This is a genomic window from Ensifer sp. VA4 (assembly GCF_055710065.1).
The window spans coordinates 1-42,130 of the sequence record NZ_JBVQPO010000028.1 but is presented as its reverse complement, the minus strand read 5'-3'; the positions used below and the strand labels follow the sequence as shown (position 1 = coordinate 42,130).

The following is a 42,130-nucleotide window of genomic DNA, read 5'->3' as shown; positions in this document are numbered from 1 at the left end:
CGGCTTCCTTCAGCCTGAGCGCCTCTTCGACCGAGATTTCGTCGAAGGGGTTCATCGACATCTTCACGTTCGCAAGCTCGACGCCCGAACCGTCTGCCTTCACGCGGATCTTGACGTTGTAGTCAACGACACGTTTGACGGTGACCAGGATCTTCATGACTCAATCTCCTCAGGCGAGCGTATAGGCCGTCTTAACGGTGGTGTAGAACTCCGCGGCGTAGCGACCTTGTTCACGCGGGCCATAGGACGAACCCTTGCGGCCACCGAAGGGTACATGGAAGTCGACGCCAGCTGTCGGCAGGTTCACCATGACCATCCCGGCCTCCGAATTCCGCTTGAAATGGGTGGCATGCTTGAGGCTCGTCGTCGCAATGCCTGAAGACAGACCGAAGTTGGTGTCATTGGCGACGGCCAGAGCCTCATCGTAGTCCTTCACGCGGATGACGGCCGCGACTGGTCCAAAGATCTCCTCGCGCGCAATCCGCATCTGGTTCGTCGCCTCGGTAAAAAGGGCGGGCTGCAAGTAGAACCCGGGCGTTTCCCGCTCCAGCCTTGTGCCGCCGAAAGCGAGCTTTGCCCCCTCGCCGCGACCGATGTCGATGTAGTCGGCGTCTTGCTTCAGTTGGCTTGCGTCGACGACCGGGCCGATATGCGTTCCTGCCTTAAGGGCGTCGTCAACGACGAGACCCTTTAGCCGCTCTGAAAGAGCACTGACGAAGCGGTCATGGATCCCTTCCGTAACGATCAGACGTGATGAGGCCGTGCAACGCTGCCCAGTGGAGAAGAAGGATGAATTCGCCGCAGCCTCGACTGCGACGGACAGATCCGCGTCGTCCAGCACGACGAAGGGGTTCTTCCCGCCCATCTCGAGCTGGAATTTGCGGTTATGCTCGACCGACGCGAGCGCGACGCGCTTGCCGGTCCCGACCGAGCCCGTGAACGTGATGGCATTGACATCCGGGCTGTCGAGCAGCGTTTGGCCGACGACGCTGCCACGCCCCATGACAAGGTTGACGACGCCGGCAGGCGCGCCAGCACGATGCAGGATGTCGACGAGCGCCCAGGCGGAACCAGGGACAAGATCGGCGGGCTTCAACACGATCGTGTTTCCATAGGCAAGCGCCGGGGCGATTTTCCACGCGGGAATGGCGATGGGAAAGTTCCAGGGCGTAATGATGCCGACGACGCCGACGGGCTCGCGGGTGATCTCGACACCAATGTTTGGCCGTACCGAAGGCAGGATCTCTCCGGAAAGACGCAAGACTTCACCGGCGAAGAAATCAAAGATTTGCCCGGCGCGCGTCACCTCTCCGATCGCCTCAGGCAAGGTTTTACCCTCTTCGCGGGCGAGCAGGCGACCCAATTCTTCCTTGCGAGCAATTATTTCGTCGCCCGCCTTCTTCAACAGCGCATGGCGATCGAGGATCGGAGAGAGCGACCAAGAGGGCAGCGCCGCCTTGGCGGCGACGATGGCCTGCTTGGTATCTTCGGCGCTCGCTTGAACATATTCGCCGATGACTTCATTGGTATTGGAGGGGTTGATGTTCGCCGAAGCGTTGCCGGACACCCATTCGCCGGCGATTAGGTTCTTATGCAGCATCGTCATTCCGTTCAGTGCAGGCCGAGATAGGCTTTGCGGACGTCTTCGTTATCTAGAAGGGCGGCGCTTTCGCCTGAGAGATGGATCCGTCCATTCACCATGACATAAGCGCGCTGTGAAAGTTTCAGCGCGTGATTGGCATTCTGCTCCACGAGGAAAATCGTCTTGCCCATAGCGGCAATCTCGCTCAAGACTTCGAACACACGCTTTACGACGAGCGGGGCAAGTCCGAGCGACGGCTCATCGAACAGGATCAGCTCGGGACGCGCCATCATGGCACGGGCGATGGCGAGCATCTGCTGCTCGCCCCCCGACATGGTGCCGGCCGTCTGGTTGCGGCGCTCCTTCAAGCGAGGGAAGAGCTCAAACATCGTCGCCCGGTCTTCGTCGAAACGATCCATGCCGATCGGCGTCGTGCCCATCATCATGTTCTCCTCGACACTCATGTCCTGGTAGATCTGACGCCCTTCCGGGACGAGCGCTATGCCGCGCCGCGAAATCCGATTTGTCGGAGTGCGGGAAATATCCTCGCCTTTATGCAAGATCCGTCCCGTCGAGGCCCGCGGCGCGCCGAAGATCGCGGAAAGAAGTGTCGTCTTTCCAGCGCCGTTTGCGCCGATAAGGCTTACGATCTCTCCTTTGAAAATGTGGACATTCACACTCTTCAGCGCCTCGACTGCACCGTAGTGGGCATGCACTCCAGCGAACTCCAGGAGAGGAACGTTGTTTTCGGACATCTGCTTCATGCGTGGACCTCCTCTTCGCTGACGCCGAGATAGGCCGCGACGACTGCCGGATCATTCGCCACTTCGTCGGGCGTTCCATCAGAAATGACTTCACCATGATCGAGCACGACAATGTGCTGCGAAATCCGCATGACCAGGCCCATATCGTGCTCGATGACGAGCACTGTCTGACCGTGTTCCCGGCAGAGCCGTTGAATCACCGCGGACAGCTCGCGCGTTTCCGAGGGATTGAGGCCGGCCGCCGGTTCATCGAGGCAGATCAGTTGCGGGTCTGTACACATGGCCCGCGCAATTTCGAGACGCCGCTGGCGACCATAGGGTAGCTCGCCAGCAAGTCGGTTGGCATCGTCTGCAAGGTTCATTTCGCCGAGCCAATAATAGGCACGGTCGACGGCCTCGCGTTCGGCCCGACGGAACGCCGGCGTGCGGAAGACGCCGCTCAGCAGATTGTTTGCCGTGACCAAATGCTGGGCCACGAGCAGGTTCTCGATCACAGACATTTCCTTGAACAGTCGAATGTTCTGAAACGTACGAGCAATGCCGGCCCGGGTGACGAGATGGGACCCACCGGTAATCGGTTTGGTCGTCAGTACACCGATATCCCGTGTGCCGTCGCGCCCGTTCAGGACAATCTCGCCTTCACTCGCGCGATAAAAGCCGGTGATGCAGTTGAACATCGTCGTCTTGCCGGCGCCGTTTGGGCCGATGAGTGCCGTCACCTTGCCGCGTTCCACCGAGAAGCTGACATTGCGGTTGGCGACAATACCGCCGAAGCGCATTGTCACGTTGCGCACGTCGAGAAGGGGTGCGTTCATCGGCCTGCCTCCGCGTTTGCTGCAAGTGAAAACCGGTGGCTGCTTTCCTCTGCTTTACTCGGGAAAAAGGCAGGGCGCTTGATGCGCACAAGTCCGCGTGGCTTCCAGATCATCATCACGACCATCAACACGCCGAAAACCAGCACGCGGTACTCGGCAAAGTCGCGCAGCAGCTCCGGCAGAATGGTCAGCACGAGTGCCGCGGCAATGACACCGACGGTCGAGCCAAGTCCACCGAGGACGACGATGGCCAGGATGAGGGCGGATTCAAAGAAAGTGAACGAGGTCGGGTTTACGAAACCCTGATGGACGGCAAAGAAGACCCCGGCCAATCCGCCAGTCGAAGCGCCAAGCATGAAAGCGGTAAGCTTGGTGAACACGTGATTCACGCCGAGCGAACGGCACGCGATTTCATCCTCGCGCAATGCCTCCCACATGCGACCAAGTGGCATGACGCGAAGGCGTTCGACCGCATAGATGACCAAGCACACCAGCAGGAAGAGCACGATGTATATGAACCAGAATTTATAGTCGGCACTGTAGGGAATGCCGAGATATTCGTGCAGCGGAACGCCGCCCTGCTTGGCCGTCCGGGTAAACTCGATGCCAAGGAAAGTAGGGGCGGGGGCCGGGGCACCGTTGGGTCCTCCGGTGAACTCCAACCAGTTGTTGAGCACCAGGCGTATGATTTCGCCGAAACCCAGTGTGACGATCGCAAGGTAATCACCATGCATTTTCAACACCGGGAAAGCGAGGACCATGCCGAAAAAGCCGGCGAGCAAAGGGGCAATGACCAGCGCGCTCCAGAAGCCGAGACCGAGGTATTGCGCACCCAGCGCAAGAAGGTAGGCGCCGACGGCATAAAAGGCGACAAAGCCGAGGTCGAGCAAGCCGGCGAGGCCAACAACAATGTTGAGGCCGAGGCCGAGCAGGCAGTAGATGAGCGCGAGGATCGCAATGCCGAGGAAATACTTGTCGGCGACAAGCGGCAACGCAAGTCCCGCGATGAACAGTAGCGCGAGTAGCAGAACCGGAGACTTCTCAGACCCTGTCATAACTGTCACGCCAGCCCCGCTACCGCCGACCCGGCCAATGATCCGCTGGCCAATGGCGGTCACTGCGATCAGTGACATCGCGACACGCCCGATGGTGACAATGGCAGCGAGCACGACGGCCCGCGTCATTTCATTGCGGAACGAAAAGCCCTCCAGGACGAGACCAGAGATCGGGCCGAACAGGATGAGCGACACGGTGAATGTGAGGAGCGCCTGCTTGAGGAGCTGTGGTAGGGGATTTTTTTCCATGTTGCTTCTCCTCATACTTTCTGGATTTCCGGGCGACCGAGCAGGCCGTACGGGCGGAAAAAAAGCAGGAGAATGAGCAGCGCAAAGGCGAACACGTCCTTGTAGTCCGTGCTGACATAGCCCGCGAACAGAGCTTCGGTGAGACCAAGCAATACCCCGCCAAGGACCGCGCCGGGCAGCGACCCAATGCCCCCCAATACGGCGGCAGTAAAGGCCTTGATGCCCATGACGAAGCCGATGAAAAAGTTGAACGAGCCGTAGTTGAACGTGACGAGCGTACCACCGACGGCGGCCGTCGCTGCGCCGATAACGAACACGGTTGAGATGATCCGATCGGTGTTAACGCCAAGGACCGCAGAGATCCGGATATTTTGCTGCGTCGCCCGGCATTCGCGGCCAATGCGCGTGTAGTTGATCACATAGGTGAGAATGCCCATGGCGATCAGCGAGGCGATAAGGATGACCGTCTGCATGTAGGTAATCTGCGCAAAATGAACGTCGTCACCGAAGCGGAACGCCCCGCTAACAAGTATTGGGACGCCCTGGTCACGAGCACCCTGAGAGATCTGGACATAGCTTTGCAGCATCAACGAAATGCCGATCGCAGAGATCAGAGGAGCGAGTTTGGTCGAGCCACGCAGCGGCCGGTAGGCTACCCTTTCGATAGCCCAACCATAGACGGCGGTGATGAGGCACGTGATCACGAGGATGGTAATCAATGCGAACGGAACGGACTGAACGCCGAAGAAGGCGAGAACAGCAAGTGTGATCGCGGCGATGTACGCGGAAACCATGTAAACGTCGCCATGGGCGAAATTGATCATACGGATCACACCGTAGACCATGGTGTATCCGACTGCGATCAAACCGTAGATCGTGCCGAGCGTGATCCCGTTTATCAATTGCTGCGCCAAGATAAAGATATCCATTGCAGACCCCTCTTTTCTTGATTGGTGGAGGGGACCGGAGGAGCGCACACCAACCGGTCCCCTGGCGGGGCGCGACTTGTTAGTTGCGAACCGGATTACCCTTGTCGTCGAACGAGTAGAAGACGAACTTGAAGTCCTTGACGTCGCCCTTTTCGTTCCAAGCGAGGTTGCCGACCGCCGACTTCACGCTGTTGGAGCGCAGCCACTTGACCTGATCTTCGATAGTCCCTTCCTGGGTGCCCTGCAGGGCAGCGACAATGGCCTGTGCGCTGGCATACCCAAAGAGCGTGTAGTTGTCGGGAGCGACGTTCTTGCTCTTGAGGTCGCTGAGGGCATCGGCCGCCGCAGGGTCTTCCTTCGGATCGGCTGCCGACGAATAATAGACACCCTTGAGGTTCTGCGGGCCGCCCGAGGCGGTAACGATTTCAGCCTGGGCCAAAGCGTCGCCGCTGACGAACACGACGTTCAGGCCCTGCTCGTGGATCTGGCGGATCAGGGGACCAGCTTCGGGAATGAGGCCACCGAAGTAGACTGCTTGAGCGCCTGTGCTCTTGATCTTCGTGACCAGTGCATTGAAGTCGCGTTCACCGCGTGTCAGGCCTTCATAAAGGACCGGCGTCACGCCACGCTCGGCGAGCGTATTCTTCAGCGCGTCCACCAGGCCCTGGCCGTACGTATCCTTGTCGTGGATCAGCGCGATCTTGTCGAACTTCAACGTGTCGAGGATGAACGATCCGGCCACGACCGCCTGCTGGTCATCGCGACCGCATGTGCGGAACATGGTGTCGAACCCGCGGTCCGTAACAATCGGATTGGTCGAGGACGGCGTCACCGTCAGGATGCCGGCATCGCTGTAGATCTCGGAAGCGGGAATCGTGCTGGACGAGCAGAAGTGCCCGACAACGGCCTGCACCTTGTCCTGGTCGACAAGACGGTTCGCAACGGCAACGGCCTGCTTTGGCTCGCAAGCATCATCGCCCTTTACCAGTTCGATCTGCTTGCCGTCGACGCCACCTGCATTGTTAACGTTCTCGACATAGGCCGAGACCCCTTTCCACACTTGCTCGCCGAAAGTGGCATTGGCACCTGTCATCGGTCCCGCCACGCCGATCTTGATCGTATCGGCAGCGGAAGCGTTGAAAGCGAGAACCGCGGAGACGAAAGCCGCGGAGGTGAGGAGCTTGGAAATAGATTTCATCGATATTCCCTCTGGTTAGGCCCTGTCTGGCCTCGTTTGTTCGAGCAACCGCGTTGGATCGCCGTTGATTGTTGTTGGCCAGCCCGAATGCCGGTGGTCAGGCAATCAGGGTGACAGTTTTATTCGATTGTCAGGTTCAGCTGTGGACTAAGGATTAGCCCTGCCGGCCATATAGAGCGTGCATCAAGTGCTCGCTGGCCCAAACCAAGAAACAACGGCGATAGACAAGTTTTACTTTTCTAGGCCGCTTCCGCTTGCGTGCTTCAGTCGAACTCGTGCGTGGAGGACCAGTCTTCGGAACAAATCCAGTCGCAAAACGTCGAGATGATCTTCACCCGCTTGTGGGCACGGGGGACGACGAGATAGAAGCCGGGAATATCCTTTTCGTTCATGTCCTGGAGCCGATCGACACCAAGCGGCGCGACTAGCCGGCCGGCGTTGATGTCCGCCAAGGCGTCCATTCTCGATACCAGCCCCACTCCCAGCCCGGAAACCGCTCCGCGGCGCATCGTGGCAGCGTCCTGAAACTCGATCTCGCCGGCAACCTCGTGCGCTTCAAGTTCGAGATGCCGGAGGACTTTGCCCCAAAGGTTACGTGCCATGACGGGATGGAGGAGCGTAAGCTGCGTGAGATCTCTGGGCTCTTTGAGCCGAGAAGCGAGCTCGGGGGCGCAGCAGATGACTTTCGGATCTCGGATCAACAACTGGCAGTCATAATCCTTCCAGTTGCCAAAACCCCATTGTATGCACACATCCACTTCGTCCGCGGCGAAATCTCGAATGTTGACCATTGTCGTCATCCGGATATCCGCGCCAGGCATGAGCTCCCGAAATCGCTCTAGCCGCCCCATCAGATAGCGAGTGGCGAAATAGGGACTGACGTTGATGTTGATGCGGTTGCGGTAGGTGGAGTTCGTGACGCGCCGGATCCCCTCGGTAAACTCATTGAAACCGGCCTCGATAAAATGAGAAAGGACGATAGCCTGTTCCGTAGGCTCGATGACCCTCGCCTTGCGCTCAAAGAGCGGTACGTGGAGAATATCCTCAAGAAGCTTAATCTGCTGGCTAACCGCCTGAGGCGTGACGAGCAACTCGTCAGCAGCACTGCGGAAACTTCCCTGGCGCATGACCGCCCAGAACGCGCGAAGCGCGTTCAGGGGCGGAAGCCGCGTATGTTGTCCAACCAATTTCGCCTCCCGACAGCAGAAACCAACGTTTCAAGCGCCATCTTTCGGCGCGGCCGAGCCCAACTATATCACTGCCTTTTCAAGGAATGGGCGGTTCTCGACCACGCGTTCATAGCCGACTTCAGTCAGATCCAAAGTGCGATATTCACCATAGATGATCAACTCGGATACGCCTCGTCCGGTCGCTGGCCCCTGCTGGAGGCCATGGCCGGAAAACCCGTTGGCAAACACGAAGTTGCGCACGTCTGGATGACGACCAACGATGAGGTTGTGATCCAAGGTGTTGAAATCGTAATGGCCCGCCCACTGATTGACCACCTTGATCGCCTCGAACGCGGACGAGCGCTCGGCCAAAGCCGGCCAGATAATTTCCTCGAACTCTTCGTAACGGGGTTCGAAGTCATCCCAATCTGCTGCCGGGTCCTCAACGGGCGGGCACCCCGTCAGGAAGAAGCGCCCCTCAGGCCGGCAGAATACACCAGAGGGATCGATCATCAGCGGCAAACGCCCTTGGTTAACGTTGGCGGTTCCCTCGGGCGTTTGTGCGCAATCGAATACAAAAAGGGTACGCTTGCGAGGCTCGACAGGGATATCGATGCCCGCCATGCGCGCCGTCAGAGCCGCCCGTGGACCGGATGCATTGACGATTGTTCCCGCCTTGACGGTTGCGCCCGACTTCAAAGTCACCGAGCTCACCGCGTTTCCTTCGCGGCCGATTGCGACGACTTCGTCGTTGACATACTCGACGCCGAGGGAGCGGGCCTTGTTCTTGAAGCCGTACATCAACCCGGTGTTGTTGAACCAGCCCTCGCCTGAACGACCATAGGAGGCCAGTTCGATGTCGGCAACGTTCAGATGCGGGAACGCGTTGGCCAGTTCGTCTCGGTTCCACAGCACGACATCCGCCCCGCAGGAAACCTGGGCCTCATGGTTCTCCTTGAGAACCTGCACTTGCTCCGGAGTACTCGCCAGAAACAAGTAACCGCCCGAATGAAAGGCGAGATCGGGCTTGTCATCACCGACCTGCATCATGTCTGCGAAATTGCGGATGACCTCGGAACCGTATTGGCTGATCCTCACGTTGATCGGGTTCGAAAACTGCGTGCGGATCGAGGAGGACGACAGGGACGTTGCCGCCTTCAGATAGGTGGGATCCTTCTCGACGACGAGGATCGTGCCGTTGAAATCCGGATTGGCCGAGAGATAATACGCGACGGCGGAACCGATCACGGCACCGCCGACTATGACGACGTCATACTGGTCTTTCATTTGGATGCCTCATCGTCGGGATGGCCGATGTCGACGAACCAACCCCCAAGGTGAATAGTTGATGGCGCCATCGGATCGAGGGGGTCTTTCTGCGCCTCGACCTTGTCGCGGTAGGGCTCGGAGTTGTCTCTTGGAACATAGCCGATGTGCCCGGCCTTCGAATTGTCGACCGGCTTGACGGCATTGTCCGAGATGCCAAAGCTGATCGTGTGGCCCACACGGGACGCCGTGAGGCTTGCAACCACGAGCCGAATGCAGTCTTCGAAGGACAGCCACGACCACAGCATGCGTCGGTCGGCCGGCTCGGGAAACGACGAGAAGATGCGCAGGCACACGCTTTCAAGCCCGAACTTATCCCAATAGAACCGGCTGAGCGCCTCCACGAAGCACTTCGAGACGCCGTAAAGGCTGTCGGGCCGAACCGGCGCGTCCGCGTCGATATGCGCCTCGAGCGTGTGGTAGCCGATCGCATGCACGGAGGACGCATAGACCACGCGCTTGACGCCGTGCTTTCTTGCACCTTCGTAGATGTTGTAGCTTCCTCGAATATTGGAATCGAGGATATCCTGCCAGGACCGCTCGAGCGGCACGCCGCCAAAGTGTACGATGGCGTCGACGCCTTCAGTCGCCTTGATCACAGCTGCTTCGTCGGCGAGATCAAAGATCATCGCCTCCTCGTTCGGCTTCAGATCCTTGACCTCCGTGATGTCGGCCAGCCGCAGCTTGTCGGCCAACGGCGCCAGGCCACGACGCAATTCCGTGCCGAGGCGACCGGCTGCACCCGTGATCAGAATGGTCTTGTAGAGCTTGGGCATTCGTCCTTCCAATCAGATTTCGAGTTTGCCGACAGCAGCGCCGATACGTTTGACCGCCTCTGCAAGGACCTCTTCGGAGGTCGCGGTAGAAATGCGGAAGAAGGGTGAAAGGCCATAAGCACTGCCCGGAACGGCTGCGACATACCCTTCTTCGAGTAGGTACTTTGCGACGGCCACGTCATCGGCCAATGTTTGACCCGATGGCGTCGTTGCGCCGATCAGCGCGGCGCAGCCGATATAGGCGTAGAAAGCCCCTTCCGGCGGATCCAGGCTGAGCGCATTGATTTTGGCAATACCGTCTACCACAAGGTCGCGACGACGTTCGAATGCGGCGCAAAACTTCGCCACGTCCTCCTGCGGGCCGTCGAGCGCCGCTGTGGCTGCAATCTGCGCCGGAGCGGACACTGACGTGCAGGACTGGCTCTGGATCGTCGCCATGGCCTTGATGAGATCCCTCGGACCTGCAGCATAGCCAACACGCCAGCCGGTCATGGCATAGGCCTTGGACATGCCGTTGACGATCAGTGTGCGTTCGCGCAACTGCGGGCAGGCTGCACCGAAGGAAACGAAGGTGCGCCCATCGAAGATGATATGCTCGTAAATTTCATCCGAGAGCACCATGATCCTTGGATGCCTGGCTAGCACCGCTCCGAGTGCCTCGAGCTGCGCCTGGGTATAGACAGCTCCGGACGGATTGCCGGGCATGTTGAGGAACAGCCAGCGCGTCCTGTCGGTTATCGACGCTTCCAGCACGTCCGGCGTCAGCCGAAAGCCATTTTCGGCCGGGCAAGCCGGCGTCACGGGTACGCCGCCGAAGAGCTTCACCATTTCCGGGTAGGAGACGAAGTATGGAGCCGGCAAGATTGCCTCGTCTCCCTCCTCCATCGTCGCCATCAGCGCATTGAAGATAATCTGTTTTGCGCCATTGGCGACGGCGATCTCATCGATCGTGTAGTCCAGGCCGTTTTCGCGCTTCAGCTTGCCCGCAATGGCCTTGCGCAGATCCGGAGTACCCAGGGAAGCGGTGTAGAGCATGCGCTCCTTGCGCGCCGCCTCGAAGGCCGATTGGGTGATGTGGGCGGGAGCAGGGAAATCGGGTTCGCCGAGGCCAAGATCGATGACATCGATGCCGGTTGCTGCCAGATCCTTGGCTGCCTGGGACACCGCCATGGAGGCGGAGGGTTTCACCGCCGAAAGCCGGCTTGCGATGTGGCTCATTGCTTCTTCTCCGTCACATAGCCCTTAAATAGGTCCTCGGCCTTTGCCTCGGCCGAACGTTCGGCCGGGTTTCCGTAGCCGCCGCCGCCCGGCAGTTCCAGCACCAGCCGGCGGCCCGCCGGCACATGCTGCCAGCCTTTGGGGCGCAACTTCGTGCCATCGTCGAGCCGCGCGGACCCGGGTGCTCCGTCCTGGCCGCCGTCACGTCCGCGCGGCGGCGTCGAGATCCGATCGAACATGGCCGAAAAATCGAACTCGTGACCCTCGGCAGGCGCGATCTCGATAATCTGGCCGAGGCCCCCACGATACTTGCCCGCTCCGCCTGAATCGGGACGTAGTTCCTTGCGCCAGACAACGATCGGACCGGTATGCTCTGTAGCCTCGATCGGCATCGTATGGACGCCGGAGGGAAATGCTGTCGACGACAGGCCGTCAAGGGTCGGACGCGCGCCCATGCCGCCAGAGTTGAACATGAGTACTTCGGCGCGGCGCCCGGTATTGCCCGAAACCGGGCGCGCCGAAATGTGGATGTTCCAGAGAGCTGCGGCGCCTTCCGCGAGGATCTTACCAGGCAACGCCTTGGCGAGAGCTCCGAGCACGAGGTCGGGCACCATGTGGCCGATGACGTGACGTACCGAGACTGGAGCGGGACGTTCGGCATTGAGTATATTGGTCGGTGAAGACACGTTGAAGACGGCAAGCGAGGCGGCGTTGTTCGGAATATCCGGGGCAACCACGCATTTCAGTGCGTAGCACGCGTAAGCCTTGGTATAGATCAGGGGGACGTTGATGCCCCACCGGCTCATGGCGTCCGTGCCGGCGAAATCGACGTTGACTCCGGTTTCGGTGATTTCGACATTTGCGGCAAGCTTGATCGGCTCGTCGTAGCCATCCGTCAGGACTTCATTGGACCACGAGCCTTTTGGAAGACCGGCGATGCGTTCCATAGTCGCTGTGTGCGTGCGCGACAGGATGAAGTCTCCGAGCGTGTCGAGATTGTCGTAACCGACCTCGTTCAACATCTCGATCAAGCGCCGATGCCCAACGTCGTTGCAGGCGGCAAGCGAATAGAAGTCGCCGATCACCTGGTTGGGTTCGCGCACGTTAAGGCGAAGGATCTTCAGGAGATCCTTGTTCACCTCGCCGCGCTCGGCGAATTTCATGATCGGGATCTGAATGCCTTCTTCATAGACGGACTTGCCGTCCGCCCCGAAACCGCGTCCGCCGACGTCGACGACATGGGCGGTGCAGGCGAAGAAGCCGATGAGTTCGTCGCCCTTGAAGGACGGCGAGACCATGGTGATGTCGTGCAGATGGCCTGTACCCTTCCACGGGTCATTGGTGACGTAGGTGTCGCCCGGATACATTTCCTCGCGCGGAATCTCTGCGATGAAGTGCAGCACCGCTTCGGCCATGGTGTTGACATGGCCGGGCGTGCCGGTCACGGCCTGGGCGAGCATTTCGCCCTTGGCGTTGTACACGCCGGCCGACAGATCGCCCGCCTCGCGCACGGACGTCGAAAAGGCGGTGCGCAGCAGAGTTAGCGCCTGTTCCTCGACGACCGAAATCAGGCGGTTCCACATTACCTGCATGCGGATTTCATTGATATCGCTCATAGATCACAGACCTTTGCGCACGAGAAGAATGGTTCCGTCTGCCTGGATCACGGCATCGAACGGCGATGTGACGATGGTCGAGGTTTCGCGCTCGACGATGACAGCTGGCCCTGTGACACGATTGCCCGGCGAAAGCGTGTCGCGCGGTATGATTGCTGTCTCCAACTCCTTGCCGGAAGCGGGATCGAAGACCGAGCGGATCGATGGAACGGGCGCCCGGGCACCTTCCACCTTCAGTTCGAATTTTTCGCTCTCGGGCCGAACATCCTGCGCCTTGACCGACCAGGTGACGAATTCGATTTCCGGGCCCTCTACGGCGCGGCCGAAGAACTGCGCGTAGCGCTCCTTGAAAGCCTTCTCGATCATCGCCGTATCCGCGTTGGTGAAAGCGCGATCAGGCAGCGCCACCGGGATTTCCCAGCCTTGACCGGCATACCGCATGAAGGCGGTGATTTCGCGGATAATCTTGCCATCCGTGCCGGCACGCACGAAACCTTCGGCCGTCGCCTTGAGATCATCCAGCATGGCATTGATCAGGCCGGGCTCGAATTTGGAAAGTCCCATGATCTTGGAGGCGAGCGCCTCATAACCGAAAGGTGCCTTCAGGAAGCCGATCGCCGAGCCCACGCCTGCGCCCTGCGGGATGAGGCACTGGTCAACGCCGAGCTTCTCGCACAGACGGGCAGCATGGAGTGGGGCTGCTCCGCCGAAGGCGATCATGATGTTCTCGGAGATGTTCTTGCCGTTCTCAACGGCATGAACGCGAGCGGCATTGGCCATGTTTTCGTCCACGACCTCGACAATGCCGAAGGCAGCCGCCTGGGAATTTAGCTTGAGTTTATCGCCGACATCCCGGGCAATTGCCGCGCTCGCGTTCGCGACCGACAATTTGATCTTGCCACCGGCGAAATTATCCGGATCAAGCTTGCCAAGAACGAGGTCGGCGTCGGTGATCGCCGGGCGATCGCCGCCGCGCTGGTAACAGGCCGGTCCAGGCTCGGAGGCTGCCGATTCCGGCCCCGCCTGGATGCGGCCCATGGCGTCGACCCAAGCAATGGACCCGCCGCCCGCACCGATCTCGATCATCTCGATCACGGGAATGGAAATCGGCATCCCCGATCCCTTGCAGAAGCGGTATGTACGCGCAACTTCGAAGGTGCGGGCGGTATGCGGCTGGTAGTCCTCGATCAGGCAGATCTTTGCCGTCGTGCCACCCATGTCGTAGGAGACCACGCGATCGAGACTGAAGCGGCGCGCGATATCGGCGGCAAAGATCGCCCCGCCGGCAGGACCCGATTCAACGAGACGCACCGGGAACTCCGATGCTGTCTCCACCGAGATGAGACCACCACCCGAGTGGATCATGAAGACCGGGCAATCGGCTCCCATCTCCTTCAGCCGCACCTGCAGGCGGGAGAGATAGTCCGCCATCTGCGGACGAACATAGGCATTGGCGCAAACGGTATTGAAGCGCTCGAATTCGCGCATCTGCGGAGAGACCTCCGCCGAGATCGAAATCGGAATCGAGAGCTTTCTCGACAAGATTTCGCGGGCGCGCTCTTCATGCGCCGGGTTCATGTAGGAATGGATGAAACCGATGGCGACGGCGCCGAAGCCGCGCTCGGCGATCACGTCGGCGAGGCTTTCGAGCGCCTGCTCGTCGAGCGGTTGCAGTTCCCTCCCCTGTGCATCGATGCGTCCCTTGATCGGAAAGCGATCTTCGCGAGGGATAAGCGGCGTTGGCAACACGAGGCCAAGATCGTATTGCTCGAAGCGGTTTTCCGTGCGCATCTCAATGACGTCACGGAACCCTTCGGTGGTCACGAGCGCAGTTTTCGCGCCGCGGCGCTCGATTAGGGCGTTGGTCGCAAGCGTCGTGCCATGGATGACGATATCGATATCCTTCGGCTTGATGCCCGCGTCGCTGGTAACGATATCGATTCCATCGAGAATCGCCTGTTCTGGTGCCGAGTAATTGGTCAGCACTTTCGTGGAGTAGAGCTTTCCTCTGAGGTCCAGTGCGATGTCGGTAAAGGTTCCGCCGATATCGGCACCAAGTCGGATTTCGTGACGCTGTGTCATGCGGTTTCCTTTGCAGAAAGGGCAGCATTGCGCATCTGGCTGAGCGTCTGGCGCGGGGTCAGCGCTTCGGGCGAAATGTCGAGATCGAGGAGCGCACCGGTCTTCGAGGCGCAGGCGCGCGCGAAGGCAGCGGCGAAATTAGCGGTCGACTCCACCCGCTCGGCATGGAAGCCATAGGACTTTGCGAGCGCGACGAAATCGGGATTGATCATCGTGGTGCCGGAAACGCGAGCCGGATAGGTGCGCTCCTGATGCGCCCGGATTGTCCCGTAGATGCCGTTGTTGAGCAAAAGTATGATCGGCTGTGCACCGTGCTGGAGTGCCGTTGCCAGCTCCTGGCAGTTCATCTGGAAGTCTCCGTCGCCGGCAAAGCAGACGACAGTTCGATCGGGATAGGTGACCTTTGCGGCCACGGCCGCCGGCACGCCATATCCCATCGCGCCCGACTGTGGGGCAAGCAGGCGCGCCCTTGGACCGAACTTGAAGAATTTGTTCGGCCAGACCGTGAAGTTGCCCGCGCCATTGGTGAGAATGACGTCATCCGGCAGCACATCGTTCAAGAAGGCGGTCACCTTGCCCATGTCAACCGGGGACGGCAGGTCGGGAAGTTCAAAACCCTTTTCATAGGCCGCGCGTGCCCTTGCGCGCCACTCGGCCCAGCCGCCCTTGATCGGCTCGAGAACACCAAGTGCCTCGGCGAAGGCGTTCGGCCCGCTGTGAATGCCGAGAGCCGGGCGATAAATCTTGCCGATTTCCAGGTCCGAGCCATGGACATGGATGATTTTTTGCTGCGGCTGCGGAACTTCGAAGAGTGTGTAACCCTCCGTCGAATTTTCCCCGAATCGGTTGTTGATCGCGAGGATGACGTCGGCGGTCTTAAGCAGTTCCTTGATCGATGCCACCATGCCGACGCCGGCTTCGCCACAGAACGTCGGGGAGGCGTTGTCATACTGGTCCTGGTAGCGAAACACGGAAACGACCGGGATGTCGGAGGCTTCGGCGAAGCGCTGGACCGTGGCCATGGAGCCATCTTTCCAATTGCAACCGCCATAGAGAATCACTGGGCGCTTGGCGCTGACCAGGATCTCCCGCACTTGCTTCATGGTTGACGCGGCCGGCGCTGGCTCCGCGAGATCGATGGACCCAGACAAAACGGGGGCGGTGGTGAGGGAGGTAAGCATGTCCTCGGGAAGCGCAACCACGACCGGGCCCGGCCGGCCCGAGACCGCCATCGTCCAGGCACGCGATAAAGTCTCCGGAATACGTTCGACCTGGTCGATTTCCACGGCCCATTTGGCCATGGTGCCGAAGACCGCCTTGTAATCCAACTCCTGGAACGCTTCGCGCCCCTTCATGTCGGTGGCGACCTGGCCAACGAACAGGATCATCGGCACCGAATCCTGCATGGCGGTGTGCACACCGATCGAGGCATTTGTGGCGCCGGGGCCGCGCGTGACGAAGCAGATGCCGGGCTTGCCGGTCAGCTTGCCGTATGCTGCCGCCATGAAAGCGGCACCGCCCTCATTTCGGCATAGAACGAAGTCCAGACGGCCGGGCGTGTCGTGCAACGCGTCGAGCACCGCGAGATAGCTTTCTCCGGGGACACCGAAGCTCTTCGTTGCACCGAGCGCCAAGAGGCATTCGACGAGCAACTGCCCTCCATTACGTTCCATGTTCATGTTCCTGTCGTTCGATAGATTCAGATGAAACCGGAATTGGGTTCGAGTGAAAGCCCGAAGCGGCCAACAGTGAGATCGCCTCAAGTCCCAATCCGTGGAATGGCGGCTTGCCTAGGGGAAGGCGATGGACCATGATCCCTGTACCGCGAAGTTCGTCGTCAAGGGCGCGGGCGAGTCCGTCCACTGCCGCGGCAACTGTCCTTTCGACAGCACTTCCTGCAACTCTGTAATCGGGCGATACCATCAGAAAGGCGCCGCGATGCCGCGCGATCATCGAAGGCAGGACGGCTCGCGTGACATGCAGCGTCGCGGACAGGTTGACCTCGAGCGCCATATCGATGTCCGCCTCCGTGAGGCGCAGAAATCCGATCTCCTCGGGCCATCGCAAGGCCGCGTGGACGACGACCTCGGGCTCCATGCCTTCGACAACGAAACGAACATAGTCGCGATCGGTCAAATCCATTGCCATCGGGACGATGCCATGGTCGCCGCGCATCTCCTCAAGTACAGTTCGATCCCGGCCGAGAGCATGCACCTCCCAGCCCCCTTTTGCGAGTGTGGTCGCGATCACGCGTCCAGGGGCGCGCGTCGCCCCCGTAACTAGTGCTTTCGTCATCACACGATCTCCATGAGGCACCTAGAGAATGCCGCCGGGGGCCGCGTCTAGAAATCAAGAAATTGACACCTTTAGGCAAGTTCTGCTTGTCCCAATGCCGCGCATCTCGGTAACAGGGGTGGCCTGTCGCTCGCGACGCCTGCGTCCGCCCTAAGCCAATTTCCGAACCTCTAGCCTTGAAGAGATACGAACCCAAAACCCACGATTTAAGAAAGGGCGGCATAAGGCTCGACTATGCACTTCGAGTTGGTCTCCGGCCTGCCGACGCACTGACCAGCTGCACACTCGTTGAATTTGGGAGAGCAGCGCCACACATACCGTATGAAACGGCTTCATCGATGGCGAGCAATCTCCGTCTGTGTGGTGCGAACAAGCGCGTTTCGAGGCGTAGTTACCCGTCTCACGTCGCCGCTTCGAAAAGCTTTATTCTTGTGCGAAAGTTTCGCATAAGCTTTCGTTACCAAATTCCGATATGTACGAATTGGCATATTTCCGCAGGCTCCGCAGCACATGACCGACGCAATGATCAACGAGAAGGTTCTGGCTTGGGCGGTTGACCGCGCCGAGATACCGCTCGATGTCGTCGCGAAAAAGGTCAACGTGAAGCCGGAGCGTATTGCGACCTGGATCGAGGGCGAAGAGCGCCCGACCTTCCGCCAGGCCCAAAGCCTGTCTAGCGCGCTGCATATTCCCTTCGGATACCTGTTCCTGAAGGAACCTCCCGAGGAAAAGCTCGCGATTCCTGATCTTCGAACCGTCGGCGGCGACCCAGCCCGTAAACTCGATCTGAACTTCCGCGACCTCCTGAATGACGTTCTCTTCAAGCGCGACTGGTTCCGTGACTTCATCCAGGATCATGCCGGCCGCGAACTGGAATTCGTCGGAAAATATACCGTCAACGATAGCGCCGAGACTGTCGCCGCCGACATGCGAAAGTCCCTTTACGGTGAGGAAGGGCCGCCGCAGACCGGTAATTGGGAAGAGCATCTACGCATGCTCATCGACAAAGCCGAGGCGGCCGGCATCTGGGTCATGCGCAACGGGATCGTCGGCAGCAACACCCACCGCCCGCTTTCCGTCAGCCAGTTCCGTGGCTTTGCCATCAGCGACAAGGTCGTTCCGCTGATTTTCATCAACGGAAAGGATGCCAAGGCGGCGCAAATCTTCACCTTTGCGCACGAACTCGCGCATATTTGGCTTGGCGAAAGCGGCGTTTCCAACGTCCAGCTGGGCGACGCGAACTATGGCGTCCACCAGAAGGTCGAACGCAAGTGCAACGAGATCGCCGCGGAGTTCTTGATCCCGGCGGCCGGTTTCGCAGCACAATGGCGCGCGGCGGATAGCCTGTCGGACAATGCCGACCGGCTGAGTCGCATCTACAAGGTCAGCCGCATCGTCATCGTGCGGCGCGCGCTCGATCTCGGCTTGATAGATCAGGCGAGCTATTCGCGTTTTTACGCAACCGAGGTCGCGCGGTGGAGCGATACGCCAGCAAGCGAAGGCGGGAGCTTCCACAATAACCTGCCCTTGCGCAACGGGCTGCGCTTTACGCGCGCGGTCGTCAATCAGGCGGTCGGCGGCGGGTTGCTTCTGCGCCATGCTGCATCCTTGTTGAACGCTCAGCCGACGGCGATCCTCAGCTATCATAAGAACGGTCGCCCGACGCAATGAAATTTCTGCTCGACACGAACGTCTTCATCGAGGCTAAGAACCGATATTACGCGTTCGACATCTGCCCTGGCTTCTGGGACTGGATGGATGCGGTGTGTGACGGCGACGTCGCGTCAATCGTCAGTGTTCGCGACGAGATGACCGGCGGGAACGATGAACTCGCGGACTGGGCTAAGGACCGGAAGGATGCCGCGTGGTTCCTGGCCGTCGATGACGTCGACACGCAAGGCAATTTCGCCGAGATCGTGCAGCACGTGGCAACGGCCCATTATAGTGAGCCGGCAGTTGCAAAGTTCCTCGACAGCGCCGATTCACTGCTGATCGCCAAGGCCCGTTCGATCGGCGCCACCGTCGTCACCCATGAACTGCCGAACCCGGAATCGAAGAAGCGCGTCCTGATCCCGGATGTCTGCCTGGTCTTCGACGTTCCCTTCATGAACACATTCGAAGCGCTCCGCCAGTTCTCCGCAAAGTTCGTTTGGTCGGCTTAACAATCGAAAACCGGCGGCATGCCATGCTCGAACCGATGCGGAATCCGGGTTCCCGACGATACATTATGCGACTATTTTGGCCCATAAAGAGAACAACCTAGGAACACGCCTTGCCTCACTTCGTAAGTGATCGGCACGAGAGCCACATGGGATCAAGACCTTCGGCCATCATGGCGATCTCAGATGATGTCGACGAGGCTCACGCGAAGATCGTTTATGACGGTGGCAAGGCCTGGTGCTCCAATCAATGCCACCACGCGTACCGCCGACAATTTTGGGATGGCGCGGTCAAAGATCGCGAGATTTGTGTGTCCATTCAGGCGGGATGGATAAATTATGCCGTCCGGCACGGATTGGTGCTCATGGAAGGCAAGCGACCACGGCCGCGCAAGGCTTTGGCGGGAAGATTTCGCGACATCCGTCGGCACTCCCATTCTGATCGCGTGGTCCTCGCGGAGATCAACAACACGGAGATCCGCGATTGTCTCGATCTCTGCATAGCGCCGCGCGTAGATCTCCTTCTCCTCAATCGGGAGATCGCCCACGAGACCATCGCGCCTATCACGCAGGACCGCTTCCAGGAAGCAGACCTTGAGCGTGTCGCCCAGGTAGACGACGCCAAACCGCCTTGCCGGGTCACGCCGGCGGGGATCACTGAACCGGCTCGGCGTCTTTCCATATCCTAGCGGGTCGGGAAAGGCACTCGCATAGATTCGTCCAAATCGACGACCGGCAGGAACGGTCTCGATGTCGAGCACGGAATTTTCGAACCCCGCGGGCGGCTTGATACCGGTCATTCAGCGAAAATCACCGCGGGCGACGCTCTCGGCCGCTGCAACTACTTCACCGTCCTGACCACGTTTCAGCGCATCCAGAGCCTTCCGGCCGTCCAGACCACCATGTGGCGTGACAAGGAAGCGGTAAACCGCCCATGCACCGCCGAGGATCTCGTGCAGTTTCGGAAGGACGGCATAGGGCCGACCGTCCCGATCGAGCTGCCATGACGGAAAACGGAAACCCCGCTTGGCTCCGTCGAGACCGAGAACCTGCCCGTTCTGCCGCTTTGTGTTGACCGTGACACGCGAAACGCCGAGCAGGTCCGCGAACGTTTCCGCGCTCAGCATATCATCCTCCGCGAGAATCTCCGCCACACGACGCTGGCCGCGCTCCCGTGCTGCAGTCAACGCTGCCTGGAGCTCGTCATCCGGCTCTGGCGCCTCTTCAACCGGAAACGCAACCTGATGAGGCTGCGGCTCTTCTTCCACGACTGAAATTGTCTGCGCTCCGGCCAGCGGATCCACGACGACGCGGAAACTGACCTGATGGCCGGCCTTTCGGCTCAGCTTAATCGCCTTAGCGTATTGCCTGATCAACGCCTTCTCAAAATCTGCCTTCCGGGGCAGCTTCATCGAGAGCGCAATGTCGGAAGAAGCGTTTCGGGGCTCGTTAGCAACAGTTTTCGTAGTGGGCATGGTCTTCAGTCTCCTGCGCTACAACTTAGGCAAGATGTAGAAGTTCGTCAAGTTTGTTAAGTTCGTAAATACACGGCGGCATTCGGGCAGCGCAGGTTCGAGTCCTGCCGGGCCCACCATTTACCACCTTACTTATGCTCGCGGCCAGAACCCGATCTGCTGTCGCTGCGGGTTTTCTTGTTTCAGCGTGCGCAGCATCTGCTCGTATTCCCGCTCGACTTCGGGCGTCACCGACGGGCGGATCTCGTCGAATGCTTTGTTGAAATGTTCCTGTGTGACGTCCCCGGCGTCGAGATTTTCTCGTAGAGCGATGAGACCCGCGCGCCTTGTGAGGTCCTCAAGGTCCGCACCCGTGAAGCGCTCGCTCCTCTGCGCCAGATCGTCGAGGTCAACGTCCTTGGCCAGCGGCATCTTGCGCGTGTGTATGCCGAGAATTTTGCGCCGGCCCTTTTGATCTGGAACCGGAACATAGACCAGCTCGTCAAAACGGCCCGGTCGAAGCAGGGCTGGATCCAGGAGGTTCGGCCGATTGGTTGCCGCCATGACGACGACACCTTGCATATCTTCCAACCCATCCATCTCCGCCAGCAACGTGTTTACCACACGTTCGGTCACGGCCGGCTCGCCGATGCCACCACCTCGGACGGGGGCGAGGGAGTCGATTTCGTCAATAAAGATCACAGTCGGCGCGACCTGCCTTGCCCGTTCAAAGAGCTGCGATACCTGCTGCTCGGACTCCCCGTACCATTTCGAAAGCAGGTCCGACGACTTGGTCGCCACGAAATTCGCCTCCGCTTCCCGTGCGACCGCCTTCGCCAGCAAAGTCTTTCCGGTGCCCGGCGGGCCGAACAGCAGGAACCCCTTGGCCGGACGAATGCCCATTCGCTTGAATGATTGCGGAGACCGCAACGGCAATTCGATTCCTTCGCGAAGGCGCATCTGCGCCTCATCCAGCCCACCGATGTCATCCCACTGAACGTCGGGGGCCTGAATCATGATTTCGCGGAGTGCCGAAGGCTGTATCCGCCTCATGGCACTCAGGAAGTCAGCCTGGTTCACACTCAGTGTTTCGAGGCATTCGCTCGAAATGCCCTCTTTGAGATTGATGTCGGGCAATTTCCTGCGAAGCGCATCCATCGCCGCCTCGCGCGCGAGCGCGCCGACATCGGCGCCGACAAAGCCGTAGGTAGTCCTGGCGATTCCGTCGAGGTCGACATCTTCCGCCAGAGGCATGCCTCGCGTGTGGATTGCCAAGACCTCACGCCTGCCTTTCTGATCCGGCACTCCGATTACGATCTCACGATCGAAACGGCCGGGCCGTCTCAGTGCTTCGTCAATTGAGTCACGACGATTGGTGGCCCCGATGACGACAATGTTCTGCCTGGGCTCGAGACCGTCCATCAAGGTCAGTAACTGCGCGACGATCCTGCGCTCCACTTCGCCAGCTACTTTCTCCCGTTTCGGCGCGATCGAGTCGATCTCGTCGAGAAAGATGATGGAAGGAGCGTTCCTAGCCGCCTCCTCAAACACCTGGCGCAGACGTTGTTCGGATTCACCATATTGACTGCCCATGATTTCCGGCCCGGCGATATGATAGAAATGGGCTTCGGTTTCGTTTGCGACCGCCCGCGCCAGGAGCGTCTTGCCGGTCCCCGGTGGACCATGAAGCAGCACTCCTTTGGGCGGATCGATGCCAAGACGTTGGAACAGCTCCGGATGACGGAGCGGTAGCTCCACCATTTCCCGTACTTGATCGACGGCGTTTCCGAGCCCGCCGATGTCATCATAGGTGACGTCGGCCCGCCTGGCTTCCTTGGGCTCCTCGTGTTCCGGCCGCAGTTCGACGACCGTATTTTCTCCCATTGTAACTACACCGCGCGGCTGGGTCGACACGACGATGAGGCGTATTTCTTGGAGACCGTAGGCAGGAAGTTCGACCATGCCGTGCATGATCTCCTGCCCTGCGCGGACGCTGCGAGGGATACGCTGCTGCACGGACGTCGAGATTACATCCCCGGCAGCCAACGGGCGGCGAAGGAATGTACGCTGAAGCGCTTCGCCCGATCCCTCCAATCGAAGGTTTTTCTGGGCCGGGGCGAGGACGACCCGCTGGGCAGGTCTCGCATCTACCTTGTGGACTTCGACATAGTCGCCGCTGGTTGCGCCGACGTTCACGCGCTGCAGGCCGTCCAGTCGAATGATGTTAAGGCCCTCGTCTTCATCATAGCCCTGTAGAGCGATCGCTCCCGTATGACGTTTCCCGACAATCTCTATTATGTCGCCCTCTTCGACACCGAGTGCGGCCATGATCTTCGGCGTAATTCTCGCGAATGGTCCTCCAGAGTCTTCGGGACGGGTGTTAGCGACCTGAAGCTTGACGACATGGTCTTGGGGTTGTGCCATTGAACTCTCCGGGGTCGGAAAATGGGCTGAATGCGGGACGCGTACAGTGCCGACCTGCCCTCGCTGGACTAAAGATATCATCGAGGACAGTCATTTCCAGCCTCATCCATCAAGTGTGGGAGGCCTTGCGTCAAATGTGGTGGGTGAGCGCCTGCCCATGGCATCCATATGTCGGCTTATGCGCGACATCATCGGGCATTGCTTGCGATCTCCGTTCCCGGCGCGGGAGAGCATCGTCGCGCGCATCGAGAAGAAGCCCGTTCCTTTTGGATTGGTACGCTCAAATAGCCAGGCCGCGAAGATCGAGGACCCATCGACTCTGCTCAAACTCCGTCAAATGTCACCGACCGCCTGAAACTGTGGAGTCAGACGATACATTATGCGATCCTAAACGCACAAAACACGAACATAAACAGAATTGGGCCCATTATGTAGCGCCTGGGCTCTGGGTAAATGTTGGCCGAACAGAATAGACTTTGGACAGCAACTTAGTGCTTACTTAGCTGGCACCGAGACCCGAGTAATGCATATTACCTCGCCCGGAGATCCCGGATAAAGGCTTCTGCATCGCGGGCGTATTACCGGAGATCGCAGTGTCCCACCCATAGCGCGTTTTCCTAACAATCAACGGTGTCCTTTGATCGCGTCTCAACCAGAGGGGTTCCAAGTGAAAGCAGAAGCGCTTGCCGCGATGATACGGGAGCTCGCACCCTCGACGTTCCGATCCCGTCGTGAGGAGCCGGTGCTGATCGGGGACGGCGGTTGGCGAGAGCTGCCGGGCGAGGTGCCGAACATCGGACCCGTCCGCGAAGAGATTGGAGGAATCGTCAAGGAGCTGGACCATATTCTGAGGCGCAACAATTGGCAGCCCGACTCCAGCAGGCTCCCGCTCCCAGACGCCGGCGACTGGACGCTCGGTTCGATAGAGCAGCGCGCACCGATCCGGCAAATCCGTCGCGGCTACCTGGAACCGATCAGATGCTTTGCCGTCCTGGAACGCGTGCCAGACCTTGTCGTTGCTTATCTGGCTAGGATCCCTGGCTGGGATGATTATGTGAAACGGGAAAACCACCCCGGCGTAGGGTGGCACTACCATTATCTCCCCGATCCTGGACGACGCTCGGATGTGCTCTTAGCTTGGGACACCCAATGGCAGGCACCCACCGTTTTTCCGGCGAACAGGCCACCACAACGGCGGCCGTTTTTCGGCGAAAAGCACGGCGAAGGCAAAGCCGATGTCCAGGCCAAGCCGTGGCTCTGGGGTGATAAGAAAAAGGAGTCCATGTATCGGGCCTGCGCGCCCGACCTGGAAAAGTGGAAGATCAACGAATTTCGGTGCGCGTCGAATCACGCTGAGCTGGTGTGGCCGCCAGGCGCCGTAATTACGCCAATGCCGGTCTCAGCACTATCGAACGAGGCGAAGAGCGGGAAAAAGAAGCGGCATCGTTGACGGCACGGTCATCGCTGGCCGATCGCGGCCATATCAGGTCAATCATAGCCCCAAACAGGATAGCGGGCCACTTGACCTACAGCCAGTCACCTGTGCCTCCGGACCGGTAGGTGCTGCCGCACTCCTCGGCGACAGCGCCTTAAGACCGTGTTCGCACGCGCTCGCGAAGCATGATCAACCTAAGCGATATTTAACCGGAGCATCCTATGGATGTGAAGACCTGCGCTGGGAGAAGACATGTCGCGCTATAGCCCGTTTCATCTGAATTCCGAGATCACTTTAGAGGCCGCGAGGATCTGGCGAATACGCTGTCTGACGGAAGAAGGTTCTCTCTTCAGCACCGACCACCTTTGGTCTTCCGACGGTCTTTCGGTAGTTGCCGAGCGATTCAGCGGGGCAGTCGGGAGCGGCGTCGGCGGCTTCTACGATAAGCTGACGCAGCAGTTCGAAGGCGCGTCACCGAGCGCATGCAAGTTACTCTCGGAGATACTCTGGATCCTTTTCCTATTTCCCAACAATATGGGGCCGGAAGTGAAACGTGAAGGGATACGGAAAGTGTGGGAATGGTCGGGGGAGCCGATCGTTGGCGATCAAGCCGACCGACTTCTTACCGACGATGTTCTAAAAGGCCTCGGTACTGCGCCCCCAAATTCAAGCTTTCCAGTAAGAATCTGAATTGCTTATCCCAGTTTGCTCCATACCGAGATTCAAACGATTCCACCACCCCCGCCCATTGCGCGGGCCACGCCTTAGGGCACCTTCGAATAGCAGGTTTCGCGTAATGCGTTATTCATCATTTTCTATCAATGCATGCAAACGTCCAATGAAATACGCGTTGACCCGCTCCATGGCGGCGCGAACCGGAAACCCAAAATGCTCGTCTAGCTTGCTGCCCGGGATCGCCAGGGGCGGCGGAAGCGAAAGCAAATCGTAGTAAAACACAATATGGGCGTGACTGCTCCTGGGAGCCAGACCGCAAGCTCGACCATATCCTTCCAACAACATGTGGGTACGCAGAAGATCTTCCTGAATCATTCGGCGCTTGCCCCCATCGTAGTACCCGTTGCCTCTTTTCACATTATATGAGGTCAACGCACCACTCTCTTCGTCGAACACAAGTATGTCGATGCGAATGGCTCGTTCACGATCCCCATATGCGACATTGGTTCGCAGGAGGGGCTCGATACGTTCGGAAATACGGGTCCGCTGCAAGGACTCATGTGAGAGCTTGAAATCGTCCTCCGTCCACACGCGAAATCGGGAGCAATCCTTTAGGCGCTCTAGAAGGGCCTGATCAAGGATGGCGCCATGACGTTTATACGCGGAGCTGATAATCGAGGTGGCACGAGAGTATTTGCGCCCAGCGATGGGGTCCTCCCGGAAGCTTGCGTTTCCAAGCTTTATAATTGTATCGTCCACCAATTGACGCAACCTAGAGAGGTAATCATCCAGTTCGGAACCGGCTGATTTATTGGGCGTTTCCAACGTGATGGACATTCGATACCTTTTGTAATACCCGTTATACTAGCAGTAGTTGTCATCTATCTTGAGAGCTTTTGGCTAATTTTTTATGGAAATCTGGGCATGACGGGGAACCAGGATAACATTTCGACCATGGCTACCGAGGAGTTTGATCTTCAACCCGACCCTAGGGTCTTGCCCATGTTGGGCGAAATCAACATCGACCAGTGGCGCTGCCTAGCGGAATTGATCGACAATGCCGTTGATGGTTTCTTGAAAGAAAGCCGTGCTGAAGCGCCCATTTCAGGCGCCAGGGTCACTGTGATATTGCCCTCTGTCGACAACGAAAACGCGACGGTACGGGTCATCGACAATGGCACCGGCATGTCGCCCGACGTCTTGGAGCGCGCGGTCAGCGCGGGTTGGTCTGGAAATAACCCGATCGACAGCCTTGGTTTGTTTGGCATGGGATTCAACATCGCGACGGCGCGACTTGGATCGGTGACGGAGGTGTGGACGACACGCAAGGGCGACGCCGAATGGCATGGCCTATCCATTGACTTCGACGCGCTGCGTCGTCAACGCCATTTTCGCACTCCTCATCTGAGGCGTCCCAAGGTTGATCCGGAGCAGCACGGCACGGAAATAACCATCAAGCAGCTCAAACCCGAGCAACGTAAATGGCTCGCTAAGAACGCGAACCAAACGGCGGTCCGAAAGCGTTTGTCACAAGCGTATTCCTCGATGCTGCGGCAAAACGGCGTGCCTATCTCTTTCGAACTTCACCTCAATAACAAGCGTGTGGAAGCACGGCGTCATTGTATTTGGAGCGAAGACCGCGTAGTTCCGGGCGTCGGCGGCATCAACGTGAATGCCGTCATGCCCATCAATCATTCGCTATCCGATCGGTTCTACTGCACGAACTGCATGACGTGGCTGATGGAAGATCCGGGGTCGGCGGACTGCCCCTTTTGCTCGGCGCATGGAACGGTCGTCAAACGCACGAGGAAAGTCACCGGCTGGCTTGGGCTCCAGCGCTATCTCGATCAATCGGAATACGGCATCGATTTCATTCGCAATGGCCGAAAGATCGAACTAGCCAACAAGGATCTATTTTCCTGGCACGATGGAGAAAGCGAGGAGCGCGAATATCCGATCGATGACCAACGCAACCGCGGACGCATCGTCGGCGAGATTCACATCGATCATTGCCGAGTTAGCTACGCGAAGGATCGCTTCGACCGCGCGGATCCGACCTGGGATGAAATGGTCCAACTGGTGCGCGGGGAAGGCCCCTTGCGTCCGGAGAAGGCCAAGGATCTTGGATATGGACCGAATGAAACGCCCTTGTTCCGGCTTTTCAGGGCATTCCGTCGTACAAGCCCTCACTCAAAAACGGCGGGCGCCTACGCGCGGATCATGATCGTGAAGGACAATAACCGAGCGATGGAAATGGCGAGCTATTTCCATGACGGTAATCCAGAATATCAAGACGACACGAAATGGTGGGAGTTGGTGGAAGCCGCCGACCGCGAGCTGCTTTTTGGCCAAGGTGGTGGTGAAGCACCCACGGGAGGCGATGACCTGCCCACCGGCTTGATCGATGATCCTCCCACAAATGAACCGCCGACCACCACCGCAAGCACGCCTACTCCTCCGCCGGCACCCAAACCCGCGCCCCCCCCGCGTCGAGAGGTTCCGAACTTGAGCAGGAAATACCATCATCAGCCGTCCAGCACGCAATGGAGCGTGATGGCGTTCGAGGTCACCGCCAATGACCCCGACCTGCCCGCCGATAGTGCTTGGACGGTTCGGATGGGGGACATTCCGACCAAGACTTATCATTTCTTGTACAACCCCGCTCATCCGGTTTTCCAGTCAATCACGATGACGCCGCGAGATGCGCTCTTGACCAATCTCGCGTTCATGACCGCGGATCAGACACGGACTACCAGTCAAAACCCGGATATAGCCCGAATTCTGACGGAGTTCCGTCTGGAGTACGGCGTTGAGAACGCCCTGGATTTTAAGTCCCTACCAACCGACGCGGCGGCGACGCTCATCGATATCGCCAAGGCCTTGGTGGCCGCGTGCCCCGAGGAAGAGCGGGCGTCCTTGTTCAATGACCTGTCCGTTTCCGAGCAACATACCGTCATGCGAACCCTTGCCGGCAAGAAGATCAAGCCAGCGGAGGCGACCATTGATGGAAGTTTTCTCCAATCAGCCCCATTCGAGATCATCAAGATCCTGGTGGAAAGCCGGCCTGAACTGTGCTTCGACGGCAAGGTGTGGGACGAAACCTATTCCGACCTCGACTATGGCGAACCCAACATCACCGAAGATGCCAGGGACAGCGTGCTATCGAAGTATATTGGCCTGATCAGCGACGCGATCTGGCTTTCGAAACAAGATAGCAGCGATCTAGCCGTGGCCTCACGTGATGAAATCATTCGGGCGGTGATGTCGCTGGAACTGCTTAGACCTGATATCGAACCCGTCCAATGACCGTCTTTCTCGATGATCGCAGGCTCCTTCGAGGCCCTTGGCAGGCATTCGAACGAGATGTGGCCCGGCTTCTCATCCATGCGGGGTTCGATGACGTTCGCGTTGTCGGCGGGTCGGGAGACAAGGGCGCGGATATCGTCGGGGTCAAGAACGGGGAGATTTGGGTCGTCCAGTGCAAGCACACGACAACTGCCCCACCCACGAAGTACGCGGTTCAAGAAGTCGTTGAGGCTGGCACGTTCTATGGAGCCAGCCGCATGCTTGTCGCCACGTCGCGAGCGGTTGGCGGCGGCGTCAACGCCGAAATCGAGCGGTATAAGCGCATAGGCATAAATGTCGAATTGCTTGATCCCGCGCGGCTCATGGCCATGGCGGCGCGCGTGCCTGAATACACTAAGGCCCGCCGTGAACTTCGTCCGTACCAGCAAGACGCGCTCGTGAAATTCCGGGAGGGACTGACGGACACTGGCCGGGCGCAAGTCGTGCTGGCCACTGGCCTGGGCAAGACGGTAGTGATGGCGGAAGTGGTCAGCGATTTGTATCGCGACGGCCTCATTCGAGATAACCGCGTGCTTGTATTGGCGGATAAGCGGGAGCTGATCCGCCAGCTTCAGTTCGGTTTCTGGTATCAATTGCCAAAGTGGGTTCCGACGCATTTGCTTTCCGGAGATGAGGTTCCAACCTTCCATGACGGCATCACCTTCGCGACGGTGCAGAGCGTGGTTGGTCGTATCGACGATCTTCCAAGCTTTGGCTTGGTGCTCGTCGACGAAGCCCATCATATTGGCTCACCGACGTTCCGGCGCGCGATCGAGGAGCTGCAACCTCCGATGTTGGGTGGCGTGACGGCCACTCCTTGGCGAGGGGATGGATTCGATATCGACGATCTCCTTGGAAAGCCCCTCATCCGTCTTGGCATCTCGGATGGATTGCAGAAGAAATATCTCAGCGAAGTGGATTACCGTCTTCTCGCGGACAACATAGACTGGAAATTCGTCCAGGATATTTCCGCGCACAACTATTCTCTAAGCCAACTGAACAAGAAACTCATCATGCCAACGCGCGACGAGGAAGCAGCCCGCCAAATAACGGAAGTCTTTCGCGCCGAAAACCGTCGGGGCGGGATCGTTTTTTCCCCCACGGTTGACCACGCTGAGAGCTTCGCCGGCTCATTGCGAAGCTTTGGGTTACGAGCGGAAGCCATATCATCGAAGCAGGACGCCCGGGAGCGGGATCGGCTGATGGTGATGTTTCGTCGAGGCGATATCGATATCTTGACGAGTGTCGATCTATTCAACGAAGGGGTCGATGTGCCCGACGTTGATCTAATCGCCTTCATGAGAGCCACTCATAGCCGAAGAATTTTTGTCCAGCAGTTGGGGCGCGGCCTAAGACTAAGCCCCGGCAAGGATAAGGTGATCGTGCTCGATTTCGTCACCGACCTGCGACGCATGGCCGAGGTGGTCGAGCTGGAAAAAGCGGCCGCCGGTCCCTTGGAGCGTTTGCCACTTGGCCATCACCTGATAAATTTCCGTGATGCCTCGGCTGGCAGCTTCATGTTCGAGTGGATGAAGGATCAGGCTGATCTCATGTTGCGCGAGGGCGACGCGCAACTTGAACTCCCGCGCTTCGATTTCCCTCCCACTCCTCAACCGGGAGGAGTTGCATGAGCGTTCCAGAAAAAATAAAGCAAGGTATCAAGGAGCGACTTTGGGCGGAGGCAGATCGCCTGAATTGGTCAGCCCTCTCTTCTGCAGATAAATCGCGATACTACACGATCTGGACCGAAACCAAGGAAGTAGGTGGTCGGCTCTCCGCCTACATGGATGCCCGTCAAGTGCGAGTTTACATCAAGGACACGCTGCTCAAGGCTTACACGCGCGAGACATCCGCGAATCCTGGGCTGGCGTTCCGAGTTCTCAATATCTCGCCGGACAGTGCGACGGTGAAGACCTATATAAAACCTCATGGCCGCCGGCTCGCAGATGAGCGTCAGATCGCTTGGAGCAAGGCTAGCGATTGGAAGGCGACCTTGATGGCTCTTCATGAGCGCGCCTTCGAGGCGGGGCGCCCATACGCGGCGATCTTCACTGAGGCGGCAGCCAAGTTCGCCACGAATAAAGATAGAATGGTGGTTGAAAGCGCGGCGAAGAAGCTAGGGATCGAACACGTGATTTGGGTTGATTAACGGCATCAAGCTGCGGCGCGTGGTAGACAACCGCCAACGCTTTCACCAACAACGCGCGCGAGCTCAACTGGAACGGCGTTACCGAGCTGCCGCATTGTTTCCGTCCACGAGCCATGGAATAGAAAATTGTCGGGGAACGTTTGCAGCCGCGCGCTTTCGCGCACCGTGAAGTAGCGAACCGATGCATCTGGACGGCGCAGCATGTTCTCGCCGCCCGGCACACCATGCACGCCCGCTTTTAGGGTTTTCGCAGGTTCATCCCATAGGCTTCCGGTGTGGCCTTGGTATGAACGCGCGCCCGGTTGGAAGCGGTGATTGGATATCCTATTGCTTTCCTCCACCTCGAATTCCGGATCGGGAAGGTCGGCTAAAGCATCCCTCGTCGTTCGCCAAGCCAGCTCGCCTGGCTTCTCATCCTTGCTGATGCCGTTAGCGCCTTTCGGGAGTGATCTGTGCTTGCGAGCCACTTCATGGCGGTCCCAATAATCACCATGAAGTTGGTCCCATAGCATCGCCTCCCGGGAATGAGTGGTCCCGGGAAAATTCCAGCTCACGCCAAGATCCTCGCGAAAGCCAACGAAGAACACCCGCTCCCGCTTCTGTGGAACTCCATAGTTAGCGGCATTCATGAGCCGCGTGATCACACGATAGTTCAGCCCTTGCCTGCTTCCACTTGTATGATGCTGCTCAAGGCGCGCGAGATGATCCGCCCAATCCTCATCGCGCTTGGCCCGTATCTCTGGATGTTCGAGCTGAAGCCGCACATATTCAAAGTAATTACGGAAAGTGGCGCGCGTTAGACCCTTGACGTTCTCGAAGATGAACGCTTGCGGTTTTGTTTCACGCACGGCTCGGATGGCTTGTGGAAACATATCGCGCGCATCATCATAAGCGCCATGCTTTCCGCCCATTGAAAACGGCTGGCAAGGAGGGCCGCCTGAAACGAGGCGCACTTTTCCTTCATAGGGCTTGAAATCGACGGAACGAACGTCGCCTTCCGTGACCTTCCAGTTCTTCACGGCATGGATGCCGCGGGACTTGTTCTCGCGGATGGTGTCGCAGCAGTAGGGATCCCACTCGATGACATTCACGGGACGAAAACCGGCGTCGTGCAATCCGATGCCAAGTCCACCCGCACCCGCGAAGAGTTCAATTGATTTCATTGGTTAATGAATGCCTCCATTTGGGATTTCAGGAGAGAGTGATCTTTAAGCTGGCATTCCCATAGGACGAGCACATCCCAGCCTAAGGCACGCAATTCCTCCTGATTTCGCGCATCCCTCTTGGCGTTCGCCTCCAGCTTCGGAATCCAGAATTCACTTCTCGATTTGGGTAGTCGAGCGAGCTTGCAGGCCGAATCATCGTGACGATGCCAAAAACATCCATGCACAAAAATGGCCTTCCGCCGAGAGCGAAAAACGAGATCTGGACTACCTGGCAGGGAACGGTCATGCACGCGATAGCGATAACCCATACCATGAATCAGCCGCCGCACGACCAATTCAGGTCCGGTGTCCTTACCTCTCACGCGCGCCATTCGCTCCGAGCGCTGTGCCTGCGTCAATGTATCGGCCATCGAACGATACTAACCGAGCATCGTATGATGGAGCAACTCTGTGGATTTACCGTTTCAAACCGGAAATTGTCGGATGTAGTTGGCTTTTTCAATTGAAATCGGGAACCAAAAGCCTCAGGTGAGCGGCAATCTCCCACCGAAGACGATCGTTGCACGGGCTGATGACTCCCGCGTTTGAAAAATCACAGTTTTATCCGCTCACCTTGATGGGAATCGAACCGACGGCGTTTGATATTCCGATTTCACCCATCAGCAAATCAATTTCAGATGCATCTTTGCCGCCGCATACGTCAACGACTTGGGCAGGAAAAACACTCCCACCCGATCGCCGTTCCGCGGCCGAAGACCGCCATGCCGTCCCGGCTTCTCGCACCATTTCCGCTGTGGGTGACGCCACGTTAGCGCACGTTCGGATTGCATTAGCGAGCATATCGTTCTTGAGTATTGTTCGGGGAAAAGAGAATCGGGCGCATCATGAGCAAGATCCATCGTGTTTCTGAGGCTGAATGGCCGATCAATCCAGAAGGCCCGTGGCCATACAGGATTCTGTCGGAAGCTTTCTTGAAAAGAGCTTTCTTTTTGTCGCTGCCTATGAAGACCGACACCTCGGCGGTGGTTGTACGGAAAGCCCTGAAGGTCTTCTTGAAGCGCGTCTTGCCGAGCTATCGTAAGCTTACTGTGGCGAATGATTCCCTTAAGGCCCCTGATCAAGACCAGCTACTGGTGCGTGCCGTATGCGACTACCCTCGTGCTAGGGCGCGCATTGTCGAGCTCGAGTTGCAACAAGAGCGCGATTCCCCTCGTTTTGGCCGAATGCAGCCCAATGTCGCTCGGACCCGTATAAACCAGGACATGGCCAGCCTGTTGTGGGGAGTGCTCATGGCGGATCCCGACAACGTCGCGGTTCGGGAGTGGATATTCAAAGTATGCGATGTCGGAACTGGCTCGGGTGAGCGGTACTTCCTGACTGCGGCCCGCCTTCGTGAAGCCGGACCGCCGGATCAGTGGCCATGCGATGCGCGGGGCGAACTGTTTGCTCAAATCGTCGTGCTGATGGCCGCCAAGCTATCCGTGGAAGACGCGTTTGCTCTTTTCACTGAAGCAGCCGCTCACGGCAACGAATATTTCGAACGCCTCGAAACGTCTGCCGCGATCGAGTCGCTTCCTGCGGCTAGGCACGAGTTGACCCCTCCACATCTTGATGACGCCATCGAGCCTCCGTCGCTTCCCGCCGCCCTGCCAGTGAGCGAGAAATCCCAGGCACTGCTGGACGCACTTGACCAGTCGGAAGCCGACTTGAAATCGGCTGCCTCTGAACTGGCCGCCAGCGCGATACAAGATCTTTTGGGACTCTCCGAGCTCAATGATCGCGATTACGACGAAGCAATCAGGATCGTGACCCAGGTTAGGGCAGCGCGCGCTGCCGTTGGAGCACGGATGGCGCAGTGCTCACTGGAGACGGAGCGACTGATCGCAGAAAGCGCGGAGCGGGTTGGCCTAGTCGCGCCGGCCATCGTTTTACACCCCGGGTCTGTCAATGAAGGTCTTAAGCAGGCAGACCGTGTCCAATCACTCGTGGAGGTTGGCACGGAGGCCGGTACGGCGGTACTCAACGCATGGCGTAAGGATCTCGGTAGCCAAGCCGCGACGATCGGTGACCTGGAGCAATTAGCCGTTTTGGCTGCCCACCATTTGAGAAAACAGCAACTTCGGACACGCTTTGGAGATGAGGTCAGGGAATATTGCCGCAAGCAACCTTCGGGATCGCTTATCCAAGGCTGGGTGCAAAATCTTTGCACCGAAGAAATGGCAGCCATTGGAGCAGCTTTTCCGGCGGACAGCTTGCTTCCTTTGCGGGCCATCCTGCTGAGATTGATGACCGAGAAAAACGGCGACGAAGCCGCCAGCGAGCTCCGGCTGCTTGTTGGTGAGAAAACCATAGTTCGCCGCGATCTCCTTCGCTTTCTTGATTCCGCGACGTCGGCTTTCGACAGCGAGCCGATCGTACGAAGAGTAGTGGCCCTCGAGAAATTCCGGGACGCGATCTTCTTCGGACCCTTGGCTCAAGTGTCCGACCCCGCGTCTGGGCTTAGCGACGTGAATGTGGTCGGACGCACGGTGCATGAGCTATCGCTGATGCTCAGCGAATATCTCGACATCGTGGCCTGCGCGGACGACCTGCGGCGCCTATTAGCGGGTCCGACCAGCACCCAGGATACCTTTGGTGCCCTGAGGGAATTCATTAATACGCCGATCATGATGACGGGGATCTACAGGAAGCTTCGCGAGGCAGCGCGTGAAGAACTCTTCGCGCCGCTTTGCTCGCCATCGAAGCCCAAGCTCACGGTAATAGCGAGTACCCTAGCGGACCTGAAGTCTGGCAAAGCGGTTGAAGAGATTATTGCATCGGTATCCCGAACGCTGGGAGTGAGGGTCGAGGCTCGTCATCGTAGTCAGCTTGAGCGTTACGTGTCGCAAGGCTCGGTGTTGCTAGAGCGGTTAACGAGCGAGGGAGCCGGGCGAGCAAAGTCCGACTCGCGGGAAGTCGCGTTTCGCGGAAAGTTGGAGAGGCTATTAGCGCAGCTTCGCAAGACTGGTTCCGCTGGATCGATCGAGTGGTTTGAGGCGAACATTCACTTGATGCTCACGGGAGTGGAGTCGCCACCCGAACATCCGACCCTCCTCGGCGATGCGGAGCCATTTTTCGCCAGAGAGTGGGACGAGGGAGACAGTCACTGGGCACGAACTCACCTGGAACTGGCGGAATTCTATGACGACCGGCGGCTGAATGGCCTGGAGGTGACCTCCGCTCTATTATGGTGGACTTCCCAGGACCGGCTGCCCACGAAGGATGAAATCGTCACGCATTTGATAGCGAGCGGAAGGTACGCGGTCGCCCTTTCGACGATTCAGGAGTTCGGCGATCAAGTCGACCGCCAGACTCTTCTCGGCTTGCTGGGCAGAGAATCGAGTAGCCAGACGATTGAGGCACTGGAGCGCCTGCGGGTGCTTCGCGATCTTTCGAAGGAGCTCGATTTCGCCGACGATTCCATCCTGGATCAACTCAAGGAAGCCATCGATAATTTTGACTTTGACGCTGCTCGCGAGCGCGGCGATCTTGCGGAGCTGATGTTGTATGAGGCTCAATCGTCGGTGCGACCTGCACTGGAAAGTGAGGCGGACACCAGCAAGCGCGGACAACTTACGAAGCTTCTTCTGAAGGCTGGTGTTGCTGTTCGCGAGGAACGTTCTCCAGTCTACGACCTCGAGCAACAATGGACCGAAGAACTCAAGCGGCGAACGGCCAATCGAACCCATATACTATTGGCTGAGGGTACCTTTGCGATTACATCCAACGTCATTCCCGAGTTGGCTGCCGACCTCGCCGTCTTCGAGGATCTGGCAAAGGACCCAGACACCTGGTTGACGTCAAGGACCGCCGACCTGTTCTCCGAAATGCTCGAGCCGTCCGCCTCCAAGCTTCGTACTTGGATAGAGTCGTCTCCGGCTTTTTCCCTCGCTGCCAAGAATGCACTGCCAATACTCATCCGATGGTATCTAAAGTTCTTCATCGAGATCGCTCGGACACTGAACGCCAATGGAGACGAGGAAGCGGACCGCGTTTTGGAGCGTGTCTACGAGATCTCGGACATCATCGGGTCGTCGGGTGAGCCGATCAACTGCATAGCGCGTCTCACGGAAATTGGAGAGGTGTTCGCGGATGAGCCCACGGAAAGTTCGCCCCTTCGCGATGTCGACGCTGTCGACGTGGACGAGCCGGACGAGGCATTACGGGCCAAAGTTACTCCCGAGGAGGTCAGTGTCGACAAGGCGATGGCCTCATCCTTGATGTCCAAGGTCGGCGAGGCAATGATCGGTCAGGACTGGGAAAAGCTCCTTGAGTTGGCGGCCGCTAATCCAACCGTTGAGCATTCGCATTACTTCGCTGAGCTGGCAAGATTGATCATCGCCGCCGACGAAGGCTCTACATCACAAATTTCTAGCGAGGTGGCGGAAGTAAGTTCCTTGCTGTCATCGGATGAGCTGCGTTTCATTCCCAGGTCCATTCGCGCGGAGATCGCTTACAGGATCGTGTGTGTCGCCCTGGAACTTCGGCGCAAGCCCGATGGCGGCCCGTGGGCGGAGGTATTGGCAAACCGCCCTGACGCGGTGAAGAACATCCTGCAACTCACCGGTAATGGCCGCCGAGCGGTCGAGAATTTGCTTAAAGGTAGCCTTGGCGTTGAGCTGGCCGAGAAACTCTGGGATGCAGCGACGAATACGGGCGAACCTCAAGCAATTCGCACTCCACTGCTGTTCTTCCTGTACGAGCGCTCCTCGGAACTGGTGCTCAAGCTGGCGCAGAAGCATGAACCGTCATTGCGCGACAAGCTGGAGCAACTTTTCGAAATCAGGTCTGTCGCGGTGACGCGTGGTGATCTTGTTCCCGTGGCTCAGTCGCTGGCCGCGCAAACCGCCCAACAGGCGAAGGCCGGACCGTTCCGCAATTTCATTCGGGGGTTGCCGTCTGCTCACGCGGTGGAACAGCCCAGATTGATAGCCACGACGGATGAGCAGATTTCGTTCAGGCTCGAGAACGAGCGGCCGACGCGGGTTGAGCTGCCGATAACCATTGAGCCGCGTGGCTTGGTGCCGGAAGTACTGAGCGTGACGCTGTTCCAGGAGGATGACGTCACGTTCGCCGACGGAAGTAGGCGAATGGAGCTCACGAAGCAACCCGTATATTTCGCGGCGGATTACTTGGTGTCGATCAACCTCGGGCGCAGCTGGGCGAAAGCCGATGCGGAGCCAGCCCGCGAATTGCTTCGTATGCGCGTTGGGGCGAAGACCCTGACCGGTGATGTCATACAGACGGACATCGCATGCCAGCTATCCCGGCATGATCGCGGTGGTGGCGGCGGACATTCGCTCGACAACTCGTCACTCTGGGAAATCTACCCAGGTGTCGGAAGTCAGCCCGCCAAGGACGAGGAGTTCATTGGTCGGGTAACGGAGATCGAGCAGCTTCGGACTGTTCTGGTTTCGAGCAGGAAACCCAGTCCCGTTTTGCTCACGGGCATGCGGCGCGTGGGTAAGACCTCGCTGCTTCAAGAATTCCATAAGTCGTACAAGCAGCCGAACGGCCCCAACGCGGTCACCGTTTACCTTTCGATCGCGGAGAAACGATCGGCGTTCATGGACAAGAACAAGGACGTGTCGAGCACTATGTTCTCGGCGATAGTAAACGTGCTCGCAAAACGTGTTTCGCTTGGCGACAAGAACCATGAAGTGGTGGCCAAGCTCCAATCGAAGTTGAATTGTGAATGGCAAGCGGTGCGGGTAAAGCTGCAGGAGTGCTACGACAAGGACAGCTTTGCGGAATCCCTTATTTATCTGAGCGAGAAACTTCTCGAGTGGTTGGGGGGCGCAAGCAAGCGCATCATCTTCCTCGTTGACGAGGCTGAAACACTTGTCGTTCCCTATCAAGCGGGAGGTGCGAAGCGGACGGAGCTAGAACAATTCCTGCAAAGCCTGCGAGAAGTTTCCCAGGCATCTGAGAACATCGGTATAGTCCTGTCCGGAAGTAACCACATCGACGTTTTCGCGAGGGAGTACAAGAACGCTTTCTTTGGAAGCTGCTTCTCCATCAACCTCAGGGGCTTGGAGGATTTTGGCGACTGCTCCCACATCATCGCGCCCAACAGGGTGAAACCCTTTGTGCAGTTCGATCAGGCAGCCATTGAGTATGCCGCTCAGATTTCCGCTGGGATGCCGCTTTTCATGTGGCAGCTGGGCGCGGCGACCGCGGCCCTCGTGCGTAGCGGACGGGCAACCAAGACTGACGTACGACGCGCCGTTCAAGCGCTGGTTCTTGATGATGGGGTGACCCTGCCTTTCAAGGCTTACGAGATACTGGAGCCTCTGGAGCATATGCTGGGGCTCCGGCCCGAGCCTGAACCAGATCTTTTATGGATGCTCCTCTATCGGGTTGCGAATTCGACTTCGCTGGTGGCGCCCGAGGCCAATGTTGGCTTTATCCTCGATCAAACGTTGCTTGGCGTGAGGGATAAGGACGTATGGCGCCAACATCTGGTGGATCTCGCCGAGATTGGCATCCTGGAAATTCCGAGACCCGGCGAGTATCGCTTTAAGATCCCGATCTTCGCAGAAGGGTTCCGTGCTCCAGATCAATGGGGCGAATTCACACTGCGTCATCAAAGAGCAACGATATGAGATCGAACTGTGATTGGTTCACCGAGCGGGCGACATCCACCTGGAAGGCATCCCCGGGCAGGTCCTTCCTGGTTTTATCTCCACATGGAATTTCCGAGCCGGGACTGGCGGAGCTACTCAAGCAGGCCATGGAAAAGTCATTCGTGGTCCCTGGGAAGTTCGCGAACGCTCGGCCGGCGTTCCTTCGAATATCCCCGGACACAACCTCGTCGAGCAGGCACTTCGTTAAACGCATCGGCCTGCTCTTAACGAAGGCGTGCGCCGTGACATTGAATGCCGAAGGATTAGAGGATCCAAGCGACTATTTGCTAGAGCTCGTTGAACAGGCCCTGGAGATGGGTGTCTACCCGATACTCATAATCGAGCGCTTTCACGCGTTCGTTGATATCGTAGACGATCACCTGCTGTCGACACTGTCGACCCTCCGATCATTGGAGCATGAGTTTCAGATAACAACGGTCGCTATCTCCCCCATTTCCTACGCGCAAATGCGACGGCAGATGGCTCCGACATCCGCCTTTGTCAGCTCTTCATACGGTGATAACCATGACAGGGCGGTTCCGACGCCGCTCAGCAAGGACGATTTCGTGGCGAGCGCGATCCTGCGCGGTCTCAAACCAGGAGATGCGCATAAACTTTTCCAACTGGGCGGGGGACCTGATCTCTTTTACCAACGTCTCATCGAGGCCAAGATCCGTGGTGGCGACGACGTGATTGGCTCGACGTTGGTGAGCTTGGGGGATCATGTGGACTCCTTCATGAAGCGCTCCTTTTCCGAGATAATGGACAGACCGGAGGAGATACTTACTCGTTTGGGACTGGGCGCACTCACGCTGGCCGATCAAACCTTGCTGCAAGGAAATGCCCTGAAGGCATTCGTTGTTAAAGAGACCGCCAACGGTCCGGTGGCCTCCACGCCAATTCTGGCGCGCTGGGCGATAATGAATGGCCAACCGGATTGGAGAGCGTATGAGCTTTCCATGGAAGCGCTGCAGGCAAGGGAATATGGTCGTGCCTCCGCGTGCCTGTCTGGAATGCATCACGGCCATCCGCGATTGAAATGCTTCGCGGATGTAGTCAGTTTGCTAGCCTCGCTCGGCGAGGGAGTTGATAGCGGGATGCTGTCCGTTGAATGGGATCGCGTGGGACGGAGTGCCACCTTGGTGGCGGCAAGCGAGTATGCGCCGCTGAACGTCAGGAATTGGGCCCGTCAGCTCGAGACATATTCCAAGATGATCGCGGCGGCCTTTGGCAAGGGCGAGAGGGTGCAACTCGACAAATTGACGGTGTTAGCGAGTGATCCGCTACACGAGACATTGCTCATCTTCTTTGTATCCGCCTTCATCGAAAAGGCGAGACGGCTTCACTCGCCAACTGCGAAAGTCAAGGCGCTGGCCACGGTTCCCGAGGCGATCATGCAGGCTATCGCCGCCGCGAGATGCAACATTAAGTATACTTCCGCTCCAGACTTCGATCAGAATCTGCCGTACGCGGATTTCTTCGCTGGCCCAGGCGATTTTAGGGTGCCAGAGGTTGGAACAAAGCTTGATTTGACAACACTCCTTGTCGTCGTTTCAGCGGCGATCCGGGGCAAGGGCCCCGACACAATATTGTCCGACCCAACGAAGGTCGTCAGGATCCAGTCGAAGCTCGTGCAACATGTGCGCAATCCCTATGCGCACACGGAGGCGGTATACGATGAGCGGGACGCGAAATATTTGATCGAGGTTTCGGAAGATCTGATGGCAGCATGGAAAGCCGGCGCTCCAGTCCCGACTACGGCGAACCCCTTGTCGGAGGCGGCTCCGACGGCCAATGACCTCATTGGATTGCTTTACGGTGACTTCGCCATCGAGGGCCAACCCGCCGAGACCGAGAGTTTATCGGCCACCTACACCTAATCAGCGGCTCGCCCTTTTATGCCTTTGAGTAATCGTACTCGTAGGCGTGTCGCTCTTCGAGCGTCTCAAGTGACTTCCCGCTCACACCAAAGAAGGCACCGCGGAAAAGACGGCGGCACGATTCGACACTCGCGATCAATAACGTGGCATGGCCACCGGTTACGCCCCGGTTGCACCCGGTCGCCACTTTTACCGTATGCGCCGCCTCCATCCCATTGATTTTGCGTGTTTGTGACCATTGAGGTTTCTGCCTTTCTGCCAAAAAGTGTTCGGCGATAGCTGGAGATTTGGCATGGCGGATAGTGAAGGATTTGTCGGACGATGCGAGGTGGTGGAGCCTCGTCGTGGAAACCGACGCTGGCCCGATGCTGTGAAAGCGCGGATTGTTGCGGAGAGCCTTCAGCCTGGTGCCCGGGTCGCTGACGTTGCGCGTCGTCATGATCTCGTTGCACATCAGCTTTCGAGCTGGCGGCGACAGGCGCGTCAGGGTCTTCTGGCGCTGCCTGCCGAACTGATGCCAGCCATTGACGGCGGGCCTATCGAACCCGCCTTTGTGCCGCTGGCGCTTACGACGGAGACGGCTACCGATGCTTTGCCGATTCCGGATCCGGTCGCGGCCGCTTTGCGGATCGTGACGATAGAAATAGGCGCAGACCTCGTGATGAGGGTTCCCGGCGATGTACCGGTTGATCGGGTTGCAGCCTTGGTGCGCGCGATGCGAGGGACGGCATGATCGTCGCGGGCCAACGCTTGCCGATCCTGATCGCGACGCGGCCGGTGGACTTCCGCTGTGGCCATCAGGCGCTGGCCTTGATGGTGCAGACCGAGTTGATCCGCATTCCGGGGTGACCGTGATCTTCCGGTCGAAGCGCGGGGATCGCCTAAAAATCCTGGTATGGGATGGCACCGGAATGGTGCTGATCTACAACGATCTGCATTCATACTGCATCTCTCTTTCGCACTCAGTTGAAGGTTTTGGCTTGGCTGGCATTTTCCTTATGAGCGGCGAGGCGATCGACGAGCTGGTTCCATCGACTGGATTGCTTTTGCGGTAAATCTGTCTTCGGAAGCTCGTACAGGTAGTAGTGTCCGTTGTAGGCATGGCTGGTGACGAGGCTGCGGATTCCGATCTGAAGCCGGCCAGCATTCCGATCAAAATCCGGCCACCGTTCCGATTTGAAGCCGGCCACGATTCCAATCAATTACCGGCCGGTTTCCGGCTCTGACGATACCCCCTGGGTCAGCAACTTTGGCATCAAGCCTCCCGATACACGAGGAGATTTTGATGCCGGCAAAGAGAAGGCTGACCATGAGACAATTACGACAGATGCTCCGGCTCGCCGGAAGCGGAACCAGCAGCCGAGAGATTGCGGTGATCCTCGGTGTTGCCCGCAGCACCGTGCAGGATAACCTGAAGCGGGCAGCAATGGCGGGGCTGAGCTGGCCATTGCCAGGAGAACTTACAGACGATGCTCTGGAGCATCGGCTTTTCGCCCGCGCCGGCGTCAAGCGGGTCTTCCTCAATTTCTGTGGTTAACAGAGTGTTAGCGCCTCGACTGCTATCTGCGGGGATGCGAGCGCAATTGAAATGGTCACCCGGCCCAGGGGTCAAGGTTCTGGGTATTACCCTTCAAGAAGAAGAAAACTGGGTTGTTTCTGCCGCTGCGAAACCTGTCGGTATCTGCCCGGATTGTGGAACGCAAA

The 42,130-nt window shown here is 58.3% G+C and carries 34 protein-coding genes and 1 pseudogene; 12 read left to right on the top strand and 23 right to left on the bottom strand.

The features are described from left to right. The 15 genes and pseudogenes from AC0C6X_RS29400 to AC0C6X_RS29330 all read right to left on the bottom strand — a co-directional run. A pseudogene (locus AC0C6X_RS29400) lies at positions 1-157 on the bottom strand (electron transfer flavoprotein subunit beta/FixA family protein); the annotation flags it as partial. A 12-nt stretch (positions 158-169) separates the two neighbouring features. Further along, positions 170-1,600, bottom strand: a complete 1,431-nt coding sequence (locus AC0C6X_RS29395; protein WP_472956566.1) for an aldehyde dehydrogenase family protein — start codon at positions 1,598-1,600, stop codon at positions 170-172. An 11-nt stretch (positions 1,601-1,611) separates the two neighbouring features. Continuing rightward, a complete protein-coding gene (locus tag AC0C6X_RS29390; RefSeq protein WP_472956569.1) occupies positions 1,612-2,337 on the bottom strand; it encodes an ABC transporter ATP-binding protein in 726 nt (241 codons plus the stop codon). Positions 2,338-2,342: 5 nt separating this feature from the next. After that, complete coding sequence (locus AC0C6X_RS29385; protein ID WP_472956564.1) at positions 2,343-3,161, bottom strand: ABC transporter ATP-binding protein; 819 nt, start codon at positions 3,159-3,161, stop codon at positions 2,343-2,345. Beyond that, positions 3,158-4,465, bottom strand: a complete 1,308-nt coding sequence (gene livM, locus AC0C6X_RS29380) for a high-affinity branched-chain amino acid ABC transporter permease LivM (RefSeq protein WP_472956562.1) — start codon at positions 4,463-4,465, stop codon at positions 3,158-3,160. Before livM ends, AC0C6X_RS29385 begins: the two co-directional genes overlap by 4 nt. Positions 4,466-4,476: 11 nt before the next feature. Further along, a complete protein-coding gene (locus AC0C6X_RS29375; RefSeq protein ID WP_472956560.1) occupies positions 4,477-5,394 on the bottom strand; it encodes an ABC transporter permease subunit in 918 nt (305 codons plus the stop codon). A 79-nt stretch (positions 5,395-5,473) separates the two neighbouring features. Then, entirely contained in the window at positions 5,474-6,592 is a 1,119-nt protein-coding gene (locus AC0C6X_RS29370; protein WP_472956559.1) for a branched-chain amino acid ABC transporter substrate-binding protein, read from the bottom strand. 263 nt (positions 6,593-6,855) lie between these two features. Beyond that, the gene (locus AC0C6X_RS29365; protein WP_472956558.1) at positions 6,856-7,779 is read right to left on the bottom strand and encodes a LysR substrate-binding domain-containing protein; all 924 of its coding nucleotides are present in this window, start codon (positions 7,777-7,779) and stop codon (positions 6,856-6,858) included. A 63-nt stretch (positions 7,780-7,842) separates the two neighbouring features. Further along, a complete protein-coding gene (locus AC0C6X_RS29360; RefSeq protein ID WP_472956557.1) occupies positions 7,843-9,048 on the bottom strand; it encodes an NAD(P)/FAD-dependent oxidoreductase in 1,206 nt (401 codons plus the stop codon). After that, positions 9,045-9,863: an NAD-dependent epimerase/dehydratase family protein gene (locus tag AC0C6X_RS29355; RefSeq protein WP_472956556.1), complete on the bottom strand. Its 819-nt coding sequence runs from the start codon at positions 9,861-9,863 to the stop codon at positions 9,045-9,047. Before AC0C6X_RS29355 ends, AC0C6X_RS29360 begins: the two co-directional genes overlap by 4 nt. 12 nt (positions 9,864-9,875) lie before the next feature. Continuing rightward, positions 9,876-11,081, bottom strand: a complete 1,206-nt coding sequence (locus AC0C6X_RS29350; protein ID WP_472956554.1) for a pyridoxal phosphate-dependent aminotransferase — start codon at positions 11,079-11,081, stop codon at positions 9,876-9,878. Next, a complete protein-coding gene (locus tag AC0C6X_RS29345) occupies positions 11,078-12,697 on the bottom strand; it encodes a hydantoinase B/oxoprolinase family protein (protein WP_472956553.1) in 1,620 nt (539 codons plus the stop codon). The genes AC0C6X_RS29350 and AC0C6X_RS29345 overlap by 4 nt, the downstream gene beginning before the upstream one ends. A 3-nt stretch (positions 12,698-12,700) precedes the next feature. Continuing rightward, positions 12,701-14,779 (bottom strand): hydantoinase/oxoprolinase family protein, encoded by a 2,079-nt coding sequence (locus AC0C6X_RS29340; RefSeq protein WP_472956552.1) that lies wholly within the window; start codon positions 14,777-14,779, stop codon positions 12,701-12,703. Next, positions 14,776-16,452, bottom strand: a complete 1,677-nt coding sequence (locus AC0C6X_RS29335) for a thiamine pyrophosphate-dependent enzyme (protein WP_472956551.1) — start codon at positions 16,450-16,452, stop codon at positions 14,776-14,778. The genes AC0C6X_RS29340 and AC0C6X_RS29335 overlap by 4 nt, the downstream gene beginning before the upstream one ends. Further along, complete coding sequence (locus tag AC0C6X_RS29330; protein WP_472956550.1) at positions 16,442-17,074, bottom strand: SDR family oxidoreductase; 633 nt, start codon at positions 17,072-17,074, stop codon at positions 16,442-16,444. Before AC0C6X_RS29330 ends, AC0C6X_RS29335 begins: the two co-directional genes overlap by 11 nt. A gap of 510 nt (positions 17,075-17,584) precedes the next feature. On the opposite strand from AC0C6X_RS29330, the gene AC0C6X_RS29325 reads away from it, so the two are divergent. Continuing rightward, positions 17,585-18,745, top strand: a complete 1,161-nt coding sequence (locus tag AC0C6X_RS29325; protein ID WP_472956549.1) for an ImmA/IrrE family metallo-endopeptidase — start codon at positions 17,585-17,587, stop codon at positions 18,743-18,745. Continuing rightward, positions 18,742-19,236, top strand: coding sequence for a DUF4411 family protein (locus AC0C6X_RS29320; RefSeq protein WP_334197029.1), 495 nt, complete (start codon positions 18,742-18,744; stop codon positions 19,234-19,236). Before AC0C6X_RS29325 ends, AC0C6X_RS29320 begins: the two co-directional genes overlap by 4 nt. 179 nt (positions 19,237-19,415) lie before the next feature. Here AC0C6X_RS29320 and AC0C6X_RS29315 read toward each other — a convergent pair whose 3' ends face one another. The 3 genes from AC0C6X_RS29315 to AC0C6X_RS29305 all read right to left on the bottom strand — a co-directional run bounded on the left by AC0C6X_RS29315 (position 19,416) and on the right by AC0C6X_RS29305 (position 23,111). Continuing rightward, the gene (locus AC0C6X_RS29315; protein WP_472956548.1) at positions 19,416-20,033 is read right to left on the bottom strand and encodes an RES family NAD+ phosphorylase; all 618 of its coding nucleotides are present in this window, start codon (positions 20,031-20,033) and stop codon (positions 19,416-19,418) included. Then, positions 20,034-20,708 carry an XRE family transcriptional regulator gene (locus AC0C6X_RS29310; protein WP_472956547.1) on the bottom strand — a complete coding sequence of 225 codons (675 nt, stop codon included), beginning with the start codon at positions 20,706-20,708 and terminating at the stop codon, positions 20,034-20,036. It abuts the gene before it with no gap. A 132-nt stretch (positions 20,709-20,840) separates the two neighbouring features. Beyond that, the gene (locus tag AC0C6X_RS29305) at positions 20,841-23,111 is read right to left on the bottom strand and encodes a CDC48 family AAA ATPase (RefSeq protein WP_472956545.1); all 2,271 of its coding nucleotides are present in this window, start codon (positions 23,109-23,111) and stop codon (positions 20,841-20,843) included. 667 nt (positions 23,112-23,778) lie between these two features. Here AC0C6X_RS29305 and AC0C6X_RS29300 point away from each other — a divergent pair. Both AC0C6X_RS29300 and AC0C6X_RS29295 read left to right on the top strand, forming a co-directional pair. Next, on the top strand, positions 23,779-24,561 hold the full coding sequence (locus AC0C6X_RS29300; RefSeq protein WP_472956543.1) for a hypothetical protein: 783 nt from the start codon (positions 23,779-23,781) through the stop codon (positions 24,559-24,561). Positions 24,562-24,798: 237 nt separating this feature from the next. Continuing rightward, the gene (locus tag AC0C6X_RS29295) at positions 24,799-25,236 is read left to right on the top strand and encodes a hypothetical protein (RefSeq protein ID WP_472956541.1); all 438 of its coding nucleotides are present in this window, start codon (positions 24,799-24,801) and stop codon (positions 25,234-25,236) included. A gap of 111 nt (positions 25,237-25,347) precedes the next feature. Here the strand turns inward: AC0C6X_RS29295 and AC0C6X_RS29290 are convergent, their stop codons facing one another. Next, positions 25,348-26,058: a hypothetical protein gene (locus tag AC0C6X_RS29290; protein WP_472956539.1), complete on the bottom strand. Its 711-nt coding sequence runs from the start codon at positions 26,056-26,058 to the stop codon at positions 25,348-25,350. Positions 26,059-26,145: 87 nt separating this feature from the next. Here AC0C6X_RS29290 and AC0C6X_RS29285 point away from each other — a divergent pair, with 87 nt between their 5' ends. From AC0C6X_RS29285 to AC0C6X_RS29275, 3 genes are read left to right on the top strand one after another with little or no spacing between them, the layout of a single operon-like run. Then, positions 26,146-28,527: an ATP-binding protein gene (locus AC0C6X_RS29285; RefSeq protein WP_472956537.1), complete on the top strand. Its 2,382-nt coding sequence runs from the start codon at positions 26,146-26,148 to the stop codon at positions 28,525-28,527. Next, entirely contained in the window at positions 28,524-30,197 is a 1,674-nt protein-coding gene (locus AC0C6X_RS29280; protein ID WP_472956535.1) for a DEAD/DEAH box helicase family protein, read from the top strand. Before AC0C6X_RS29285 ends, AC0C6X_RS29280 begins: the two co-directional genes overlap by 4 nt. Next, the gene (locus tag AC0C6X_RS29275) at positions 30,194-30,715 is read left to right on the top strand and encodes a hypothetical protein (protein WP_472956533.1); all 522 of its coding nucleotides are present in this window, start codon (positions 30,194-30,196) and stop codon (positions 30,713-30,715) included. The genes AC0C6X_RS29280 and AC0C6X_RS29275 overlap by 4 nt, the downstream gene beginning before the upstream one ends. Positions 30,716-30,720: 5 nt before the next feature. On the opposite strand, the gene AC0C6X_RS29270 is transcribed toward AC0C6X_RS29275, so the two are convergent. Then, complete coding sequence (locus AC0C6X_RS29270) at positions 30,721-31,878, bottom strand: DNA cytosine methyltransferase (RefSeq protein WP_472956531.1); 1,158 nt, start codon at positions 31,876-31,878, stop codon at positions 30,721-30,723. Further along, entirely contained in the window at positions 31,875-32,291 is a 417-nt protein-coding gene (locus AC0C6X_RS29265; RefSeq protein WP_472956529.1) for a very short patch repair endonuclease, read from the bottom strand. The genes AC0C6X_RS29270 and AC0C6X_RS29265 overlap by 4 nt, the downstream gene beginning before the upstream one ends. Before the next feature lie 474 nt (positions 32,292-32,765). Here AC0C6X_RS29265 and AC0C6X_RS29260 point away from each other — a divergent pair, with 474 nt between their 5' ends. Then, on the top strand, positions 32,766-38,525 hold the full coding sequence (locus AC0C6X_RS29260) for an AAA family ATPase (RefSeq protein WP_472956527.1): 5,760 nt from the start codon (positions 32,766-32,768) through the stop codon (positions 38,523-38,525). Then, entirely contained in the window at positions 38,483-40,426 is a 1,944-nt protein-coding gene (locus AC0C6X_RS29255) for a hypothetical protein (RefSeq protein WP_472956525.1), read from the top strand. Before AC0C6X_RS29260 ends, AC0C6X_RS29255 begins: the two co-directional genes overlap by 43 nt. Positions 40,427-40,442: 16 nt before the next feature. Here AC0C6X_RS29255 and AC0C6X_RS29250 read toward each other — a convergent pair whose 3' ends face one another. Beyond that, entirely contained in the window at positions 40,443-40,865 is a 423-nt protein-coding gene (locus AC0C6X_RS29250; RefSeq protein ID WP_472956572.1) for a hypothetical protein, read from the bottom strand. Here AC0C6X_RS29250 and tnpA point away from each other — a divergent pair. Together tnpA and tnpB are read left to right on the top strand one after the other, a co-directional pair. After that, a complete protein-coding gene (gene tnpA / locus AC0C6X_RS29245; protein WP_472956568.1) occupies positions 40,755-41,159 on the top strand; it encodes an IS66-like element accessory protein TnpA in 405 nt (134 codons plus the stop codon). The genes AC0C6X_RS29250 and tnpA overlap by 111 nt on opposite strands. Before the next feature lie 112 nt (positions 41,160-41,271). Then, positions 41,272-41,481 (top strand): IS66 family insertion sequence element accessory protein TnpB, encoded by a 210-nt coding sequence (tnpB, locus tag AC0C6X_RS29240; RefSeq protein ID WP_472956523.1) that lies wholly within the window; start codon positions 41,272-41,274, stop codon positions 41,479-41,481. On the opposite strand, the gene AC0C6X_RS29235 is transcribed toward tnpB, so the two are convergent. Continuing rightward, entirely contained in the window at positions 41,389-41,628 is a 240-nt protein-coding gene (locus AC0C6X_RS29235; protein ID WP_472956571.1) for a hypothetical protein, read from the bottom strand. The genes tnpB and AC0C6X_RS29235 overlap by 93 nt on opposite strands. A 107-nt stretch (positions 41,629-41,735) precedes the next feature. Between AC0C6X_RS29235 and AC0C6X_RS29230 the strand changes: the two genes are divergently transcribed. Next, positions 41,736-41,963 carry a hypothetical protein gene (locus AC0C6X_RS29230; RefSeq protein WP_472956521.1) on the top strand — a complete coding sequence of 76 codons (228 nt, stop codon included), beginning with the start codon at positions 41,736-41,738 and terminating at the stop codon, positions 41,961-41,963. Positions 41,964-42,130 lie beyond the last annotated feature (167 nt).

Coding starts and splice junctions, on each gene's coding strand:
- AC0C6X_RS29360 (WP_472956557.1), bottom strand. CDS start 9,048: ATGAAAGACCAGTATGACGTCGTCATAGTCGGCGGTGCCGTGATCGGT.
- AC0C6X_RS29255 (WP_472956525.1), top strand. CDS start 38,483: ATGGGGCGAATTCACACTGCGTCATCAAAGAGCAACGATATGAGATCG.
- AC0C6X_RS29285 (WP_472956537.1), top strand. CDS start 26,146: ATGACGGGGAACCAGGATAACATTTCGACCATGGCTACCGAGGAGTTT.
- AC0C6X_RS29230 (WP_472956521.1), top strand. CDS start 41,736: ATGAGACAATTACGACAGATGCTCCGGCTCGCCGGAAGCGGAACCAGC.
- AC0C6X_RS29335 (WP_472956551.1), bottom strand. CDS start 16,452: ATGGAACGTAATGGAGGGCAGTTGCTCGTCGAATGCCTCTTGGCGCTC.
- AC0C6X_RS29320 (WP_334197029.1), top strand. CDS start 18,742: ATGAAATTTCTGCTCGACACGAACGTCTTCATCGAGGCTAAGAACCGA.
- AC0C6X_RS29355 (WP_472956556.1), bottom strand. CDS start 9,863: ATGCCCAAGCTCTACAAGACCATTCTGATCACGGGTGCAGCCGGTCGC.
- AC0C6X_RS29325 (WP_472956549.1), top strand. CDS start 17,585: ATGACCGACGCAATGATCAACGAGAAGGTTCTGGCTTGGGCGGTTGAC.
- AC0C6X_RS29290 (WP_472956539.1), bottom strand. CDS start 26,058: ATGTCCATCACGTTGGAAACGCCCAATAAATCAGCCGGTTCCGAACTG.
- AC0C6X_RS29275 (WP_472956533.1), top strand. CDS start 30,194: ATGAGCGTTCCAGAAAAAATAAAGCAAGGTATCAAGGAGCGACTTTGG.
- AC0C6X_RS29270 (WP_472956531.1), bottom strand. CDS start 31,878: ATGAAATCAATTGAACTCTTCGCGGGTGCGGGTGGACTTGGCATCGGA.
- AC0C6X_RS29350 (WP_472956554.1), bottom strand. CDS start 11,081: ATGAGCCACATCGCAAGCCGGCTTTCGGCGGTGAAACCCTCCGCCTCC.
- AC0C6X_RS29315 (WP_472956548.1), bottom strand. CDS start 20,033: ATGACCGGTATCAAGCCGCCCGCGGGGTTCGAAAATTCCGTGCTCGAC.
- AC0C6X_RS29265 (WP_472956529.1), bottom strand. CDS start 32,291: ATGGCCGATACATTGACGCAGGCACAGCGCTCGGAGCGAATGGCGCGC.
- AC0C6X_RS29370 (WP_472956559.1), bottom strand. CDS start 6,592: ATGAAATCTATTTCCAAGCTCCTCACCTCCGCGGCTTTCGTCTCCGCG.
- AC0C6X_RS29385 (WP_472956564.1), bottom strand. CDS start 3,161: ATGAACGCACCCCTTCTCGACGTGCGCAACGTGACAATGCGCTTCGGC.
- AC0C6X_RS29340 (WP_472956552.1), bottom strand. CDS start 14,779: ATGACACAGCGTCACGAAATCCGACTTGGTGCCGATATCGGCGGAACC.
- AC0C6X_RS29395 (WP_472956566.1), bottom strand. CDS start 1,600: ATGCTGCATAAGAACCTAATCGCCGGCGAATGGGTGTCCGGCAACGCT.
- AC0C6X_RS29330 (WP_472956550.1), bottom strand. CDS start 17,074: ATGACGAAAGCACTAGTTACGGGGGCGACGCGCGCCCCTGGACGCGTG.
- AC0C6X_RS29390 (WP_472956569.1), bottom strand. CDS start 2,337: ATGTCCGAAAACAACGTTCCTCTCCTGGAGTTCGCTGGAGTGCATGCC.
- AC0C6X_RS29345 (WP_472956553.1), bottom strand. CDS start 12,697: ATGAGCGATATCAATGAAATCCGCATGCAGGTAATGTGGAACCGCCTG.
- AC0C6X_RS29295 (WP_472956541.1), top strand. CDS start 24,799: ATGTCGCGCTATAGCCCGTTTCATCTGAATTCCGAGATCACTTTAGAG.
- AC0C6X_RS29375 (WP_472956560.1), bottom strand. CDS start 5,394: ATGGATATCTTTATCTTGGCGCAGCAATTGATAAACGGGATCACGCTC.
- AC0C6X_RS29250 (WP_472956572.1), bottom strand. CDS start 40,865: ATGACGACGCGCAACGTCAGCGACCCGGGCACCAGGCTGAAGGCTCTC.
- AC0C6X_RS29305 (WP_472956545.1), bottom strand. CDS start 23,111: ATGGCACAACCCCAAGACCATGTCGTCAAGCTTCAGGTCGCTAACACC.
- livM (WP_472956562.1), bottom strand. CDS start 4,465: ATGGAAAAAAATCCCCTACCACAGCTCCTCAAGCAGGCGCTCCTCACA.
- AC0C6X_RS29310 (WP_472956547.1), bottom strand. CDS start 20,708: ATGCCCACTACGAAAACTGTTGCTAACGAGCCCCGAAACGCTTCTTCC.
- AC0C6X_RS29260 (WP_472956527.1), top strand. CDS start 32,766: ATGAGCAAGATCCATCGTGTTTCTGAGGCTGAATGGCCGATCAATCCA.
- AC0C6X_RS29280 (WP_472956535.1), top strand. CDS start 28,524: ATGACCGTCTTTCTCGATGATCGCAGGCTCCTTCGAGGCCCTTGGCAG.